Source organism: Brevibacillus centrosporus, from assembly GCF_003710815.1.
In the GTDB taxonomy this organism is placed as follows: domain Bacteria; phylum Bacillota; class Bacilli; order Brevibacillales; family Brevibacillaceae; genus Brevibacillus; species Brevibacillus centrosporus.
The window spans coordinates 1-55,746 of sequence record NZ_RHHP01000035.1 but is presented as its reverse complement, the minus strand read 5'-3'; the positions used below and the strand labels follow the sequence as shown (position 1 = coordinate 55,746).

Annotated in this window: 70 protein-coding genes and 1 other annotated feature (1 of these 71 only partly in view); of the genes, 2 read left to right on the top strand and 68 right to left on the bottom strand. The window is 48.8% G+C overall.

Annotated features, from left to right (window positions below):
- From EDM55_RS23845 to rpsJ, 33 genes are all read right to left on the bottom strand, one after another.
- Positions 1-391: the beginning of an energy-coupling factor transporter transmembrane component T family protein gene (locus EDM55_RS23845; RefSeq protein ID WP_092277047.1), read on the bottom strand. Its footprint begins 407 nt before the window's first position; the window shows 391 of its 798 coding nt (coding positions 1-391); its start codon is at positions 389-391; the stop codon falls past the left edge of the window.
- A 2-nt stretch (positions 392-393) separates the two neighbouring features.
- Positions 394-1,266, bottom strand: coding sequence for an energy-coupling factor transporter ATPase (locus tag EDM55_RS23840; RefSeq protein ID WP_122961537.1), 873 nt, complete (start codon positions 1,264-1,266; stop codon positions 394-396).
- Positions 1,242-2,093 carry an energy-coupling factor transporter ATPase gene (locus EDM55_RS23835; protein ID WP_092277044.1) on the bottom strand — a complete coding sequence of 284 codons (852 nt, stop codon included), beginning with the start codon at positions 2,091-2,093 and terminating at the stop codon, positions 1,242-1,244. The genes EDM55_RS23840 and EDM55_RS23835 overlap by 25 nt, the downstream gene beginning before the upstream one ends.
- A gap of 180 nt (positions 2,094-2,273) precedes the next feature.
- A complete protein-coding gene (gene rplQ, locus EDM55_RS23830; RefSeq protein ID WP_092277041.1) occupies positions 2,274-2,633 on the bottom strand; it encodes a 50S ribosomal protein L17 in 360 nt (119 codons plus the stop codon).
- A gap of 58 nt (positions 2,634-2,691) precedes the next feature.
- Positions 2,692-3,636 carry a DNA-directed RNA polymerase subunit alpha gene (locus EDM55_RS23825; RefSeq protein ID WP_049742248.1) on the bottom strand — a complete coding sequence of 315 codons (945 nt, stop codon included), beginning with the start codon at positions 3,634-3,636 and terminating at the stop codon, positions 2,692-2,694.
- Between the two features lie 156 nt (positions 3,637-3,792).
- Positions 3,793-4,194 carry a 30S ribosomal protein S11 gene (rpsK, locus tag EDM55_RS23820; RefSeq protein WP_092277038.1) on the bottom strand — a complete coding sequence of 134 codons (402 nt, stop codon included), beginning with the start codon at positions 4,192-4,194 and terminating at the stop codon, positions 3,793-3,795.
- A 16-nt stretch (positions 4,195-4,210) separates the two neighbouring features.
- A complete protein-coding gene (gene rpsM / locus EDM55_RS23815; protein WP_092277034.1) occupies positions 4,211-4,579 on the bottom strand; it encodes a 30S ribosomal protein S13 in 369 nt (122 codons plus the stop codon).
- A gap of 21 nt (positions 4,580-4,600) precedes the next feature.
- Positions 4,601-4,714: a 50S ribosomal protein L36 gene (gene rpmJ, locus EDM55_RS23810; RefSeq protein WP_003333770.1), complete on the bottom strand. Its 114-nt coding sequence runs from the start codon at positions 4,712-4,714 to the stop codon at positions 4,601-4,603.
- Positions 4,715-4,748: 34 nt separating this feature from the next.
- Positions 4,749-4,967 (bottom strand): translation initiation factor IF-1, encoded by a 219-nt coding sequence (infA, locus tag EDM55_RS23805; protein WP_023558720.1) that lies wholly within the window; start codon positions 4,965-4,967, stop codon positions 4,749-4,751.
- A 116-nt stretch (positions 4,968-5,083) separates the two neighbouring features.
- On the bottom strand, positions 5,084-5,830 hold the full coding sequence (map, locus tag EDM55_RS23800) for a type I methionyl aminopeptidase (RefSeq protein WP_092277030.1): 747 nt from the start codon (positions 5,828-5,830) through the stop codon (positions 5,084-5,086).
- Positions 5,831-5,836: 6 nt separating this feature from the next.
- Positions 5,837-6,481 (bottom strand): adenylate kinase, encoded by a 645-nt coding sequence (locus tag EDM55_RS23795; RefSeq protein ID WP_092277027.1) that lies wholly within the window; start codon positions 6,479-6,481, stop codon positions 5,837-5,839.
- Positions 6,482-6,542: 61 nt separating this feature from the next.
- Positions 6,543-7,838, bottom strand: a complete 1,296-nt coding sequence (gene secY / locus EDM55_RS23790; RefSeq protein ID WP_092277024.1) for a preprotein translocase subunit SecY — start codon at positions 7,836-7,838, stop codon at positions 6,543-6,545.
- Complete coding sequence (rplO, locus tag EDM55_RS23785) at positions 7,838-8,278, bottom strand: 50S ribosomal protein L15 (protein ID WP_007716272.1); 441 nt, start codon at positions 8,276-8,278, stop codon at positions 7,838-7,840. The genes secY and rplO overlap by 1 nt, the downstream gene beginning before the upstream one ends.
- Positions 8,279-8,310: 32 nt before the next feature.
- Positions 8,311-8,490, bottom strand: coding sequence for a 50S ribosomal protein L30 (rpmD, locus tag EDM55_RS23780; RefSeq protein WP_092277020.1), 180 nt, complete (start codon positions 8,488-8,490; stop codon positions 8,311-8,313).
- Between the two features lie 17 nt (positions 8,491-8,507).
- On the bottom strand, positions 8,508-9,005 hold the full coding sequence (rpsE, locus tag EDM55_RS23775) for a 30S ribosomal protein S5 (RefSeq protein ID WP_055746222.1): 498 nt from the start codon (positions 9,003-9,005) through the stop codon (positions 8,508-8,510).
- Positions 9,006-9,023: 18 nt separating this feature from the next.
- Positions 9,024-9,386, bottom strand: coding sequence for a 50S ribosomal protein L18 (gene rplR / locus EDM55_RS23770; protein WP_047074697.1), 363 nt, complete (start codon positions 9,384-9,386; stop codon positions 9,024-9,026).
- 32 nt (positions 9,387-9,418) lie between these two features.
- A complete protein-coding gene (gene rplF, locus EDM55_RS23765; RefSeq protein WP_092277017.1) occupies positions 9,419-9,955 on the bottom strand; it encodes a 50S ribosomal protein L6 in 537 nt (178 codons plus the stop codon).
- A gap of 38 nt (positions 9,956-9,993) precedes the next feature.
- Complete coding sequence (rpsH, locus tag EDM55_RS23760; protein ID WP_092277014.1) at positions 9,994-10,392, bottom strand: 30S ribosomal protein S8; 399 nt, start codon at positions 10,390-10,392, stop codon at positions 9,994-9,996.
- A 27-nt stretch (positions 10,393-10,419) separates the two neighbouring features.
- Positions 10,420-10,605 (bottom strand): type Z 30S ribosomal protein S14, encoded by a 186-nt coding sequence (locus tag EDM55_RS23755; RefSeq protein ID WP_007716256.1) that lies wholly within the window; start codon positions 10,603-10,605, stop codon positions 10,420-10,422.
- 24 nt (positions 10,606-10,629) lie between these two features.
- The gene (rplE, locus tag EDM55_RS23750; RefSeq protein ID WP_092277011.1) at positions 10,630-11,172 is read right to left on the bottom strand and encodes a 50S ribosomal protein L5; all 543 of its coding nucleotides are present in this window, start codon (positions 11,170-11,172) and stop codon (positions 10,630-10,632) included.
- Positions 11,173-11,199: 27 nt separating this feature from the next.
- Positions 11,200-11,514 carry a 50S ribosomal protein L24 gene (rplX, locus tag EDM55_RS23745; protein ID WP_092277008.1) on the bottom strand — a complete coding sequence of 105 codons (315 nt, stop codon included), beginning with the start codon at positions 11,512-11,514 and terminating at the stop codon, positions 11,200-11,202.
- Between the two features lie 49 nt (positions 11,515-11,563).
- A complete protein-coding gene (gene rplN, locus EDM55_RS23740; RefSeq protein ID WP_092277005.1) occupies positions 11,564-11,932 on the bottom strand; it encodes a 50S ribosomal protein L14 in 369 nt (122 codons plus the stop codon).
- 41 nt (positions 11,933-11,973) lie between these two features.
- Entirely contained in the window at positions 11,974-12,240 is a 267-nt protein-coding gene (rpsQ, locus tag EDM55_RS23735) for a 30S ribosomal protein S17 (protein WP_092277002.1), read from the bottom strand.
- A 22-nt stretch (positions 12,241-12,262) separates the two neighbouring features.
- Entirely contained in the window at positions 12,263-12,460 is a 198-nt protein-coding gene (gene rpmC / locus EDM55_RS23730) for a 50S ribosomal protein L29 (protein ID WP_092276999.1), read from the bottom strand.
- Positions 12,450-12,884: a 50S ribosomal protein L16 gene (rplP, locus tag EDM55_RS23725; RefSeq protein ID WP_007787078.1), complete on the bottom strand. Its 435-nt coding sequence runs from the start codon at positions 12,882-12,884 to the stop codon at positions 12,450-12,452. Before rplP ends, rpmC begins: the two co-directional genes overlap by 11 nt.
- A 2-nt stretch (positions 12,885-12,886) precedes the next feature.
- A complete protein-coding gene (rpsC, locus tag EDM55_RS23720) occupies positions 12,887-13,549 on the bottom strand; it encodes a 30S ribosomal protein S3 (protein WP_005828842.1) in 663 nt (220 codons plus the stop codon).
- A gap of 13 nt (positions 13,550-13,562) precedes the next feature.
- A complete protein-coding gene (gene rplV, locus EDM55_RS23715) occupies positions 13,563-13,895 on the bottom strand; it encodes a 50S ribosomal protein L22 (protein WP_092276996.1) in 333 nt (110 codons plus the stop codon).
- A 29-nt stretch (positions 13,896-13,924) separates the two neighbouring features.
- Complete coding sequence (gene rpsS / locus EDM55_RS23710) at positions 13,925-14,206, bottom strand: 30S ribosomal protein S19 (RefSeq protein ID WP_092276993.1); 282 nt, start codon at positions 14,204-14,206, stop codon at positions 13,925-13,927.
- Positions 14,207-14,255: 49 nt separating this feature from the next.
- Positions 14,256-15,086, bottom strand: a complete 831-nt coding sequence (gene rplB / locus EDM55_RS23705; protein ID WP_092276990.1) for a 50S ribosomal protein L2 — start codon at positions 15,084-15,086, stop codon at positions 14,256-14,258.
- Positions 15,087-15,118: 32 nt separating this feature from the next.
- Entirely contained in the window at positions 15,119-15,409 is a 291-nt protein-coding gene (gene rplW / locus EDM55_RS23700) for a 50S ribosomal protein L23 (protein ID WP_007716243.1), read from the bottom strand.
- Positions 15,409-16,032 carry a 50S ribosomal protein L4 gene (gene rplD, locus EDM55_RS23695; protein WP_092276987.1) on the bottom strand — a complete coding sequence of 208 codons (624 nt, stop codon included), beginning with the start codon at positions 16,030-16,032 and terminating at the stop codon, positions 15,409-15,411. The genes rplW and rplD overlap by 1 nt, the downstream gene beginning before the upstream one ends.
- Positions 16,033-16,052: 20 nt before the next feature.
- Positions 16,053-16,682, bottom strand: a complete 630-nt coding sequence (gene rplC / locus EDM55_RS23690) for a 50S ribosomal protein L3 (RefSeq protein ID WP_092276984.1) — start codon at positions 16,680-16,682, stop codon at positions 16,053-16,055.
- A 149-nt stretch (positions 16,683-16,831) separates the two neighbouring features.
- Complete coding sequence (gene rpsJ, locus EDM55_RS23685; protein WP_005828858.1) at positions 16,832-17,140, bottom strand: 30S ribosomal protein S10; 309 nt, start codon at positions 17,138-17,140, stop codon at positions 16,832-16,834.
- Positions 17,141-17,498: 358 nt separating this feature from the next.
- Between rpsJ and EDM55_RS23675 the strand changes: the two genes are divergently transcribed.
- Positions 17,499-17,897, top strand: coding sequence for a globin domain-containing protein (locus tag EDM55_RS23675; RefSeq protein ID WP_122961535.1), 399 nt, complete (start codon positions 17,499-17,501; stop codon positions 17,895-17,897).
- Positions 17,898-17,906: 9 nt separating this feature from the next.
- Here the strand turns inward: EDM55_RS23675 and EDM55_RS23670 are convergent, their stop codons facing one another.
- The 26 genes from EDM55_RS23670 to EDM55_RS23545 form a co-directional block, all read right to left on the bottom strand.
- Complete coding sequence (locus tag EDM55_RS23670; protein WP_122961534.1) at positions 17,907-18,842, bottom strand: DMT family transporter; 936 nt, start codon at positions 18,840-18,842, stop codon at positions 17,907-17,909.
- A gap of 160 nt (positions 18,843-19,002) precedes the next feature.
- The gene (gene tuf, locus EDM55_RS23665; protein WP_092276973.1) at positions 19,003-20,193 is read right to left on the bottom strand and encodes an elongation factor Tu; all 1,191 of its coding nucleotides are present in this window, start codon (positions 20,191-20,193) and stop codon (positions 19,003-19,005) included.
- A 118-nt stretch (positions 20,194-20,311) separates the two neighbouring features.
- Complete coding sequence (fusA, locus tag EDM55_RS23660) at positions 20,312-22,390, bottom strand: elongation factor G (protein WP_092276970.1); 2,079 nt, start codon at positions 22,388-22,390, stop codon at positions 20,312-20,314.
- Positions 22,391-22,461: 71 nt separating this feature from the next.
- Positions 22,462-22,932, bottom strand: a complete 471-nt coding sequence (gene rpsG / locus EDM55_RS23655; RefSeq protein ID WP_007716226.1) for a 30S ribosomal protein S7 — start codon at positions 22,930-22,932, stop codon at positions 22,462-22,464.
- Between the two features lie 53 nt (positions 22,933-22,985).
- On the bottom strand, positions 22,986-23,429 hold the full coding sequence (gene rpsL / locus EDM55_RS23650) for a 30S ribosomal protein S12 (protein WP_005828873.1): 444 nt from the start codon (positions 23,427-23,429) through the stop codon (positions 22,986-22,988).
- A gap of 120 nt (positions 23,430-23,549) precedes the next feature.
- Positions 23,550-23,804 (bottom strand): 50S ribosomal protein L7ae-like protein, encoded by a 255-nt coding sequence (locus EDM55_RS23645; RefSeq protein ID WP_092276967.1) that lies wholly within the window; start codon positions 23,802-23,804, stop codon positions 23,550-23,552.
- A gap of 147 nt (positions 23,805-23,951) precedes the next feature.
- Complete coding sequence (gene rpoC, locus EDM55_RS23640) at positions 23,952-27,578, bottom strand: DNA-directed RNA polymerase subunit beta' (RefSeq protein ID WP_122961533.1); 3,627 nt, start codon at positions 27,576-27,578, stop codon at positions 23,952-23,954.
- Between the two features lie 29 nt (positions 27,579-27,607).
- The gene (gene rpoB / locus EDM55_RS23635; protein ID WP_122961532.1) at positions 27,608-31,147 is read right to left on the bottom strand and encodes a DNA-directed RNA polymerase subunit beta; all 3,540 of its coding nucleotides are present in this window, start codon (positions 31,145-31,147) and stop codon (positions 27,608-27,610) included.
- A 307-nt stretch (positions 31,148-31,454) separates the two neighbouring features.
- On the bottom strand, positions 31,455-32,051 hold the full coding sequence (locus EDM55_RS23630) for a class I SAM-dependent methyltransferase (protein ID WP_092276958.1): 597 nt from the start codon (positions 32,049-32,051) through the stop codon (positions 31,455-31,457).
- A 122-nt stretch (positions 32,052-32,173) separates the two neighbouring features.
- A complete protein-coding gene (gene rplL, locus EDM55_RS23625) occupies positions 32,174-32,536 on the bottom strand; it encodes a 50S ribosomal protein L7/L12 (protein WP_092276955.1) in 363 nt (120 codons plus the stop codon).
- 56 nt (positions 32,537-32,592) lie between these two features.
- On the bottom strand, positions 32,593-33,108 hold the full coding sequence (gene rplJ / locus EDM55_RS23620; RefSeq protein ID WP_092276952.1) for a 50S ribosomal protein L10: 516 nt from the start codon (positions 33,106-33,108) through the stop codon (positions 32,593-32,595).
- 24 nt (positions 33,109-33,132) lie between these two features.
- Positions 33,133-33,297, bottom strand: a sequence feature (ribosomal protein L10 leader region).
- A 42-nt stretch (positions 33,298-33,339) separates the two neighbouring features.
- Complete coding sequence (rplA, locus tag EDM55_RS23615) at positions 33,340-34,023, bottom strand: 50S ribosomal protein L1 (RefSeq protein WP_092276949.1); 684 nt, start codon at positions 34,021-34,023, stop codon at positions 33,340-33,342.
- Positions 34,024-34,112: 89 nt separating this feature from the next.
- Positions 34,113-34,538 carry a 50S ribosomal protein L11 gene (rplK, locus tag EDM55_RS23610; protein WP_023558754.1) on the bottom strand — a complete coding sequence of 142 codons (426 nt, stop codon included), beginning with the start codon at positions 34,536-34,538 and terminating at the stop codon, positions 34,113-34,115.
- 181 nt (positions 34,539-34,719) lie between these two features.
- Entirely contained in the window at positions 34,720-35,256 is a 537-nt protein-coding gene (gene nusG / locus EDM55_RS23605) for a transcription termination/antitermination protein NusG (RefSeq protein WP_092276946.1), read from the bottom strand.
- Between the two features lie 45 nt (positions 35,257-35,301).
- Positions 35,302-35,550, bottom strand: a complete 249-nt coding sequence (secE, locus tag EDM55_RS23600) for a preprotein translocase subunit SecE (protein ID WP_092276943.1) — start codon at positions 35,548-35,550, stop codon at positions 35,302-35,304.
- The gene (gene rpmG, locus EDM55_RS23595) at positions 35,550-35,699 is read right to left on the bottom strand and encodes a 50S ribosomal protein L33 (protein WP_003392018.1); all 150 of its coding nucleotides are present in this window, start codon (positions 35,697-35,699) and stop codon (positions 35,550-35,552) included. The genes secE and rpmG overlap by 1 nt, the downstream gene beginning before the upstream one ends.
- Positions 35,700-35,997: 298 nt before the next feature.
- Positions 35,998-36,648: an RNA polymerase sporulation sigma factor SigH gene (gene sigH, locus EDM55_RS23590; protein ID WP_092276940.1), complete on the bottom strand. Its 651-nt coding sequence runs from the start codon at positions 36,646-36,648 to the stop codon at positions 35,998-36,000.
- Between the two features lie 81 nt (positions 36,649-36,729).
- A complete protein-coding gene (locus EDM55_RS23585; protein ID WP_092276937.1) occupies positions 36,730-37,254 on the bottom strand; it encodes an NYN domain-containing protein in 525 nt (174 codons plus the stop codon).
- A 1-nt stretch (position 37,255) separates the two neighbouring features.
- Positions 37,256-38,011 (bottom strand): 23S rRNA (guanosine(2251)-2'-O)-methyltransferase RlmB, encoded by a 756-nt coding sequence (rlmB, locus tag EDM55_RS23580; protein WP_092276934.1) that lies wholly within the window; start codon positions 38,009-38,011, stop codon positions 37,256-37,258.
- A 2-nt stretch (positions 38,012-38,013) separates the two neighbouring features.
- Positions 38,014-38,415, bottom strand: coding sequence for a Mini-ribonuclease 3 (locus EDM55_RS23575; protein ID WP_055746192.1), 402 nt, complete (start codon positions 38,413-38,415; stop codon positions 38,014-38,016).
- A 17-nt stretch (positions 38,416-38,432) separates the two neighbouring features.
- A complete protein-coding gene (gene cysS, locus EDM55_RS23570; RefSeq protein WP_092276931.1) occupies positions 38,433-39,839 on the bottom strand; it encodes a cysteine--tRNA ligase in 1,407 nt (468 codons plus the stop codon).
- The gene (cysE, locus tag EDM55_RS23565; RefSeq protein WP_092276928.1) at positions 39,820-40,485 is read right to left on the bottom strand and encodes a serine O-acetyltransferase; all 666 of its coding nucleotides are present in this window, start codon (positions 40,483-40,485) and stop codon (positions 39,820-39,822) included. Before cysE ends, cysS begins: the two co-directional genes overlap by 20 nt.
- A 345-nt stretch (positions 40,486-40,830) precedes the next feature.
- The gene (gene gltX, locus EDM55_RS23560; protein WP_092276925.1) at positions 40,831-42,297 is read right to left on the bottom strand and encodes a glutamate--tRNA ligase; all 1,467 of its coding nucleotides are present in this window, start codon (positions 42,295-42,297) and stop codon (positions 40,831-40,833) included.
- A gap of 66 nt (positions 42,298-42,363) precedes the next feature.
- Positions 42,364-42,837, bottom strand: a complete 474-nt coding sequence (gene ispF / locus EDM55_RS23555) for a 2-C-methyl-D-erythritol 2,4-cyclodiphosphate synthase (RefSeq protein WP_092276922.1) — start codon at positions 42,835-42,837, stop codon at positions 42,364-42,366.
- 3 nt (positions 42,838-42,840) lie between these two features.
- Positions 42,841-43,527, bottom strand: coding sequence for a 2-C-methyl-D-erythritol 4-phosphate cytidylyltransferase (gene ispD, locus EDM55_RS23550; RefSeq protein WP_092276919.1), 687 nt, complete (start codon positions 43,525-43,527; stop codon positions 42,841-42,843).
- A gap of 21 nt (positions 43,528-43,548) precedes the next feature.
- The gene (locus EDM55_RS23545; RefSeq protein WP_092276916.1) at positions 43,549-44,637 is read right to left on the bottom strand and encodes a PIN/TRAM domain-containing protein; all 1,089 of its coding nucleotides are present in this window, start codon (positions 44,635-44,637) and stop codon (positions 43,549-43,551) included.
- A 288-nt stretch (positions 44,638-44,925) separates the two neighbouring features.
- On the opposite strand from EDM55_RS23545, the gene EDM55_RS23540 reads away from it, so the two are divergent.
- A complete protein-coding gene (locus tag EDM55_RS23540) occupies positions 44,926-45,321 on the top strand; it encodes a nucleoside triphosphate pyrophosphohydrolase family protein (protein WP_092276913.1) in 396 nt (131 codons plus the stop codon).
- Positions 45,322-45,414: 93 nt separating this feature from the next.
- Here the strand turns inward: EDM55_RS23540 and pssA are convergent, their stop codons facing one another.
- From pssA to EDM55_RS23495, 9 genes are all read right to left on the bottom strand, one after another.
- Positions 45,415-46,143, bottom strand: a complete 729-nt coding sequence (gene pssA, locus EDM55_RS23535; RefSeq protein WP_092276910.1) for a CDP-diacylglycerol--serine O-phosphatidyltransferase — start codon at positions 46,141-46,143, stop codon at positions 45,415-45,417.
- A 113-nt stretch (positions 46,144-46,256) separates the two neighbouring features.
- Positions 46,257-47,333: a DNA integrity scanning diadenylate cyclase DisA gene (gene disA / locus EDM55_RS23530; protein WP_122961531.1), complete on the bottom strand. Its 1,077-nt coding sequence runs from the start codon at positions 47,331-47,333 to the stop codon at positions 46,257-46,259.
- A gap of 6 nt (positions 47,334-47,339) precedes the next feature.
- Positions 47,340-48,707 (bottom strand): DNA repair protein RadA, encoded by a 1,368-nt coding sequence (gene radA, locus EDM55_RS23525; protein WP_092276905.1) that lies wholly within the window; start codon positions 48,705-48,707, stop codon positions 47,340-47,342.
- A 105-nt stretch (positions 48,708-48,812) separates the two neighbouring features.
- On the bottom strand, positions 48,813-51,263 hold the full coding sequence (locus tag EDM55_RS23520) for an ATP-dependent Clp protease ATP-binding subunit (RefSeq protein ID WP_092276903.1): 2,451 nt from the start codon (positions 51,261-51,263) through the stop codon (positions 48,813-48,815).
- A gap of 69 nt (positions 51,264-51,332) precedes the next feature.
- Entirely contained in the window at positions 51,333-52,409 is a 1,077-nt protein-coding gene (gene mcsB, locus EDM55_RS23515; protein WP_122961530.1) for a protein-arginine kinase McsB, read from the bottom strand.
- Positions 52,410-52,427: 18 nt separating this feature from the next.
- Complete coding sequence (gene mcsA / locus EDM55_RS23510) at positions 52,428-52,946, bottom strand: protein-arginine kinase activator protein McsA (RefSeq protein WP_092276897.1); 519 nt, start codon at positions 52,944-52,946, stop codon at positions 52,428-52,430.
- 29 nt (positions 52,947-52,975) lie between these two features.
- The gene (locus EDM55_RS23505; protein WP_092276894.1) at positions 52,976-53,440 is read right to left on the bottom strand and encodes a CtsR family transcriptional regulator; all 465 of its coding nucleotides are present in this window, start codon (positions 53,438-53,440) and stop codon (positions 52,976-52,978) included.
- Between the two features lie 167 nt (positions 53,441-53,607).
- The gene (locus tag EDM55_RS23500) at positions 53,608-54,294 is read right to left on the bottom strand and encodes an HAD family hydrolase (RefSeq protein WP_092276891.1); all 687 of its coding nucleotides are present in this window, start codon (positions 54,292-54,294) and stop codon (positions 53,608-53,610) included.
- Positions 54,295-54,338: 44 nt separating this feature from the next.
- Complete coding sequence (locus EDM55_RS23495) at positions 54,339-55,466, bottom strand: MGDG synthase family glycosyltransferase (protein WP_122961529.1); 1,128 nt, start codon at positions 55,464-55,466, stop codon at positions 54,339-54,341.
- Between the last annotated feature and the right edge of the window lie 280 nt (positions 55,467-55,746).

Genomic DNA, 55,746 nt, shown 5'->3' with positions numbered 1-55,746 from the left:
TCGTCAACGTCAAAAAGGAACTGATCAAAATGAGAAGTCCCAATCGCAAGGAAATAAAGATCGCTTGACGCACTCCCTCTTCCTCAATCGTGAAGCTTCCCCATTGATAATAAACGGTTCCACCTTTTGTTATGAAAATATGAAGAACAACGGTAAACAGAATCAAGATCCAGACCGGCTTCAAGCTTTTCAAAATATAAGAGAGCGAAAGTCTGGACAGCAAGGCCGTGATCAGGGTAAACGCGATAAGGACCGCGTAGGTTATCGCATTGTTTGCCAAAAATACCAACGTAGCAAAAAGGATAATAAAGAGCAGCTTGCTTCGCGGGTCCGCGCGGTGAAGAAAGGACTGTCCTGGTACGTACTGACCGATCGCAATGTTCTGTAGCATGCCTATCGCTCCTTTGGCACGGACAGCCGTTTCAGCAGATGGTCAATCAGCTCTTCTTCCCGATAAAGGGAGTGCGGCAAATGCTCGTTGTCCGGCAACGATTGATTCATCCGAGAAACCAATGTGACAGTTTCCGGTACATCAAGAGACAGCTGTTTCAACAAATCTACCTGCTCAAACACTTCGCGAGGCGGCCCCTGCAGAGCGACCTTTCCGTCTGCCATCACGAGCAAGTAATCCGCATAGCTTGCTGCCTCCTCCATGCTGTGTGTAACCAGCAAGGTCGTCAGCCCCTGTTCGCGATGAATGCGGTAGATCCCTTCCAGAATCGCTTTGCGACCGGCAGGATCAAGCCCAGCCGTCGGTTCATCCAAAACCAGCACCTTTGGCTGCATTGCCAGCACACCCGCAATCGCCACACGTCTCATTTGTCCGCCACTCAATTGAAAGGGCGAACGATCCTTGATCGCTTCGTAATCAAGCCCGACCACTTCAAGTGACTCCCGTGTCCGTGATTCAACCATTTCCACGGGTAAGTCAAAATTCAGTGGTCCAAACGAGACGTCTTTCGCTACCGTCTCTTCAAACAGTTGATGCTCAGGATACTGGAAAACCAAACCGATATCCCGACGTCTCACATGCGGCATACGCTTAGAAGAAGTAATTTCCACATCCCCCAGCTGTATACGGCCTGAAGACGGGGAAAGCAGCCCGTTCAAATGCTGGATTAAGGTGGATTTACCGGAGCCAGTTTGCCCAATAATGCCTACAAAGGAACCTGAAGGAATCGTCAAGGAAATCTCCTGCAAGGCAAGTCGTTCAAACGGCGTTCCTTTGCCGTAGATATGGCTTACTTTGTCAAAAGTAATCTGCATACGTGCTCCACCAGCTCCTCTTGGTGCAGTACAAACGGTAGTTCGATTCCTTTCGCGGCAAGCGCATGGCGTACCCGAACAGCAAACGGTACATCCAGCCCTACGGATTGGAGCCGTTCTACCTGGCTGAATACGTCATGTGGCGAACCTTCCAGCAGGACTTCTCCTGCATTCATGACCGTCACATGATCAGAAAAGACAGCTTCTTCCGGAAAATGCGTAATGTTGATGATCGTGATACCTTCTTCTCGGTTCAGTCGTCTGGCCAAGTCCATGACTTCCTGTCGCCCCTGTGGATCAAGCATCGCAGTCGCCTCATCCAAAATGATAAGAGATGGCCTCATCGCCATGATTCCTGCAATAGCCACGCGCTGCTTTTGTCCGCCTGATAAACGGTGCGGCTGCGCCATCAAGTACTTTTCCATCCCAACCGAGTGAAGTGCTTCATCAATCCGTTTACGCATCTCCCCGGGATCCACGCCCATGTTCTCCAGGCCAAATGCCACGTCATCCTCGACAGTAGCGCCGACAATTTGATTGTCCGGATTTTGAAAGACCATTCCTACATGCCTGCGGATCTCCCAGAGCATTTCTTCGTTCTTCGTATCGAAACCACTGACGATGATGGTGCCCTTCTCTGGCAAAAGCAACGCATTCATAAGCTTTGCCAGCGTAGATTTCCCAGACCCGTTGTGCCCCAGTACAGAGACAAACGAGCCTTTCTCGATCGTCAGGTCCACGCTTTTGAGTACAGGTATTCGTTGTCCTTCTTCACCATCATACGAAAAAGAAACATCTCGAAATGCCAGCAAGCTTTCCTCTTTCATGAGGCGTTCACATCCTCCCCAGCCTTCACAGGGAATCCGCTTTTCTCTCCATAAAGGAAAAAAGGGTTGAATCAGAGTCCAGCCTATGACCAGATCTGCCCCCACCCTTTTCGCGGTAGTCTCCAAGAAAGGGGAACGAGTCCCAAGTTCTTGGTATAACGACCAGATTGTATGGATCTATTAAACGAATTCGATGTAAGCCATCGGTGCAGCATCGCCACGACGAGGGCCGGCTTTCAGGATACGAGTGTATCCGCCGTTACGCTCTTTAAAGCGAGGAGCGATTTCATCGAACAGTTTTTGAACTGCATCGCGGCCTTCTTCGTTCGCAACTTCTTTACGAACGAAAGCAGCTACTTGACGACGAGCGTGCAGATCGCCACGTTTCGCGAGCGTGATCATTTTCTCAGCGATTGGGCGCAGTTCTTTCGCCTTCATCTCTGTAGTTTCGATGCGCTCGTTGATGATCAGGTCAGTTACCAAGTCGCGGAACAGCGCTTTACGTGCATCGCTACGACGACCCAATTTACGTTGTGCCATGTTCTTACCTCCCTCTTACTCGAGAGAACAGAGCGTGCTTACGGGTATTCTACTGTCTCTAGTCGTCGCTGCGGAGGGAAAGACCCAACTCAGCCAACTTTTCTTGAACTTCTTCCAGAGATTTGCGTCCCAGGTTGCGCACTTTCATCATGTCCTCTTCGGTCTTCTGCGTCAGCTCTTGCACGGTGTTGATACCGGCACGCTTCAAGCAGTTGTAGGAACGAACAGAAAGATCGAGCTCTTCAATAGTCATCTCGAGCACTTTCTCTTTCTTGTCTTCTTCCTTTTCTACCATGATTTCAGCATCTTTCGCCTCGTCGGTCAGACCGACAAACAGGTTCAGGTGTTCCGTCATGATTTTGGCGCCGAGGCTAACGGCCTCTTCCGGACTGATGCTGCCGTTTGCCCAAACCTCAAGGGTCAACTTGTCATAGTTGGTCATTTGCCCTACACGGGTATTTTCCACTTGATAGTTAACGCGCTTGATCGGCGTGTAGATCGAATCAATCGGAATCACACCAATTGGGAGATCCTCCGATTTATTTCCATCTGATTGAACATAACCACGACCACGTCCAGCTGTCATGCGGATATGCAGACGACCGCCATTCGCCAACGTTGCAATATGAAGATCAGGGTTTAAGACCTCCACATCACTGTCAGCACGGATATCTCCCGCTTTGACAACGCCTTCGCCTTCTGCATCGATCTCGATTACTTTTTCTTCATCGGAATGGATCTTCAGCGCCAAGCCTTTGATGTTCAGGATGATCTCGGTTACATCTTCAACGACGCCTTCCACCGTAGAGAACTCGTGAAGAACCCCATCGATTTGCACGGTACGAACTGCCGCGCCTGGCAAGGACGAAAGTAAAATTCGTCTCAGCGAGTTGCCAAGGGTAGTTCCATATCCACGCTCAAGAGGTTCTACAACAAACTTTCCATACGAGTTATCGTCGCTAACTTCCACAACCTCGATTTTTGGTTTTTCTATTTCTATCATTAAACAAACCCTCCTTCAAAACGTCGAAATCCTTGGGTGGGCCGCATACGTGCCCACTCAGGAATTTCCCCGGCGGTTTACCGTTTGCGTGCATGACAAGCTATAAATCAGAATTTACCATTCTAGTATGGACATGTTCTGAACGATATAAACCAGTTACACGCGGCGACGTTTTGGTGGACGGCAACCGTTGTGCGGAATTGGCGTCACGTCTTTAATCATGTTCACTTCAAGACCAGTAGCTTGCAGGGAACGGATCGCAGCTTCACGACCAGCACCTGGGCCTTTTACTGATACTTCAAGAGAACGCATGCCGTGTTCCATCGCAACACGAGCAGCCGCTTCAGCAGCCATTTGCGCAGCAAATGGAGTGCTTTTGCGGGAACCCTTGAAACCGAGGGAACCAGCACTGGACCAAGAGATCGCGTTTCCGTGTGGATCAGTGATCGTCACAATCGTGTTGTTGAATGTAGAACGGATGTGTGCTACACCGACTTCAACATTCTTACGGTCACGACGACGGGTACGAGCAGCTGTAGCCTGTTTTCTTTTCGCCATGTCAGATTACCCTCCTTTACTTCTTCTTGTTAGCTACTGTACGGCGTGGACCTTTGCGCGTACGAGCATTTGTTTTAGTACGTTGACCGCGAACTGGAAGTCCACGACGATGACGAATACCGCGGAAGCAGCCGATTTCCATCAGACGCTTGATGTTCAGGGAAATCTCACGACGGAGATCGCCTTCCACCTTGACGGTTTTGTCAATGTACTCACGAAGTTTAGCAACTTCGTCTTCTGTCAGATCACGAACGCGAGTGTTCACATCTACGCCAGTGGCAGACAGAATTTTTTGAGACGTGGGGCGGCCAATACCAAAGATGTAGGTAAGAGCGACTTCAACGCGTTTTTCGCGTGGCAAGTCAACGCCTGCAATACGTGCCATGTGTAAAAAGCACCTCCTTGTTTACCCTTGTTTTTGCTTATGCTTAGGATTTTCACAAATAACCATTACGTTACCTTTACGACGGATAACCTTGCATTTCTCGCAGATCGGTTTAACCGAAGGTCTCACTTTCATGGTTCTTGCCTCCCTTTTCTAGGGGTTTTACTAACTATTTATAGCGGTACGTAATACGTCCGCGGGTTAAGTCGTACGGCGACAGTTCAACAGTTACTTTATCCCCAGGCAGGATACGGATAAAGTGCATGCGGATTTTTCCGGAGACATGAGCAAGGATCTTGTGTCCATTCTCTAATTCTACCCGAAACATAGCATTCGGCAAAGGCTCGATTACCGTTCCTTCCACCTCAATTACATCATCTTTTGCCATGGTAAACTCTCCTTTCTTCTGCTCTTCAGTCAGACCATGAGTTTTGCGAAATGATCACACAACGAACTTATCGTCGACACGTTGGACGACAATCCCCATTTTGAGGATTCCATCGTTTACAGACGTGTAAAAATCTCATGACCATCTTCCGTTATCGCGATGGTGTGTTCAAAATGAGCACATGTTTTCCGATCCACTGTTACTACCGTCCAATTGTCCTCCAATGTGCGGACATAACGTTCGCCGGCATTTACCATTGGCTCAATCGCCAACACCATGCCTGGTTTCAAACGGGGACCTCGATCGGGAGGCCCGTAGTTAGGAACCTGCGGATCTTCGTGCAAGTTTTGCCCAATCCCATGCCCCACATACTCGCGAACGAGCGTGAAGCCGGCAGCTTCTGCATGAATCTGAATGGCATGAGAGATATCAGACAATCGCGCTCCTGGTACAGCTTTTTCAAGCCCCTTGAACAACGACTCTTCTGTCACTCGCAGCAGATTCTGATTTTCAACAGAAACTGTCCCAACCGGATACGTCCAAGCGGAGTCTCCATGGAACCCTTCAAACTGGGCACCAATGTCCAAACTAATGATGTCTCCCTCTTGCAGCATCCGCTTTCCTGGGATCCCGTGTACGAGTTCTTCATTGACTGAAGCACAGATACTTCCTGGAAAGCCACCGTAGCCTTTAAATGATGGAATTGCTCCCATGCTACGGATAAACGTCTCGGCAATTTCGTCAAGTTGCTTTGTCGTAACACCAGGCTTGATCGCCTTGGCCAGTTCTTGATGGGTGAGTGCGACAATGCGACCTGCTTCGCGCATAACCTCAAGTTCTGATTTCGACTTCAGGATAATCATTCGCAATTACCCTCTTAGCAGAGACTTAATTTCCGCAAACACTACCTGGATATCTTGCTCTCCATTAATATCTCGCAGGAGCTCCTGAGCGGAGTAATAATCGATCAGTGGTTGTGTTTGAGCAATGTTGACATCAAGTCGTTGTGCTACCACTTCCGGCTTGTCGTCTTCACGCTGATACAGTTTACCACCATCTTTATCACATACACCAGCCTCTTTTGGAGGGTTGAACATCGTATGATAGCTAGCTCCACATACTGGGCAGATCCAGCGACCGGTCAGACGTTCAATCAAGAGTTCCCGACGAACATTGATATTAATGACGTGATCAATTTCGCGTCCCAGTTCCTTAACAGTCGCTGTCAACGCTTCTGCCTGTGGAACGGTGCGAGGGAATCCATCCAAGAGAAACCCTTTTTCGCAGTCGTCCATCGACAGACGTTCCCGCACGATCCCGATAACCACTTCATCTGGAACGAGCAAGCCTTTATCCATGTAGGACTTCGCTTCAAGCCCAAGTGGTGTCTCATTCTTGACTGCTGCGCGGAACATATCACCAGTCGAAATGTGCGGGATGTTAAACTCTTCAACGATTCGTTCTGCCTGTGTACCTTTACCGGCTCCAGGCAGTCCCATCAGAATTATATTCACGTCCATTCCCTCCGTCCCATAAAGAAAAGCTTACAGAGGCTTTTCTGTAAAAACCCAGGTATTACTTGATGAACCCTTGGTAGTGACGCTTGATCATCTGGCTTTCGATCTGTTTCATCGTATCCAGGGCAACCCCGATTACGATCAAGAGCGAAGTACCACCGATATAAATCGACTGCGGCAGATTTGCCAGCTTGCTGAAGAAGAACGGCAAGATGGAAATCAGCATCAGGAAGAGAGCGCCCGCCAATGTTAAGCGGTTCAATGTACGAGTAATGTACACCTCAGTGTTTTTACCAGGTCGAATACCAGGAATGTAACCGCCATTTTTCCTCATGTTCTCTGCCATTTGCACAGGATTCATCTGTACAAAGGTATAGAAATAAGTAAACCCGATAATCAAGATGGCGTACAAAGCCATTCCAAGCGGTGCACTAACTTGGAAGTTTTGATAAATCCAGTTGGCAATACCTGTTCCGGATTGGTCAACCCAGAACTGAGCGATTGTCGAAGGGAAAATTACAAGCGAGATGGAGAAGATAACAGGAATAACACCAGCCGAGTTGACTTTCAGTGGAATGTGGGTAGATTGACCACCGTACATTTTCCGTCCAACCACGCGTTTGGCATATTGCACTGGAATCTTACGCACACCTTGCTGTATAAAGATAACCCCGACAATAATAGCGAGGATCACCAGCAAGATAATCACAACTTTGACGATGCTGAAGAAAATGTTCTGGGATGGATCAGCGAACTGAGTCGAGTAGATCGTTTCGATTCCATTAGGAATGTTCGCGATGATACCGGATACGATCAGGATCGAAATCCCGTTACCGATACCTTTCTCGGTAATCTGTTCACCCATCCACATCAAGAACGCGGTACCTGCTGTCAGTGTCAATGCAATGAGTGCATAGCTGCCAACGGATGTATCGCTGAGCAAGCCAGGCGCCATATTATTGAATCCAATTGTCATCCCGACGGATTGAATCGCACCGAGGACAATTGTGCTGTAGCGGGTAACCGTAGCGATCTTGCGTCGACCAACCTCACCTTCACGTGCCCATTGCGTAAGCTTTGGAACAACGTCCATCGATAACAGCTGCATGATAATCGACGCCGTAATATACGGCATGATACCCATAGCAAAAATCGAGAAGTTTTTCAGAGCTCCACCAGAAAAGGTGTTCAACAATCCAAGCAAGTGGTTTGTGTTCTGCTGAAACAACTCGACGTTTACGTTAGGAACTGGTACAAAGCTTCCGATCCGGAATACTACCAACATCATGAGCGTAAACAGGATTTTACGACGCAGGTCGCTAATCTTAAAAATGTTAGTTAAGGACGCTAACATTAGATCACCTCGGTTGTTCCACCGACTTGTGCGATCTTCTCAGCAGCAGCTCCGGAGAACTTGTGAGCTTTTACAGTCAGCTTCACTGTCAGTTCGCCGTTAGCAAGAACCTTAACACCGTCGCGCAGCGCACTGATAACACCGGTTTCTTTCAGAAGCTCAGGTGTTACTACAGTACCCTCTTCAAAACGGTTCAGCGCGTCCAGGCTAACAATCGCGAATTCTTTACGGCTGATGTTAGTGAAACCGCGCTTAGGCAGACGACGGTACAATGGGTTTTGACCACCCTCGAAACCTGGGCGTACGCCGCCACCGGAACGAGCGTTTTGACCTTTGTGACCTTTACCAGCAGTTTTGCCAGTACCGCTACCAATACCGCGACCGATGCGCTTACGAGTGTGACGGGATCCTTCTGCAGGTTGCAGTTCATGCAATTTCATACGTTGCACCTCCTAACTCTTGAGATGTTCAATTATACTTCTTTCACGTCAACCAAGTGCTTCACTTTGAAAACCATTCCACGGATAGCAGCGTTGTCTTCCTTCACTACAGTGGAGTTGATTTTACGAAGACCCAGTGCTTTTACAGTTTCCTGTTGTCCTACTGGACGTCCGATCAGGCTACGTGTGAGGGTGATTTGCAATTTTGCCATGTTCATTCCCTCCCTTATTAACCCAACAACTCGTCAACAGTCTTACCGCGCAATTTCGCGACATCTTCCGCTGTTTTCAGACGGCCCAGGCCCTCCAGCGTAGCGTTGACCATGTTGATAGGATTGTTGGAACCAAGAGACTTACTCAAAACGTCACCTACACCAGCCAGTTCAAGAACGGCACGGATAGGTCCACCTGCGATTACACCAGTACCGGCAGAAGCAGGTTTGATGAGAACTTTACCAGCACCAAATTGGCACAGTACTTCGTGCGGAACAGTCGTTCCTCTCATTGGTACACGGATCAGTTTTTTCTTAGCGTCGTCAATCGCTTTGCGAATAGCGTCTGGAACCTCTTGAGCTTTACCCATACCAGCACCTACATGGCCGTTACGGTCACCCACAACAACCAGGGCGCTAAAGCTCATACGACGTCCACCCTTAACCGTTTTAGCTACACGGTTAACAGCGACTACTTTTTCTTCGAGCTCTAATTTGCTAGGGTCGATACGCATTCCTTACCCTCCTTGTTGTTAGAATTGCAGACCAGCTTCGCGAGCTGCTTCTGCCAGTGCTTTAATACGTCCATGATAGATGTAACCGCCGCGGTCAAAAATCACTTCAGTTGCACCTTTTTCTTGTGCACGCTTAGCGATCAGTGTACCAACAGCTGTAGCAGCTTCCACGTTAGCGCCATTTTTCAGGCCCAGCTCTTTATCCAGAGAGGATGCAGATACCAGAGTTACTCCAGTTGCATCGTCGATCAGTTGAGCGTAGATGTGCTTAGAAGAACGGAACACGTTCAGACGCGGGCGAATGGTAGAACCAATCACGCGTTTGCGGATGCGCAGGTGACGTTTTTTCCGAGCTTTGTTTTTATCAGCTTTCGTAAACATTAAGCGGCCTCCTTTCTCATGAAGCTAGAAGCTTATTTACCTTTTTTACCTTCTTTACGACGAACCACTTCATCACTGTACTTGATACCTTTACCTTTGTATGGCTCAGGTTTGCGCAGTGCACGGATTTCAGCGGCAACTTGACCTACGCGCTCTTTGTTGATCCCTTTAACCACCAGAGTGGTTTGGTTTGGCACGTCGATTTCAATACCAGCTTCAGGAGTTACCTCAACTGGATGGGAGAAACCGAGAGACAGTGTTACACCGGATCCGGATTTAGCTGCACGGTAACCTACACCGACCAGTTCCAGAGTGCGAGTGAAGCCTTCCGATACGCCTTTTACCATGTTGGCAACAAGCGCACGAGTCGTACCGTGAAGGGAACGATGCAATTTGTTGTCGCTAGGACGCTCAACAACTACTTCGTTCTCAGCGATGTTGATTTTGATATCTTCATGAAAGTTACGAACGAGTTGACCCTTAGGGCCCTTTACCGTCAGCTCAGTTCCGTTCAGAGTGAGGGTAACGCCTGCAGGTACCACGATCGGTTTTCTACCGACACGAGACATGTGGTGCACCTCCTGTGCTATTTATCAATTCTGTTGGATTACCAAATGTATGCGAGTACTTCTCCACCAACTGCTGCTTGACGAGCTTGCTTGTCCGTCATCACACCAGCGGATGTGGAGATGATTGCGCAACCGAGGCCACCCAAAACCTTTGGTACTTCATTGTTCTTTGCATAAACACGAAGACCTGGTTTGGAGATACGTTTCAGACCTGTGATTACGCGCTCGTTTTCAGCACCGTACTTCAGGAAAACGCGGATGATTCCTTGTTTGTTGTCCTCAACAAACTCCGCATCGCGGATGAATCCTTCTTCTTTCAGAATGCGCGCGATTTCCTTCTTGATGGTGGACGCCGGGATTTCCACTTTCTCGTGGCGAACCATGTTGGCGTTACGAATGCGTGTCAACATATCTGCGATTGGATCAGTCATAACCATGAGAGAAAACCTCCTTCCCGTTTCAAATTACCAGCTTGCTTTTTTCACGCCTGGAATTTGACCTTTATAAGCAAGTTCACGGAAGCAAATACGGCAGAGTTTGAATTTGCGCAATACGGAGTGAGGACGTCCGCAACGCTCGCAACGAGTGTACGCGCGTACTGCAAACTTCGGCTCCCGCTGTTGCTTGATGATCATTGATTTCTTTGCCACATTCTTCCCTCCTTACGAGTGGGTTTATTTACGGAATGGCATACCCATTTGAGTCAGCAGTTCACGTGCTTCCTCATCCGTTTTCGCGGAAGTGACAATTACGATGTCCATACCGCGTACCTTGTCAATTTTATCGTACTCGATCTCAGGGAAGATCAGTTGTTCCTTCAGACCAAGTGTGTAGTTACCACGGCCGTCAAATGCCTTGGAAGAGATTCCACGGAAGTCACGTACACGTGGAAGAGATACGTTCATCAGCTTGTCGAGGAAGTGGTACATACGCTCGCCGCGCAGAGTAACCTTCGCACCGATCGGCATACCTTCACGCAGTTTGAAACCAGCGATGGATTTCTTAGCGCGTGTTACTACAGGTTTTTGACCAGCAATGATCTGCAGGTCTTCTACCGCAGTATCCAAGGATTTAGCGTTAGCAACCGCTTCGCCTACACCCATGTTGATGATGATCTTTTCAACTTTCGGCACTTGCATGATGGAAGTATAAGCAAACTTGCTCATCAAGCCAGGCACGATTTCATTGGTATACTTTTCTTTCAGTCTTGTTGCCATCTAAGGACATCCTCCTTTCCAACCTGACTACTTGTCGAGTACTTCGCCAGACTTTTTCGCGTACCGAACTTTCTTGCCGTTCTCCAATACTTTGTAACCGATGCGAGTAGCTTTTCCGGACTTCGGATCGATCAAAGATACATTGGAAACGTGAATCGCTGCTTCTTGAGTCACAATGCCACCTTGCGGGTTAGCTTGAGACGGACGGCTGTGTTTCTTAACGAGGTTGATACCTTCAACCAGAACGCGTTCTTTCTTCGGATAAGCAGCGAGAACGCGACCTTTTTTGCCTTTATCTTTACCCGCATTTACGATAACAGTGTCGCCTTTTTTAACGTGCATCGCTTGGTGCACCTCCTATCGAACAAACTGCCTGAGTTTTGCCGTTCAATTAGATAACCTCTGGAGCCAGAGAGATGATCTTCATGAAATCCTTGTCGCGGAGCTCACGAGCTACAGGTCCAAAGATACGAGTTCCACGTGGGGATCTGTCGTCTTTGATAACTACTGCTGCATTTTCATCGAAACGGATGTAAGAACCATCCTGACGACGAACGCCGCTTACTGTGCGTACTACAACCGCTTTAACTACTTGACCTTTCTTGACAACGCCGCCGGGTGTAGCGGATTTAACGGAGCACACGATAACATCGCCGATGTTCGCCGTTTTGCGACCGGAACCACCCAGAACCTTGATGCACATGAGTTCCTTTGCACCGGAGTTGTCAGCAACAGCCAATCTCGTCTGAGTTTGGATCATTTACTGTTCCTCCTTTCGGATTTGATATCCGAAAATCTGACTTATACGATTACTGCCTCTTCGACGATACGTACCAAACGGAAACGTTTGTCTTTGGACAATGGACGTGTTTCCATGATTTCTACGATGTCGCCCACTTTTGCCGTGTTGTTCTCGTCGTGAGCCTTGAACTTTTTGGAGTACTTCACGCGTTTGCCGTACAGCGGGTGAGTCTTGTAAGTTTCAACCAGAACAACGATGGTCTTATCCATCTTGTCGGAAACAACGCGACCAGTAACTGTTCGACGCATATTGCGTTCTGCGGTCATCGTTCAAACCTCCTTCCTTTAATTAGCCGATTCCCAATTCTCTCTGGCGCAGGATGGTTTTCGCACGTGCGATATCCTTACGCACTTGTTTAATGCGAGATGTGGTTTCGAGTTGACCCGTAGCCAGCTGGAAACGAAGGTTGAACAACTCTTCTTTCAAAGAAGCGACGTTTTGTTCGATCTCGGCAGTGGTCAAGTTACGGTACTCATTAGCCTTCATGTGCGTCACCACCCACTTCTTCACGCTTCACGAACTTGCACTTGATAGGCAGTTTGTGCATAGCCAGACGCATAGCTTCGCGAGCGACTTCTTCAGGAACGCCAGCAAGTTCAAACATGATCTTGCCTGGCTTCACTACCGCTACCCATTTCTCAGGAGAACCTTTACCGGAACCCATCCGTACTTCGAGCGGTTTTTGCGTAATTGGTTTATCAGGGAAGATTTTAATCCAAACCTTACCACCACGTTTGATGTAACGAGTCATCGCAATACGAGCTGCCTCGATTTGACGGTTTGTTACCCAAGATGGTTCCAATGCTTGCAATCCGTATTCACCGAACGCAACAGTAGTACCGCCTTTAGCGTTACCAGCCATTTTTCCGCGGTGTTGTTTACGGTGTTTCACGCGTTTTGGCGTCAACATGATTACTTGCCTCCTTCCTCAGTAGCGACGTTCTTTCTCGCCGGAAGGACTTCTCCACGATAGATCCACACTTTTACACCGATACGACCATAAGTGGTATGTGCTTCAGCAGTACCGTAGTCGATGTCAGCACGCAGAGTGTGAAGAGGAACTGTACCTTCGCTGTAACCTTCAGAACGTGCGATATCAGCACCGCCCAGGCGACCGCTAACCAAGGTTTTGATACCTTTTGCACCAGCGCGCAGCGTACGAGTGATCGATTGCTTTTGCGCACGGCGGAAGGAAATGCGGTTTTCCAGTTGGCGTGCAATGTTTTCAGCTACCAGAGTAGCATCCAGATCCGGACGTTTTACTTCGTTGATGTTGATGTGTACACGCTTGCCAGTCAGATCAGTCAAGGATTTACGCAGAATTTCTACCTCTGCTCCACCTTTACCAATTACCATACCAGGCTTAGCGGTGTGAATCGTAACGTTCACGCGATTAGCTGCGCGCTCGATTTCGATTGTGGATACTGCAGCATCTTTCAGACGCCCTTTTACAAACTTGCGGATTTTCAAGTCTTCATGCAACAGTGTCGCAAAGTCCTTGTCAGCGTACCACTTGGACTCCCAGTCACGGATGACACCGATACGAAGACCGACCGGGCTTACCTTTTGACCCACACGTAATCCCTCCTTATTTCTCGTTTAGTACCACGGTGATGTGGCTCGTGCGTTTATGGATGCGGCTAGCGCGGCCCATAGCGCGCGGACGGAAACGCTTCAACGTAGGACCTTGGTCTACGAAGATTTTGCCCACTACGAGGTTGTTTGGATCCAGCTCATAGTTGTGCTCAGCGTTTGCAATAGCCGACTTCAGGAGCTTTTCAACAACTGGAGATGCTGCTTTAGGCGTGTGTTTCAGGATCGCCAAAGCTTCACCTACTTGCTTGCCTCTGATCAAGTCAACCACCAGGCGGACTTTACGAGACGCGATGCGAATATTGCGAGCAACTGCTTTTGCTTCCATCTTTGTACCTCCTCTCTGTCAAGAGAAAATTAGCGCTTCTTGGATTTCTTGTCGTTGTCGACGTGACCCTTGAAGGTACGAGTTGGTGCGAATTCACCCAATTTATGACCAACCATGTCTTCCGAAACATACACTGGTACATGTTTACGACCATCGTACACAGCAAAAGTATGTCCTACGAACTGAGGGAAGATGGTGGAACGACGGGACCAAGTTTTGATCACGCGCTTCTCGTTCTTTTCATTTTGCTCGTCAACTTTTTTCATCAAGTGGTCATCCACGAAAGGACCCTTTTTTAAGCTACGTCCCATTAGTGAACCTCCCTTCGCCAAAGGCGTTCGGTTATAGTATCAGCCTAGCTTACTTCTTGCGACGGCGGATAATGTATTGATCGGATTTGTTCTTCTTCTTGCGAGTCTTGAGACCCAGAGTTGGTTTACCCCAAGGAGTAACAGGTGCTTTACGTCCGATTGGAGCGCGGCCTTCACCACCACCGTGTGGGTGATCGTTAGGGTTCATTACGCTACCACGTACAGTTGGACGAATACCCAACCAACGGGAACGACCTGCTTTACCGATGTTAACCAGTTCATGATCCAGGTTACCTACTTGACCGATGGTAGCGCGGCATACGTTATGAATGCGGCGAGTTTCACCGGAAGAAAGGCGTACGATTACGAACTCACCATCACGACCGAGCAATTGAGCGGATGTACCAGCTGCACGAACCAGTTGGCCACCTTTACCAGGTTTCAGCTCAATGTTGTGGATCGTAGTACCAACTGGAATTTTTTCCAGTGGCAATGCGTTACCGATTTTGATGTCGGCATCTGCACCAGATACGATCTCATCGCCCACTTTCAGGTTGTGAGGAGCGAGGATGTAACGTTTTTCACCGTCAGCATAGTTGATCAGTGCGATGTTAGCGGAACGGTTTGGATCGTACTCGATAGTAGCTACGCGACCTACGATGCCATCTTTGTTACGCTTGAAGTCGATAATACGGTATTTACGTTTGTGACCGCCACCTTGATGACGAACGGTAATTCTTCCTTGGTTATTACGGCCAGCTTTTTTGGAAAGAGGCGCGAGCAAGGATTTTTCGGGAGTTGAAGTAGTAATCTCCTCGAAAGTAGAAACCGTCATTTGGCGACGACCAGGAGAAGTCGGTTTAAACTTCTTGAGACCCATGTTAATACCCTCCTTTTCGGTAGTCGTCGAGGTTATACTCCCTCGTAGAAGGCCAATTCTTTGCTGTCATCAGTCAGCTTTACGATCGCTTTCTTCCACTCAGAGGTGTAACCGGAGTATTTTCCGTAGCGTTTTGGTTTCGCAGGAACACGAACGGTGTTAACTGCTTCTACTTTTACGCCAAATACTTTTTCAACAGCTTGCTTGATCTCTGTCTTGTTGGCTTTGAGTGGTACTTCGAAAACGTACTTTTTCTCAGCCATCATGTCAGTGGTGCGCTCGGTAATGACAGGGCGTTTAAGAACATCATGAAGGCTCTTCATTATGCGAGCACCTCCTCTACTTTCGCAACCGCTTCTTTCGTCACGATTACTTTGTCATGCGCTACCAGATCCAGAACGTTAATGCCTGCAGCATCTACGATTTTTGCACCTGGGATGTTGCGGGAAGAGAGAGCAACGTTTTGATCATACTCGGAGGTAACGATCAGAACTTTGCGATCTACTTTCAGGCTGCTGAGTACAGCAGTCATTTCTTTGGTCTTAGGAGCTGCGAAATTCAGAGCTTCCAATACCAACAGTTCATTGTTTTGAACTTTTGTGGACAGAGCGGATTTCAGAGCCAAACGACGAACTTTACGGTTCAGTTTGTAACCGTATTTGCGCGGAGTTGGACCGAATACAACACCGCCACCTTTCCATTGCGGAGAGCGAATGGAACCTTGGCGTGCGCGACCTGTACCTTTTTGGCGCCATGGCTTGCGGCCACCACCACGTACTTCAGAGCGGTTCTTTACATCATGAGTTCCTTGACGTTGGGATGCTTGCTGCATCACGATCGCATCGAACAGAACTGCGCTGTTAGGCTCGATACCAAACACGCTGTCTGCCAATTCGATTTCGCCAACTTGAGAACCGGATTGGTTATAAAGAGCTACTTTCGGCATGTCAGTTCCTCCTTTCCTAACTAGTTCTTCTTGACTGCCGTGGATACCAATACGCAGCTGTTTTTCGGACCAGGCACGGAGCCTTTAACGAGAATCAGGTTACGTTCAGCATCTACTTTTACTACTTCCAGGTTTTGAATGGTTACGTTGTCGCCACCCATTTGACCTGGCAGTGTTTGACCTTTAAACACGCGGTTTGGAGCTACAGCACCCATAGAACCTGGGCCGCGATGGTAGCGCGAACCGTGAGCCATAGGACCGCGGGATTGATTGTGACGTTTGATCGCACCTTGAAAACCTTTACCCTTGGATACGCCAGCTACGTCAACGATTTCTCCCTCAGCAAAAATGTCAGCTTTCAACTCTTGACCAACCTCAAAGTCTGCGAGGTTAACTCCGCGAATTTCGCGAACGAAGCGCTTAGGAGCAGTGTTAGCTTTCGCTGCATGTCCTTTTTCCGGCTTGTTAGCGCGCTGCTCTTTTTTGTCTTCAAAGCCGATTTGAATTGCTTCATAACCGTCATTCTCCAGGTCTTTCTTTTGGAGAACTACGTTAGAACCAGCCTCGATGACCGTTACAGCAATCGCTGTTCCGTTTGGACCAAAAACTTGAGTCATGCCAAGTTTTTTCCCTAAGATTCCTTTGGTCATTAGTGCCACCTCCTGTGCTTATTTCAACAAAACGTTTTAATGTTGTATCAAGTCCCCACCGATGCGCAGGGGTGCCATTTCAGGGGTTTGATGCTTGGTATAACACGCTTAGCAAGACAACGCCTGCGCGTGTATCGCGTTTTGGGACCTTACAGCTTGATCTCGATATCCACGCCAGATGGCAGATCCAGACGCATCAAAGCATCTACTGTTTGTGGTGTAGGATTCAGAATGTCGATCAAACGCTTGTGAGTACGCATCTCGAATTGCTCGCGAGAATCTTTGTACTTATGAACCGCACGCAGGATAGTGTAAACAGCTTTCTCCGTAGGGAGTGGAATTGGACCGGATACATTTGCACCGGAACGCTTCGCAGTGTCTACGATTTTCTCTGCAGACTGATCCAGGATTTTGTGATCATACGCCTTCAAACGAATACGAATCTTTTGCTTTGCCATTTTAGTCCCTCCTTTTTCGCCCATTTTCTAAACAGACATTTCTCCGTGGAAATATCCTGCACCCCGGTCATGGCAAAGGGGCCGGGTGTGTCAGCAACCTCCCACATCATCGCAAGTCCATGACCAACATTCACTATTGTACTAAAAAGCATTGGGCAACGCAAGTTTTTTCTTAGGCTTCCGTACTTTTTTTGTACAAGCGAGCTAACCGCAATTGGCTCACTTTGACCATATTACAGATCTCGTCCAAAAAACGCAAGCGGGATTGGTTGCCAACTTTGCCCCTCTGCTATCTATAATAGAAGAAACACGTTATACTAGGGGTGGATTTTTCAATGCAAAGGAGGTTACCTGCTCGATGTCTACGGACAACCTTACCCCATATGAGCGCATTGGCGGAGCTGAGACTTTGGCTCGTCTTGTCGATATTTTTTATAACCATGTGAAACGTCACCCGGATCTAGCTCCTCTTTTTCCTGAGGATCTGACTCCCGTCAAAGAACGGCAGTATCAGTTTCTCACGCAGTTCTTAGGCGGGCCTACCCTTTACTCTGACATCCACGGCCATCCCATGCTGCGCGCTCGGCATATGCGTTTTCCTATCGGTGCTGATCAAGCAGCAGCTTGGCTGCAATGCATGGAGAAGGCTATGGATCAGACAGGGATAGAAAGCGGCATTCGCCAACAGATTTTTGACAGACTTCGACTCACGGCCCACCATATGATTAACCAATGGGAGCAAAACGAAGAAGCGTAGGGGGTATCCCTACGCTTTTTTCGTTATATCGGATGGCACTACACTCGGGGCGGAATTCGGCTTTAGCTGACTCCGAGATCCTAGATAGACGCCACCTACAATCATTAGTAATGCAAGCAAATGGACCAGTAGCAGCCGCTCACCTAAAAACAAAGCGGCGAACAACAAGCTAGCCAACGGCATTCCGTTCAAAAATACTGCCGTTCTGCTTGCACCTAGTTGACGAATCCCATAGTTCCAACCCACCGAACCAACAGCGGTGGAAAGCACAGCAGATGTCAGAATCACGAGCCATTGGAATGGCGTTACATCCAAACCTATATAATAAGAAGCTGGTTGCACCATTAAAGCGGCTATCCATAAAAACAGAACCCCGAACCACTGTGACAGTACCGTAATTAATAAGACCGGTACTCCTCGTAAGGAGAGCTTTCGAATAAACAATCCACCTGCCACATACATCAGCATGGAGAAAAACATAATGGCGTCTCCCCATCCATTCACATGAATGCCGCCATGCTGAGAAATGACTACGATTAATACTCCCGCAAAACCAATCGCAATTCCCCATGCTTTACGCCAGGACATTCCTTCCCCCAACAACACCATCGCCAGTAAAGCCGTTGCCAGAGGATTCAGTCCTAAAATCAACGATGCATTCCCCGCAGATGTATATTGTACTCCAGTTGCCAATGTAATTTGATGAAGAGCAATCGAGGTTGCTCCTACCCCTGCAGCTAAGAGCCAATTGGTCCACCCAATTCTCAGGTTGTTTCGGTATCGAAGAAGAATCGGTGCTAAAAAGACCCCTGCAATGGTCATTCGGATTGCCGCTACATACATCGGCGGAAACATGGTCAGATACTTCACCATCACGACATTCAAGCCCCAGAGAGTCACTACCCCAGCCAGCATTACAAACAATAATCGCTCTTTGTTTTTCATCTCTCTTCCCCCATCCAAATCCTGATCGTATTGTAGCACATTCCCACAATCCCTCTGGCTGAATCATTTTGATGGGAGTCATGAAAAAATCCGATAAATGGAAGTAAACAAAAGTAAAAAACCCGACAACACGAGGTTGTCGGGTTCTTCTTTAGATCAATTAAGCTTCGATGGAAGCTACAACGCCAGCGCCTACTGTACGGCCACCTTCGCGGATAGCGAAGCGAGTACCTTGTTCCATCGCTACTGGAGCGATCAGTTCAACAGTGAACTCAGTGTTGTCGCCAGGCATGATCATTTCAACGCCTTCTGGCAGTTGGATGATACCTGTTACGTCAGTTGTACGGAAGTAGAATTGTGGACGGTAGTTAGCAAAGAAAGGAGTGTGACGTCCGCCTTCTTCTTTGGACAGAACGTAAACTTCTGCTTTGAACTTGGTGTAAGGCTTAACGGAACCTGGTTTCGCCAAGCATTGTCCACGCTCGATATCTTTACGGTCAACACCGCGCAGCAAAGCACCGATGTTGTCACCAGCTTGAGCGGAATCCAGCAATTTGCGGAACATCTCAACGCCAGTTACAGTTGTGTTTTTAGTTTCTTCAGCCAAGCCGATGATTTCAACTTGGTCACCAACTTTAACTACACCGCGCTCTACGCGACCAGTTGCAACTGTACCACGACCAGTGATCGTGAACACGTCCTCTACAGGCATCAAGAAAGGCTTGTCAGTTGCACGCTCAGGAGTTGGGATGTAGCTGTCAACAGCGTCCATCAACTCAGCGATTTTCTTAGCCCAGTCACCAGTTGGGTTATCCAAAGCTTCTTTAGCAGAACCTTTGATTACTGGAGTGTCGTCACCTGGGAAGTCGTATTGGGACAGCAGGTCACGGATTTCCATTTCAACCAGTTCCAACAACTCTTCATCGTCTACCATGTCGCATTTGTTCATGAATACTACGATGTATGGTACACCTACTTGTTTGGACAACAGGATGTGTTCGCGAGTTTGTGGCATTGGGCCATCAGCTGCGGATACAACCAGGATTGCGCCGTCCATTTGAGCAGCACCAGTAATCATGTTTTTCACATAGTCCGCGTGACCAGGGCAGTCAACGTGTGCATAGTGACGGTTGTCAGTTTCATACTCAACGTGTGCAGTGTTGATTGTGATACCGCGCTCTTTTTCTTCTGGAGCAGCGTCAATTGCAGCGTAGTTCATAGCTTGTGCTTTACCTTGTTGTGCCAATACAGTTGTAATAGCAGCAGTCAGGGTAGTTTTACCATGGTCAACGTGACCAATAGTACCAATGTTAACGTGTGGTTTATTCCGTTCAAATTTCGCTTTTGCCATGAGAGAAAAGCCTCCTTATATATAAGGGTATATGTGTTGAAGAAAGGTTTACCCTATCCGGGGTTGTCCCTTCAATATTGTAAACCTTTCCTGTTTCAAGATAAAGTCGAACCAGAAATTATTCGCCTTTGGATTTCTTAACGATTTCTTCAGCGATGAATTTCGGTACTTCTTCGTAGTGGTCGAGCACCATGGAGTAAACGCCACGGCCTTGGGTACGGGAACGAAGAATTGTGGAGTAACCAAACATCTCGGACAGTGGTACCATTGCACGGATAACTTGTGCATTTGCACGAGCTTCCATACCTTCGATACGACCGCGGCGGGAGTTCAGGTCGCCCATTACGTCGCCCATGTACTCTTCTGGCATTGTAACTTCTACTTTCATGATTGGCTCGAGCAATACTGCGCCACATTTTTTCGCAGCTTCTTTCAGAGCGAGAGAACCTGCTACTTTAAATGCCATCTCGGAGGAGTCGACATCATGGTAGCTACCGTCTACGATAGTTGCTTTGATATCAACCAGCGGGAAGCCGGCGATAACACCATTTTTCATCGATTCTTCGATACCTGCCTGAACAGCAGGGATGTATTCACGCGGTACTACACCACCGACGATTTTGTTTTCGAATTGGAAGCCTTGACCAGGTTCGAGAGGAGCGAACTCCACCCAAACGTGACCGTATTGACCACGACCACCGGACTGACGAACGAATTTACCTTCCACTTTTGCTTCTTTGCGGAATGTCTCGCGGTAAGCAACTTGTGGTGCACCTACGTTCGACTCGACTTTAAATTCGCGTTTCAGACGGTCAACGATGATCTCCAGGTGAAGCTCACCCATACCGGAGATGATTGTTTGACCAGTCTCTTCGTCTGTGCGCGTACGGAACGTTGGATCCTCTTCAGCCAGCTTGGACAGGCCGATACCCATCTTGTCTTGGTCTGCTTTGGATTTTGGTTCGATCGCAACAGAGATAACTGGCTCTGGGAATTCCATGGACTCCAGAATTACAGGAGACTTTTCATCGCACAGAGTGTCACCAGTTGTAGTATCTTTCAAACCTACAGCTGCAGCAATGTCACCGGAGTAAACCGTTTGGATCTCTTCGCGGTGGTTTGCGTGCATTTGCAGGATACGACCTACACGTTCACGTTTACCTTTAGTAGAGTTCAGAACGTAAGAACCGGAGTTCAGTACGCCAGAGTAAACGCGGAAGAAAGTCAGACGGCCTACGTACGGGTCAGTCATGATCTTGAAAGCAAGAGCAGAGAACGGACCGTTGTCGTCAGCAGGACGTTCAACTTCGTCTTCAGTGTCAGGCAGAGTACCTTTGATTGCTGGGATATCTACCGGAGATGGCAGATAAGCAACTACGTTGTCGAGCATAGGCTGAACACCTTTGTTACGATAAGAAGAACCGCACATTACAGGAGTCAGTTTGCACTCGATTGTACCTTTACGCAGAGCAGCACGAATTTCGTCGTTGGTCAGCTCTTCGCCTTCCAAGTACTTCATCATGAGCTCTTCGTCTTGTTCTGCTGCTGCTTCAACCAATGCGAGACGAAGCTCATCACATCTTTCTTTCAGATCAGCAGGGATTTCAGTGGAATCAGAAGTTTTACCCAGGTCATCCGTGTACACGATTGCCTTCATTTCGATCAGGTCAACCATGCCTTTGAAATGGTCTTCTGCACCGATTGGATATTGAATAGCTACTGGATTTGCACCCAGGCGAGTTTTGATCTGGCCCAGGGTCATTTCGAAGTTAGCACCCAGAATATCCATTTTGTTGATGTAGCACATACGCGGTACGCCATAGCGGTCAGCTTGGCGCCATACAGTTTCGGTTTGCGGCTCAACGCCACCTTTTGCGTCAAAAACGGTAACAGCGCCGTCAAGAACGCGCAGGGAGCGCTCAACTTCTACAGTGAAGTCTACGTGGCCTGGTGTGTCGATAATGTTGATTCGATGACCATTCCATTGAGCAGTAGTAGCAGCCGAAGTGATGGTGATACCGCGCTCTTGCTCTTGTTCCATCCAGTCCATGGTAGCTGCACCTTCGTGCACCTCACCAATCTTATGAACGCGACCAGTGTAGAACAGAATACGCTCAGTCGTTGTCGTCTTACCAGCATCGATGTGAGCCATGATACCGATATTACGCGTATTCGGCAAAGAGAACTCGCGAGCCATTCAGGTATGCTCCTTCCATACTCGTGTTTTTGAATAAACGGGCATCCAAGACGGACACCCGATTCAATTTCCTACCAGCGATAGTGAGCAAACGCTTTGTTCGCTTCAGCCATCTTGTGCGTGTCTTCACGCTTTTTCACTGCTGCACCGGTGTTGTTAGCAGCATCCATGATCTCGTTAGCCAGGCGTTGTTCCATGGTTTTCTCACCGCGGTTACGGGAGTAGTTAACCATCCAACGCAGACCAAGAGTGGTGCGGCGCTCCGGTTTTACTTCGATTGGTACTTGGTAGTTAGCACCACCTACACGGCGAGCTTTTACTTCCAGTACTGGCATTACGTTTTTCAGTGCTTCTTCGAAAACTTCCATCGGGTTGCGACCTGTGCGCTCCTGGATGATGTCAAATGCGTTGTAGAGAATGTTCTGAGCTACACCGCGCTTACCATCCAACATCAGACGGTTAATCAAACGAGTAACCAACTTGCTGTTGTGAATAGGGTCAGGCAGCACGTCACGACGGGTTACAGGACCTTTACGAGGCATCGTATTCCCTCCTTCTTTTCGTTATCAATTCACGCCAACTCACGGGCGTTTTCTTATTTCTTTTTCGCTGCTGCAGCTGCTTGACCTGGTTTCGGACGTTTAGTACCGTACTTGGAACGACCTTGTTTACGGTTGTTCACACCAGCAGTGTCAAGAGCACCACGAACGATATGGTAGCGTACCCCTGGCAAGTCTTTTACACGACCGCCGCGCACAAGCACGACGCTATGCTCTTGCAGGTTGTGGCCAATACCACCGATGTAAGCTGTTACCTCGATACCGTTAGTCAAACGCACACGAGCATATTTACGCAACGCGGAGTTTGGTTTTTTCGGAGTCATGGTACCTACACGGGTGCAAACACCACGTTTTTGAGGAGAGCTTTGGTTGGTTTGGGATTTCTTGAAGCTGTTGTACCCTTTTTGAAGAGCTGGGGACTTCGACTTCACAACCTTATCCTCGCGACCTTTACGTACCAATTGGTTAATTGTAGGCATGATGTTACCTCCCTTCTTAATACCCAATCTCAAGACCACAGATCCAGGTGAGTCATTTTGGGTCAAATAGAAAGTCCTTGTCCAAACCTACGCAACGTGTAAACACGGACAAAAACATCGTTAACCACTCTTTTTAATCGCAGCCGTAGCTGCTCCCACTTCGATTCCGCACGCTTTGCCTAATCGACGCATGGAATCTACATGAATGACTGGAACACCCTTCTCTTTGCAAAGGAGCTCGACTTTTTGGGTCAAACGCTTATCAGCATCAATTGCGATGTAAACCGCTTCTACCTGTTGGTGTTCTACAGCTTTAATCGTTTGCTTGATACCGATCGTTAACTCCTTGGCCCGCTCTACTTTTTCATAAGACATGATTTTCATATCCTCCAAAGTACAGATGTCAGGCACACTTGAATATAATATCAGGTGGGCTTTTGGATGTCAACTACCCGACTACTTTTATTTGCGAGAGCAAGATTTGGAAAGCGCCCACGTAGCAGCATGGGCGCTTTGCCATGATTACTCTACAGAAACTGCTTCTTGCTGCGCGTTCAACGCCTCAAGCTCTGCTTCGTAATCTACTTGACTTGCTACTTTGATATTGCGATAGCGAGACATACCTGTACCAGCTGGTACCAGTTTCCCAATAATTACGTTCTCTTTCAGACCTAGCAAGCGGTCGACTTTTCCTTTGATCGCTGCATCGGTAAGAACACGAGTCGTTTCTTGGAAAGAAGCTGCCGACAGGAAGGAGTCGGTTTCGAGAGACGCTTTGGTAATCCCCAACAGAACCGGACGACCTACTGCTGGATTTCTTCCTTCGATCAATACTTTTGCGTTCGCTTGCTCGAACTCTGGTACTTCTACGTAAGAGCCTGGCAAGAGATCCGTATCGCCGCTGTCGATGACACGCAGTTTGCGGAGCATCTGACGAATCATAACCTCAACGTGCTTGTCGTTAATTTCTACCCCCTGCATACGGTATACCTTTTGTACCTCTTGCAGGATGTAGTTGGAGACGCCGCGCATGCCGCGAACTTTCAGCATTTCTTTCGGGTCAACAGAACCCTCGGTGAGCTCATCCCCTGCGTTCATTTTCGCACCAACACTTACCTTGATACGGGAACCATACGGAGCAGCGTACACTTTGTTTTCAGCTTCACCACGAACCTCGATTTCGCGACGATCCTTGCCTTCTCGAATATCAACTACTTCCCCGTCGATCTCGGAGATGACAGCCTGACCTTTTGGATTGCGCGCTTCGAAAAGCTCTTGAATACGCGGCAAACCTTGGGTGATGTCGTCTCCCGCAACCCCACCGGTATGGAAGGTACGCATGGTCAGCTGGGTACCCGGCTCACCAATGGACTGAGCCGCGATAATACCAACCGCTTCCCCAACTTCCACTTCGGCTCCTGTTGCCAGGTTGCGTCCGTAGCAAAGTTTGCAGACACCATGGCTGGTGCGGCAAGCCAGTACGTTACGGATGTAGACTTCGGTAATACCGACTTTCTCGATATACTCAGCCACTTCTTCGGAAATTTCCTCGTTGCGGCCCACGATAACTTCTTTCGTCTCAGGGTGGCGCAGAGTCTCGAAGCAAGTACGTCCAACCAGTCGGTCAGACAGCTTCTCGATTTCTTCTTTACCATCCTTGATCGCTGTAACGCGAATCCCTTTATCCGTTCCGCAATCTTTTTCGCGGACGATCACGTCTTGGGCAACGTCTACGAGACGGCGAGTCAGATAACCCGAGTCCGCAGTACGCAGTGCCGTATCGGCGAGACCTTTCCGCGCACCGTGCGTGGAGATAAAGTACTCCAATACGGTCAGACCTTCACGGAAGTTCGATTTAATCGGCAACTCGATGATTCGACCGGATGGGTTTGCCATCAGACCGCGCATACCAGCCAGCTGAGTGATCTGGGATACGTTACCACGGGCACCGGAGTTCGCCATCATGAAGATCGCGTTGAACTTATCCATCGATTTCATCAACACTTCAGTTACCTCGTCCTTGGCTTTGGACCAGATGGAGATAACGCGGTCATAGCGCTCGTCTTCGGTGATCAAACCGCGACGGAACTGCGTCATGACAGTTGCAACCTTTGCATCGGCTTCATCGAGGATGTCTTTCTTCTTACCTGGTACGGCAATGTCCGCGACCGCAATCGTGATACCGGCTTTCGTGGAGTACGTAAAGCCCAGCTCTTTGATTTTGTCGAGGATCATCGAGGATTTCATCGTACCGAAGCGACGGAAGCACTCGGAAATGATGGTACCCAAGAATCCTTTTTTCACAGCACCCGGATCTGGAAGAGCTTTAATAAACTCTTTCACATTCGTACCTTTTTCGAAAATAAAGTACTCGTCCGGTACCATGTTTTGCAGGTTGGACTTCGTAGGTGAATTAATGAACGGCAGCTCTGGAGGGAAGATTTCGTTGAAGATCACTTTCCCTACAGTTGTAACAAGAAGCGCGTTCTGCTGACGCTCAGTAAAGCTCGTTTTCTTCAGGCTTTTCGCAGGGATTGCAATACGTGTCTGCAGGCTTACGAAGCCTTGTTGATACGCAGCAATTGCATCATGTGGGTCACGATAGATCGTACCTTCACCGCGATCTCCTTCCCTCTCCAACGTCAAGTAGTAAGAACCAAGCACCATGTCCTGGGATGGCGTTACTACTGGTTTGCCGTCTTTCGGGTTCAAGATATTTTGCGCTGCCAGCATGAGGATGCGCGCTTCTGCTTGCGCCTCTGCGGACAACGGAACGTGAACAGCCATTTGGTCACCGTCGAAGTCCGCGTTGTATGCCGTACATACGAGTGGATGCAGACGAATCGCGCGACCTTCAACCAATACTGGTTCGAACGCCTGGATACCCAGACGGTGCAAGGTGGGGGCGCGGTTCAACAGAACAGGATGCTCGCGAATGACATCTTCGAGAACGTCCCATACTTCTGGCTGAACGCGTTCTACCTTGCGCTTGGCGCTCTTGATGTTGTGAGCGAGGCCTTTTGCCACCAGCTCTTTCATCACGAACGGTTTGAAGAGCTCGAGTGCCATTTCTTTTGGCAAACCGCACTGATACATCTTCAGGTTTGGTCCTACTACGATAACGGAACGACCAGAGTAGTCAACACGTTTACCGAGCAGGTTTTGACGGAAACGTCCTTGCTTCCCTTTCAGCATGTGGCTGAGGGATTTCAATGGACGGTTACCCGGTCCTGTTACTGGACGACCGCGACGGCCGTTATCGATAAGCGCGTCTACTGCTTCTTGCAGCATCCGTTTTTCGTTTTGAACGATGATGTCAGGAGCACCCAGCTCAAGCAGGCGCTTCAGACGGTTGTTCCGGTTGATCACACGACGGTACAGATCGTTCAGGTCGGAGGTAGCAAAACGGCCACCATCCAATTGAACCATCGGACGAAGCTCTGGCGGGATCACTGGGAGTACATCCAACACCATCCAGTCCGGGTGGTTACCGGAGTTGCGGAAAGCCTCGAGTACTTCCAGACGTTTGATCGCACGGTTGCGGCGTTGTCCTTGTGCCGTTTTCAGATCTTCTTTCAACGTTTCCACATCTTTATCCAAATCGATTTCTGCAAGCAGACGCTTGATCGCTTCTGCACCCATCATCGCTTGGAAGGAGTGGCCGTATTTCTCACGATAGTTGCGGTACTCTTTTTCGGAGAGCAGCTGCTTTTTATCGAGAGGGGTGTCACCTGGATCCGTTACTACATAAGAAGCAAAGTAGATGACTTCTTCCAGGGAACGAGGAGACATGTCGAGAACCAGACCCATACGGCTTGGAATCCCTTTGAAATACCAGATGTGAGAAACTGGGGCAGCCAGTTCGATGTGCCCCATGCGCTCACGACGTACTTTGGCGCGAGTCACTTCCACGCCGCAACGATCGCACACGACCCCTTTATATCGAACGCGCTTGTACTTACCGCAATGACACTCCCAGTCTTTGGTTGGTCCAAAGATGCGTTCGCAGAACAAGCCGTCTTTTTCCGGTTTCAGCGTACGGTAGTTGATCGTCTCCGGCTTTTTGACTTCCCCGAAAGACCACGAACGGATCTTATCGGGGGAAGCCAAGCCGATCTTCATATATTCGAAGTTGTTCACGTCTATCACAGGGCGTTACCTCCCTTTGTACCGGAATCTTACTCGTCGTTCAAGCTTCCGCCTTCGAGTACGAGGTTCAGTTTTTCACCGCTGCCCTCATCCTCGTCTTCCATTTCACGCATTTCGATCTCTTGCTCGTCACCGGACAGGATCTTCACGTCCATACCCAAGCTTTGCAGTTCCTTGATCAATACTTTGAAGGACTCAGGAACGCCTGGCTCTGGAACGTTTTCCCCTTTCACGATCGCTTCGTACGTTTTCACGCGGCCCACGACGTCATCGGACTTGACAGTAAGGATCTCTTGCAAGGTGTAGGCAGCACCGTATGCTTCCAGTGCCCAAACCTCCATCTCCCCGAAACGCTGTCCACCAAATTGAGCTTTACCACCCAATGGCTGCTGCGTAACGAGCGAGTATGGTCCCGTAGAACGGGCGTGGATTTTGTCATCCACCAAGTGAGCCAGTTTCAGCATGTATACGCAACCGACTGTTACACGACGATCGAACGGTTCACCTGTACGACCATCGTACAAAATGGTTTTACCGTCGCGGTCCAAACCGGCTTCTTCCAATGTCTCGAACACTTCCGCCTGACGTGCACCGTCAAATACCGGAGTCGCCACGTGGATGCCAAGAAGCTTGGCTGCCATACCGAGGTGAGTCTCGAGTACCTGACCGATGTTCATCCGAGAAGGTACGCCCAATGGGTTGAGTACGATCTCTACTGGAGAACCGTCTGGCAAGAATGGCATGTCTTCTTCAGGCATGATACGAGCGATAACCCCTTTGTTACCATGGCGTCCGGCCATTTTGTCACCCACGGAAATCTTCCGTTTTTGGGCGATGTAGACACGTACCAGTTGGTTTACGCCAGGAGGCAGCTCGTCGCCGTTCTCGCGGGTAAATACTTTTACGTCTACGATGATACCGGAACCACCATGCGGCACGCGCAGGGAAGTATCGCGGACTTCACGTGCTTTTTCACCAAAGATCGCGTGCAGGAGTCGCTCTTCTGCTGTCAGCTCAGTAACCCCTTTAGGAGTAACCTTACCTACCAGAATGTCGCCGTCCTGAATTTCCGCACCCACGCGGATAATACCGCGTTCGTCCAGGTTTTTCAGTGCGTCTTCCCCTACGTTCGGGATGTCGCGAGTGATTTCTTCCGGACCGAGCTTGGTGTCGCGAGCTTCGGATTCGTATTCTTCGATATGGATAGACGTATAAACGTCGTCTTTTACCAGTTTCTCAGAAAGAAGAATCGCATCTTCGTAGTTGTACCCTTCCCATGTCATAAACGCGACAATCACGTTACGACCGAGAGCCAATTCACCTTTTTCGGTGGATGGACCGTCACCAATGATATCGCCTTTTTCAATCCAGTCGCCGCGACTTACGATCGGGCGTTGGTTGATGCACGTACCTTGGTTGGAACGGATAAATTTATGCATTTTATATTTGTCGACATCGCCAGCAACCTTCTTGCCGTCGATTTCCTTGTAACGACGAACCCAGATCTCACGGGCAGTTACGCGTTCAACTTGACCCGGATGCTTGGCTACGATCGCTACCCCGGAATCCTGTGCTGCTTTATGCTCCATACCCGTACCGACAAACGGTGCTTGTGGAATCAAAAGCGGAACGGCCTGCCGCTGCATGTTGGAACCCATCAGTGCGCGGTTGGCGTCATCGTTTTCCAGGAACGGAATCAAAGCAGTCGCTACAGATACAACCTGCTTCGGCGAAACGTCCATGAAGTCAACCTTGTCGCGTGGAACACTCAGGATCTCACCTTTACGTCGGCAAATAACCATGTCGTTAACGAAGCGTCCATCTTCGTCAAGCGGTTGGTTCGCCTGTGCCACGTTGAACACATCTTCTTCATCGGCAGTCAGGTAGCTGATCTCGGTCAATACAAAGCCAGTCTCAGGGTCTACCTTGCGACGAGGTGTCTCGATAAAGCCGTAGTCGTTAATGCGTGCAAAGGACGACAGGGAGTTGATCAAACCAATGTTTGGACCCTCCGGCGTTTCAATTGGACACATACGGCCGTAGTGGGAATGGTGAACGTCGCGCACTTCAAAGCCAGCGCGCTCACGAGTCAAACCACCAGGTCCGAGTGCAGAGAGACGGCGTTTGTGCGTCAGCTCAGCAAGCGGGTTGGTTTGGTCCATGAACTGAGACAGCTGCGAACTACCGAAGAACTCCTTCAGCGATGCGATCACTGGACGGATGTTGATCAGAGCTTGCGGCGTGATCTGGTTCTGGTCCTGGATGGACATGCGCTCACGTACTACGCGCTCCATACGGGACAGCCCAATACGGAACTGGTTCTGCAAGAGCTCACCCACGGAACGCAGACGACGGTTACCCAAGTGGTCAATATCGTCTGTCGAACCTACGCCGTGCAGCAGGTTCATGAAGTAGTTGATCGCTGCTACGATATCAGAAGGCGTAATGTGTTTGAACGATTTATCTACATTTCCGTTTCCGATTACCTTGATGATCTTGCCATCTTCAATCGGAGAGAAAATATTAATGGATTGCAGATGAATCGCTTCATCTTCCAGAACACCACCATGCGTACGAACATCAATGAAGTTGATGCTCTCTTCCAGACCTGGCAGGATACGATCCAGGATACGACGGTCGATCATTTGGCCTGCTTCGGCAAAAATCTCACCCGTGCTGGTATCTACCAATGTTTCCGCCAGACGCTGATTGTACAGACGGTTTTTCAGATGAAGCTTTTTGTTCATTTTGTAACGACCAACAGAAGCAAGGTCATAACGCTTTGGATCGAAGAAGCGAGAGATCAACAGGCTCTTCGCGTTCTCGACTGTTGGCGGCTCACCTGGACGAAGGCGCTCATAGATTTCGATCAGCGCTTTCTCGGTAGAGTCTGTATTGTCTTTTTCCAGCGTGTTCTTGATGTACTCGTCTTCACCCAGCAAGTTGAGGATCTCGATGTCAGAACCAAAGCCCAGCGCACGCAAAAGGACCGTTACCGGGATTTTTCGCGTACGGTCGATGCGGACATAAATGACGTCTTTCGCATCGGTCTCCAACTCCAGCCATGCACCCCGGTTCGGGATTACAGTTGCTGTAAACGTCTGCTTGCCGTTTTTGTCCACTTTGGTGTTGTAATATACACTGGGGGAACGAACAAGCTGGCTGACAATGACACGCTCAGCCCCGTTAATAATGAAGGTTCCCGTTTCGGTCATGAGCGGGAAATCCCCCATGAAGACTTCTTGCTCCTTCACTTCTCCCGTCTCTTTGTTCAACAAACGTACCTTCACACGCAGAGGCGCCGCATAGGTGACGTCACGTTCTTTCGACTCGTCAACATCGTACTTCGGCTCTCCCAAGCTGTAGTCGATAAACTCCAGCACGAGATTGCCAGTGAAGTCCTGGATTGGCGAAATGTCTTGGAACATCTCACGCAGACCCTCATCAAGGAACCATTGGTAGGACTTTTGCTGAATCTCGATGAGATTTGGAAGGCCCAGCACTTCGTTAATACGTGAATACGTACGACGCTGGCGGTGTCGGCCACTTTGAATCACTTTACCTGCCAACTTATTCACCCCTCAGGTTGTGTTTTCACACATAGAAACTTGGCATTCAATCAGCTTAAATCGCAGACGAATGCCTCAAATAGAAAAATGGGTTAAACCAGAAAGACCATTTTTAACCCAGAGAAACTCTATTTTAAAAGAATTCCCATGTTTTTACTCGAACATTCCTCCCAAAGGAAAAAAGAAGAAAATGCTTGACAGACAGGGAATTACTGAAAAATAGACATTTATCCCATATTGACATTTTATAATGCTACCACAACGAAATATACGCGTCAAGAAAACTTTTCTAAGAACTGAATCTTGACTATTTCACTGCCCGAAAGATGGAGTAGCCTTTTGAACGGTCTACTTCTTCTACTTCCCGATACGTTTCTTGCAGTTTCTTTAATGCTGACGGGGCACCCTGCTTTTTCTGGATGACCACCCACATCTCTCCACCTTCAGCAAGCAGCTCGTATCCTTCGGTAAAGATCCGATGCACAATCTCCTTACCTGCGCGAATCGGGGGATTGGTCAAGATGACATCAAACGTTTCGCCTTGTACCTCGCTGTAAACATCACTTACGCGGATATCGACATTTTTGATGCCGTTGCCTTCTGCATTTCGCCGAGCCAAATGAACAGCACGCTCATTTACATCAATCATGGTCACTTTGCCTTGCGCAGCGAGTTTTGCAGCAGTCAAGCCGATGGGCCCATAACCACACCCCACATCGAGCACGCGCGCATGGGGAGCCACTTTCATATTTTCAATGAGCAGGACACTCCCGAAGTCAATCCGATCTCGGGAAAAAACACCCGCATCCGTATAAAAGCGAAGCTCATACCCTCGTAGTAGAAAAGAAAATTGCTGTTCGTCATGCGCAGCACCTGGTCGACTGGTGTAGTAGTGATCTGACACTTGTGTGATCCACCTTTCTTCATCCATACAAAAGCAAATGGTGCCGGACAGGAATGCAGGATTCCTATCTGTACAGAAAATCCCCCTGCCGCAGGCAAGGGGATTTCCATTGGGAAGCTAACTTACTTTACTTCTACTTGTGCGCCAGCTTCTTCGAGTTTCGCTTTGAGAGCTTCTGCTTCGTCTTTGGAAACGCCCTCTTTGAGTGTTTTTGGAGCGTTGTCTACCAGGTCTTTTGCTTCTTTCAGACCCAGACCAGTCAGTTCGCGAACAACTTTGATTACGTTGATTTTGGAAGCGCCGCCGCTTACCAGGTTTACAGTGAATTCAGTTTGCTCAGCAGCAGCTTCAGCAGCGCCACCAGCAACTACAGCTACAGGAGCTGCAGCAGTAACACCGAATTCGTCTTCAATTGCTTTTACCAGATCGTTCAGTTCGAGAACGGACATGCCTTTGATGGCTTCCAAGATTTGCTCTTTAGACATTTTGAAATCCTCCCATTCAAGGAAAAGTTTTTAGTTGTTACTAGCCGATCAGACGATTATGCGCCTTGACCTTCTTTTTGTTCTGCCACTGCTTTGACTGCCAGTGCAACGTTGCGCATTGGAGCTTGCAGGACGGAGAGAAGCATGGAAAGGAGACCTTCGCGGGATGGTAGGGAAGCCAGTGCTTTGATTTGTTCAGCACCAACAACTTTACCTTCGATTACGCCACCTTTGATTTCCAGCTTGTCGTTTTTCTTCGCGAAGTCAGCAATGATCTTCGCTGGAGCGATGATATCGTCTTTGGAGAACGCCAAAGCGTTCGGGCCAGTCAGATATTGATCCAGTTCAGTCAGGCTTTCCTTCTCAGTAGCCAAGCGAGTCAGGGAGTTTTTCAACACCTGGAACTCAACACCTGCTTCACGCAATTGTTTGCGGAGCTCAGTAACTTGGGCTACAGTCAGACCGCGGTAGTCAGCCACTACTGTGGTTTGGCTATCACGCAATTTGCCAGCGATTTCGTTGATCGCTTGTACTTTCTCTTCACGAATAACGGTTGGACGAATTTCTGCCATTGTTTACACCTCCCGTGCTCTATCCTAGAAAATGAAGAATGCCCTCGCAGACATTCACGAGGGCATAATGCTATATCGTCAAAGGAAAGCGTCGTTTCCTCTTTCGTACATTACACGCCTCGGAGGGATATTAAGCTCAGCTCTCGCGAACCTCGCACCTTCTGTCTACGGCATATTCTTTTCATCAACAGGCACTATCGTATCAACTTCCCAAAAGGAAGTCAAGTGTCATTATTTTACAGCAACGCGTACACCAGGACCCATAGTGGAGCTCAGTGTTACATTTTTCATGTAAATGCCTTTTGCTGCAGCTGGTTTTGCACGGTTCAGTGCTTCAGTCAACGCAGCGAGGTTTTCAACCAATTTCTCACCATCGAAGGATGCTTTACCGATCGGAGCGTGGATGTTACCTGCTTTGTCAACGCGGTACTCAATTTTACCAGCTTTGATTTCGTTAACCGCTTTTGTTACGTCGAAAGTAACAGTACCGGTTTTAGGGTTTGGCATCAGGCCTTTTGGACCGAGTACACGACCCAATTTACCTACTTCACCCATCATATCTGGAGTAGCTACTACGACGTCAAAGTCGAACCAGCCACCTTGAATTTTTGCGATCATGTCAGCATCGCCTACGAAGTCTGCGCCAGCTGCTTCTGCATCTTTCGCTTTTTCGCCTTTAGCGAATACCAGAACACGTTGAACTTTACCAGTACCGTGTGGCAGTACAACTGCACCACGGATTTGTTGGTCAGCACGCTTAGGGTCTACACCCAGACGGAATGCTGCTTCAACAGTCTCATCGAATTTAGCAGTAGCTGCTTTTTTAACCAGCTCAATACCTTCTGCTACTTCGTAAACTTTGTTTTTATCAACGAGCTTTACAGCCTCTTGATATTTCTTACCTTTTTTGGCCATTTTTTTAAATCTCCCTTCAATGTGGTCGTAGCGGTTAATCCTCCCACAGACAGGGGGCACAACGTCTGTGCCCCCTTGCACCAAGACAATTAGTCTTCGATAACGATGCCCATAGAACGAGCTGTACCTTCCACCATGCGCATAGCCGCTTCCACGGATGCAGCATTCAGGTCAGGACGCTTCAGTTCAGCGATTTCACGAACTTTGTCGCGTTTCAGCGTAGCAACTTTTGTTTTGTTTGGTACGCCGGAACCGGACTCGATGCCAGCAGCTTTTTTCAACAGAACAGCAGCTGGTGGAGTCTTCGTGATGAAAGTGAAAGAACGATCTTCAAATACGGTGATTTCCACCGGAATGATCATGCCTGCTTCGCTTTCAGTGCGAGCGTTGAATTCTTTACAGAATCCCATGATGTTTACACCAGCTTGACCGAGAGCCGGACCTACTGGAGGTGCAGGATTCGCTTTACCTGCTGGGATTTGCAATTTGATTACGCGGATAACCTTCTTAGCCACGTAAGACACCTCCTTACTTCACATGTGGTTATTACGGGGGAATGCCCCCTCCCACTGTTTGGTGAAAGCCATAAAGACTTTCGATCTATAGTGAGAGTGCAAGAAACCCCAAAATATTGTGGTGGGATTGTAAAAACAAAATGAAATGTACCACATAGTGCGATACTTTTCAAGTTGAATCCTAATCCAATTTCTGAACTTGTGTAAAGTCTAGCTCTACCGGTGTTTCGCGACCGAAGATGTCCACCAATACGCGGACCTTCTGCCTGTCCGGGTGAATCTCGATAATCTCCCCGGTGCGATTGGAAAACGGACCATCTGTGACGCGCACCATATCGCGGAGAGCAAAATCGACTCTGATCTTGGGAATTTCGATTCCCATTTGTTTGAGAATCGTATCGGCCTCTTCAGGACGCAGCGCTGTCGGCTTGGAACCGGCGCCCGTGGATCCGACAAAGCCGGTAACCCCAGGAGTGTTACGCACGACATACCAAGAATCGTCCGTCATCACCATTTCAACAAGGACGTATCCAGGAAACACTTTTTTCGTGACGACACGCTTTTTACCATCCTTGGTCTCCACCTCTTCTTCAGTGGGGACAAGAACGCGAAAGATCTTGTCTTCCATGCCCATCGACTCGAGTCGCTTCTCTAGATTGGTTTTAACCTTGTTTTCGTAACCTGAGTACGTATGAAGTACATACCATGCTTTTTCCATATCCAACAGGACGATTACCGTCCGTCCCTCCTAAGACTAGCAAAATTACTTTCCTAGAATCAAATCGATCAAGCGCGAGATACCCAAATCAACGACGAAGAAGAATATCGCCAGCAGCACAACAGTAACCATAACTACCAGTGTGTAGGTCGTTAACTCTTTACGGTTGGGCCAACGAACTTTCTTCAGTTCGGACATTACGTCGCCAAAAAATCCACCGGTTCGGCGAAAACTGGCTCCGATTCGTGCTAAAAAACCCACTTTGCCACCCCCAGACTTCGTCGCGTCAACCATTACTTCGTCTCGCGATGAAGGGTTTGCTTCTTGTCACGGGAGCAATACTTTTTCAGTTCAACACGCTCAGTTGTGGTGCGTTTGTTCTTTGTGGAGATATAGTTACGCTCGCCACACTCAGTGCACGCCAACGTGATGTTTACTCGCATTTATTGCCACCTCCATCTCATTTCAAACCTGCTATTAGTTAAAAGTAAACCCGATGATTAATAGTACGGGAAAACCGCTACTTTTTCCTGACCATTTCACCAAAGCAACCATAGTACAAGAGAGACAAGAGTCTATGGCTACCTAAACAAATTTATCACACCCAAAAACTCATGTCAACAAAACGGCTTGACAAAGCGAAAACATTTTGTTCCATCAAAAGACCAGATTTTCCCTTGACTGTCAAGCGATGCGCCCAATGATATTTCATGAAATGAAATAAAAGAGAGATTCTCTGATTTACAGATGAATCTCTCTTCCTTCCAAATATCGCTCCAGTTTGCGCTTAACACGCTGCAGGGCGTTATCGATCGATTTTACGTGACGCTTCAGCTCGACTGCGATCTGCTGGTACGATCTTCCATCCAGATAAAGCATCAATACCTGCCGTTCCAGATCGCTTAAAATCTCGCTCATTTTCCCTTCGATATCATCAAACTCTTCGCGATTGATAAACAATTCCTCAGGATCAGTCACCTTGGTTCCTGAAATGACATCCAGCAACGTACGGTCAGAATCCTCATCGTAGATAGGTTTATCCAGCGATACGTAGGAGTTGAGCGGAATATGCTTTTGTCTGGTAGCCGTTTTTATCGCTGTAATAATCTGTCTAGTGATGCATAGCTCGGCAAATGCCTTGAAAGAAGTGAGCTTGTCCCCTCGGAAGTCGCGAATAGACTTGTACAGGCCAATCATGCCTTCCTGTACGATATCCTCGCGGTCAGCCCCAATAAGAAAATAGGATCTCGCTTTGGCGCGCACGAAGTTTTTGTACTTGTTGATCAAGTACTCCAAGGCTTCGGCGTGATTATCGCGAACCAGGTCGACAACTTCTTCGTCGGTCATTAGTTCATATTGGGCATGCATTAGCTCCTTGAGGTCAACACTCACAAATGATCCCTCCGCCAACCGGTTTCTCCATAGATAGCGTTATTATACATGTGCCGTAAAAAAGCGTCAACCGAATCCAAGTTATTCCCTTCTCCATTTTTCGAATATTTTCGCTATTTCATCATTCAGTGGAATGCGTTTGGAGAAGCGCTCTTCCTTGGTTTGATCGACCTGCTGCTTGATCTCTTTGCCTGCTACTTCCATGTCCAGCAATAACTCCCGTGCCGATTTGCGCAATGCCCCCTGACCAAATATGACACGCTGCGAGGTATAGTCAGAGGTCGCTACATAAATTTGCCGATTTTTTTGCTGAAATTCGGAGACGAGCTGCTCGATTTTTTCGTCAGCTGTCTCCTTTTTCTTGGTGAAGTAGATTTCCACTTTGTAGTCTTCGATTTGACGTCCGATTCCCGGCACATTGTACGCGTCAAACACTATGATGACTTTCATGCCGGTAAAGCTCTGGTATTCCGCCATTTTGGAAACCAGCAGATCGCGAGCCTCGTCCATTCGATCCTGATCTTTCAAGGCTCGCAGGTCCGGCCAGGCACCGATGATATTATAACCATCCACGATCAACAGTTGCTTGGCTTTCTTTTTGGCCATATTATTTCACCCGCGTCGGTAATGGACTCCGGGAGCGATAGACTTCGTACATCAAGAGAGCGGCTGCCACAGAGGCATTGAGCGAGGTCACATTGCCCGCCATAGGAAGGCTGTACAGAAAGTCACAGTTTTCCCGTACCAAACGGCTGATGCCTTTTCCTTCACTGCCGATCACGATCGCGAGTGGCATCGTGTAATCGCCTTGACGGAAATCCTGTTTGGCACTCGCATCTGTGCCTGCAATCCAGACACCGCGTTCTTTCAGCTCTTCCATCGTACGAACCAGATTCGTTACCCTCGCAACCGGAACGTAGTTGATCGCGCCCGCTGACGCTTTCGCTACGGTTGCTGTCAGGCTTACCGAGCGTCTTTTCGGAATGATGACACCATGCGCACCTACTGCATCTGCCGTACGCATGATGGAGCCGAGATTGTGCGGATCCTCCAGCTCGTCCAGCAGCAGAATAAATGGCGGCTGGTTCTTCTCTTCCGCCCGTTTCAAAATGTCGTCTACTTCCACGTAATCATACGCAGCAACAGATGCCACTACACCCTGGTGGTTATCTGTAGAAACAAGCTGATCCAGCTTTTTGCGATTTGCCGTCGTCACGATAACACCCTGCTCCTTTGCCAGCGCAAAGACAGGTGCCATCAGGTTCTTGTTAGTACCCTCCGCAATCCAAATCTTATTGATCGTGCGTCCTGAACGGAGCGCTTCGATCACCGGGTTTTTCCCGAGAATCCACTCTTCACTCATCGTTATTCTCCTTCCACAATCGCAAAAGCCTGTTGCATGATTTCAGCGATCCGCTCTTCTTTTCCGTTCAGATATAAATACCCGATGAGCGCTTCAAATGCTGTCGCATGTCGATAATCAATAATATCCGCATTTTTCGCGGTAGACCCGGACTTGGCATTTCGTCCCCGCTTCACGACGTTTACCTCGTCTTCCGGCAAAGTAGGCAGCAGGGTCAACAAAATGTTCGCCTGCGCCTTTGCCGAAACGTAACGGTTTGCCGTTTTGTGGAGCTGATTTGGTTTCACCAGCCCCTTGGCAATCAAATGATACCTCACACAGTGGGCATACGTAGCATCTCCGAGGAAAGCCAGCACGAGCGGATTCGTCTGATTCGGGTCTCGGGTCAATTCTTCTTTTTGCATTTTGTCTCTTCGGCCCCTTATTTTCGGCGCCAGCGAACACCCTGTGGAGTGTCTTCCAGCACGATTCCTTTTGCAGCCAGCAGATCGCGAATTTCGTCGGAACGCGCAAAATTACGGGCCCTGCGAGCTTCTGTCCGCTCCTCGATCAAAGCGTCGATCTCACTGTCCAGCAGGTCTTCTTCCTGCTCCAGGATCAATCCAAGCACCCCTGTCAGCTCCACGAGCAGATCCTTGTACGCCTGAATTTCCGTCTTCCCAACATTCTCCTGGCGCATGTACAGGTTTGCTTCTTTGACCACATCAAACAGTACCGTGATGGCGTTGGCTGTATTCAGATCGTCGTCCATTTCTGTAATGAACCGCTCTCGCAGCTCGCCGATGATCCGTGCTTGCTCTTCTGCCTGACCGTTCGGCTCCTCATCTCGCGCCAAGTCCAGGCGGTAGCTTAAGTTGTTGTAGGCTGTCTTGATTCGTTCCAGTCCATTGGAGGCTTGCTCCAGCAGGTCATCGCTGAAATTGATCGGGTTGCGGTAATGGCCCAGCAGCATGAAAAAGCGAATCAGCTGACCGCCAAACTTTTGCACCAAATCTCTCGCCAGCAGGAAGTTCCCCAGTGATTTGGACATTTTTTCATTGTTGATATTCAGCATGCCGTTGTGCAGCCAGTAGCGAGCAAATACCTTGCCAGTAAAGCATTCAGACTGCGCAATTTCGTTCTCATGGTGCGGGAACACCAGATCCGTACCACCAGCATGAATATCGATTTCTTCCCCAAGAAACTTCAGTGCCATCGCCGAGCATTCGATATGCCAGCCTGGGCGGCCTTCTCCCCAAGGGCTGCTCCAAGCCACTTCTCCTGGCTTCGCTGCTTTCCACAGGGCGAAATCGAGAGGATGCTCTTTCTTCTCGTTGATTTCCACACGGGCACCTGCCTGCAAGTCATCCAGCGGCTGATGCGACAGCTTGCCGTATTCACTAAAACGGCCGGTGCGGAAATAGACGTCCCCTTCACTTTCGTAGGCAAACCCTTTTTCAATCAGACCTTCGACAAATGTAATGATTTCCGGGATCGTCTGCATGACGCGCGGTTGAATATCCGGCGGCAATACGTTCAAGGAACGCAGGTCTTCGTTAAAGGCATCTGTAAAACGGTCCGCCACTTCCTTGACCGTCGTCCCTTCCTCGTTTGCCACGCGAATCAGTTTGTCGTCCACATCCGTGATGTTTTGCACGAAAGTCACTTCGTAGCCGCGGTACTTCAAATAACGGCGAAGCGTATCAAACACGATCGCTGGGCGGGAGTTTCCGATGTGAATGTAGTTGTACACGGTAGGACCGCACACATACATCTTTACCTTTCCCGGCTCGATAGTGACGAACGGTTCTTTTCGCCTGGTCAATGTATTAGTCAACTGAATGCTCATGATTCTTTTTATCCTCCCTCAAATGATCCAATTCCTTGCGCAAGTGATCAATTTCCCGTTGCATTTGACGGATCGTATCTGCCACTGGGTCAGGCAGATTCACGTGGTCCAAATCGCATTTTACGCGTTTGCCATCCTGGATGACAATGCGCGCCTTGATCCCTACTACCGTCGAGTTAGGCGGCACTTCCTGCAAGACGACAGCGCCTGCCCCTATCTTTGAATTATCGCCAATCTTGAAGGAACCCAACACCTTTGCTCCTGTCGCGATGATGACATCATTGCCAATAGTCGGATGCCGCTTTCCTTTTTCTTTTCCCGTCCCTCCCAAGGTCACACCCTGGTAGATCGTAACGTTATCGCCAATCTCACACGTTTCCCCAATCACTACACCCATTCCGTGGTCGATAAACAACCCTCTGCCGATTCTTGCACCTGGATGAATCTCAATCCCCGTAAAAAACCGGAATAACTGAGAAACAGCACGAGCCAATGTACACCACTCTGCCTTCCACAGCTTGTGGGCAATCCGGTGCCCCCATATCGCGTGCAAACCGGAATAGGTCATGACAACCTCCAGAGTACTGCGCGCTGCCGGGTCTCGTTCAAATACAACTTGAATGTCGTCTTTTAATTGTGCAAACACTGGGTGGCACCTCCCGCCTCATTTTCTTTCTGTAAAATAAAAAACGTCCCTGTCCCTCAATCAAAAGGGACAGAGACGGCTTCTTACCGTGGTTCCACTCTGCTTACGATCGTTCACACCCCCATCGGTGCACAGCGATCGCGCTCATAAGCCCGATAACGGCGGGCAGCCGAATCACCTACTTATGCCCATCATGAAGCAGGCACGTTCAGCTCATTGCTCCCAGGTGCATTTCCAGACGGGACACATCGGGCGGCTCTCACCTTTCCACCCTCTCTGTAGATGTGTCTGACGCCGTACTTCTCCTGGTCGTCGCATCCTTTTATCAATCAGGCAATCGTAATTTTATTGCCCGTTTGCAATTACTTGATTGGTGCGGGCCAGCACTTTGTCACGGCCCAACAGATAGAGCGTCTCCGCGAGATCACGTCCGTGCGCCTGACCTGTAGCCGCTACACGAACCGGCATGAACAACGCCTTGCCTTTGTGTCCCGTTTCCTTTTGAACATCTTTCAGCGCCGCTTTGATAACATCCACATTATATGCCTCTTGTGCCGATAGGTGTTTGACGAAAGAAGTCAGGACCTCTGGCAGCTGCGCTTCCTTCAAAACCAACATTGCCTCCTCATCGTACACCACTTCGTCGAGGAAGAAAAGAGCTGCGAGCGGAACGATTTGCGCACAGTACGACATTTGCTCCTGATACAGCCCCACGATGCTTCGAACCCAATCTCTTTTGGCATCGGACAGGTTTTCTTCGATAAACCCTGCTTTTTGCAGATGCGGCACACACATATCTGTGATCAGATCCAATGGCTGACGCTTCAGATAGAAGTTGTTCATCCAGTTCATTTTGGTCGCATCGAATACAGCCGGAGACTTGTTCACGCGATCCATCGAGAACAGCTTGATGAGCTCATCGATGAGGAAGATCTCTTCTTCGCCGCCCGGAGACCAGCCCAAGAGCACGAGGAAGTTCACAATCGCTTCTGGCAAGAAGCCAAGATCACGGTATTGCTCGATGAACTGGAGAATGCTCTCATCGCGCTTGGACATCTTTTTGCCTTCTTGGTTCAGAATCAAAGCCAAGTGAGCAAATTGTGGTGGCTCCCAACCAAAAGCCTCATAAATCATCAGCTGACGTGGAGTGTTGGAAAGATGCTCTTCCCCACGAATGACATGGCTGATCTTCATGAGGTAGTCATCGATGACCACCGCAAAGTTATAGGTAGGGATTCCGTCGGGACGGCAAATGACGAAATCGCCCATTTCGTTCGAGTTAAAAGTCACTTGTCCACGAATCATATCATCAACCACGTACTCGCGGTCGTCCTGAACGAGGAAGTGAATGGATGGTACGCGTCCTTCTGCTTCAAACTGAGCGCGCTGCTCATCTGTCACATGACGATGCTTTTCCAGAATGCGAGGTGTTTCTCCGCGAGCGATCTGCTCTTCGCGTTCTGCATCCAGCTCTTCTTTCGTCGCGTAGCAATAGTACGCCTTGCCTTCTGCGAGCAATTGCTCGATATAGGTACGGTAGATGTCCAGACGCTCCATTTGGCGATAAGGCCCATAAGGACCGCCAACGTCTGTACCCTCTTCCCATTTCACGCCGAGCCATTTCAGGTTTTTCATTTGCTCTTCGTCAGCATTTTCCTTGTTGCGCGTTTGGTCGGTATCTTCAATCCGAACGATGAAGGAACCGCCGTGATGTTTCGCAAACAGGTAGTTGAAAAGCGCTGTACGAGCACCGCCGATATGTAAATGCCCCGTAGGACTAGGAGCATATCGCGTACGGATTTCTTTCGCCATGGGTAGCACCATCCTTATGAATATAAACGAAAATGTTTCTAATGCCTTATGTTACACCTTGCCCCTCTACTTGACAAGCAAGCAAGCAGCCTGAGCAGCGATTCCCTCTCCACGTCCTGGAAAGCCCAATTTTTCAGTCGTTGTCGCCTTCACGTTGACTTGCGAAGGATCTTCCGCTTCCAGCACGCGTGCAATGACTTCACGCATTTGCTGAATGTACGGAGCCATTTTGGGAGCTTGCGCAATGATCGTCGCATCGACATTCCCCAAACGGTAGCCTCGCTCTTTGACCAATCCCCACACATGCTCCAGCAGCTTTACGCTATCCGCGTCCTTGAATTCGGGATCCGTATCGGGAAAGTGTCTGCCGATATCCCCTTCTCCGATCGCTCCCAGAATCGCGTCACTGATCGCATGCAGCAGAACATCTGCATCGGAATGCCCGAGCAAACCCTTTTCATAAGGGATCGCGATTCCTCCAATGATACATGGACGTCCCTCTACCAACTGATGCACATCAAAGCCTTGTCCAATCCGCATGGTTTACTCTCCCTTTCTTTTCCGTAAGATCTCTTCACCCAGCCACAGATCGTCAGGCGTGGTGATTTTTATATTCTCATAGCTTCCTTGCATGATTGTCACCGGGTGACCTAGCCATTCCACGAGCATGGCGTCATCCGTTCCCATTCTGCCTGTCTCCACAGCCGCCTGATGCGCCTCTCTTAGCAAAGACATACGAAAAGCTTGTGGGGTTTGCACAGCCCACAAGCTTTCACGTGCTGGGGTCGACTCTACAATCCCAGTCGCCCCCACCACTTTTATCGTATCCTTGACTGGTACAGCCACAATCGTTGCCTGATCCTGTTGAACCTTTTTGATCAGAGCGCTGATCTGTTGGCGAGTAATGAAAGGACGGGCAGCATCGTGAACAAGCACAAAAGAGCAGTTATCAGAAAGAGCGGTCAGTCCGTTTCTCACGCTGTCCTGCCGTTCGGCACCACCTAAGGTCACCTTTACACGGATTCGCTCCCGATCAAGCCATTTCAGTACATTACTATGGTCCTCTGCACTCACAACCAGTACGATTTCATCAATCTCCCGGTGTGTAGCAAACAGGCGAACCGTATGAGCCAAAATCGGCTCCCCACCCAGAGGCAACCACAGTTTGTTTCGTTCACCGCCCATTCTTTTCCCAGAACCTGCGGCCACGATCACGACTCCTGTCCCCACTTGTTTTCCCTCTCAATCTCTCTACAATGCTTTTTCCAACAGTTTAGGCTTAGCGAAAATCATACGTCCAGCAGAAGTTTGCAGCACGCTGGTCACGAGGACATCAACCTCATTGCCGATATACTCACGTCCGCCCTCCACGACGATCATGGTACCATCATCGAGATAAGCAACCCCTTGGCCGTGCTCCTTGCCGTCCTTGATGACTTGAACGTTCATTTCTTCACCTGGCAGGACGACCGGCTTCACCGCGTTTGCCAAGTCATTGATGTTCAAGACAGAGACACCTTGCAGCTCGCATACTTTGTTCAGGTTGAAGTCATTCGTCACGACTTTCCCGTTCATGACTTTCGCCAGCTTGATCAGCTTGCTGTCTACCTCAGAGACTTCTTCAAAGTCACCTTCCCAAATCTGCACTTTCACTTTCATTTCCTTTTGAATCTTGTTCAAAATATCAAGTCCACGACGTCCTCTGTTTCGTTTCAGCACGTCGGAAGAATCAGCAATATGTTGGAGTTCCTCCAGTACGAATCCCGGAATGACCAGCACGCCTTCCAAGAAGCCCGTGCGGCAGATGTCCGCAATGCGCCCATCGATGATCACACTCGTATCGAGAATCTTGTTCTCGACGTTCGTAGTGGTGCTGCTATTGTCTTTTTTCCTATCCTTCCGACCGATAGAAAATACAGCCATAATTTCGTCCCGTTTGCGGAATCCCACTTGGAAACCCAAATAACCAAGCAAACCAGACACGACCAGTGGCAACAAATCTCCTATCACGGGAATCGGAATTTTACTGATGGGCAGGAATAATAAAAAGGCAACAATAAGACCACTAATCAACCCCATCGCTCCGAACATGACATCCACAATTGGCATCTTAACGAGCGTCTCTTCTCCCCAACGAATCACTCTCAAGATGTAGTCCAAAAGCCAGTTGGCTAAAAAGAAGAACAAGATGGCACCAAGAACCGCACCAATGTATTGCGTACCTGCGATCTCTCCAAAATTCAACAGCTGGTTTAACAATGAGAACAAGTCAGCCCCATACTGGTAGCCCAAGCCCCCACCAACCAAAACAAAAAAGATTTTTCCTATGCGGCGTACCATGCCTTCACCTCCTTTTATTAATATAGACAGAAGCCTATAAGTAAAACCCTATTTCTTTCCAAATGGTGAAAACCAATCATCACCACTTTCCCCCCAACTATAGCAAAATTTAATTTGCCATGTCAAATAGCTAAAAATTTTAACATAATTAACATTTTGCCGTCAACCTCGAACGTCCGTTTCCTTTTGATACAAATTGACAGACGCCTGGCTCCCTTCTTATAATGGCTGTAGCGTAATGTTCGAAAATTTTGACGATATTTACAGCCTAAAGCAGAGGTGAACCACATGGACAGAAGCAACTTAGATGACTTTCAAACGCAAGTCTCAGAGCTCTTGATCAGGCATCGAAGCGTACTGGACGTCATGTCCAAAGTTCAGGAAACTGCATCCCGCATCAATCGATCGCTGACAAAAGCGGTCACGGAGTGCGGCTGTGTCGAAGTAGCTGCGAAGAAACAAACGTACGACTCCAGTAAAAATCTGGAGGAAAACAAATCGTATTTGGACACCCATTTCTCAGGTCCCTTGTGCGAGCATTGCCGCGATGTCGTAACCGCCGAGCTGGGCAAAAACCTTTTTTACCTGGCAGCTCTCTGCAACATCACGGACATCAAGCTAGAAGACGTCCTGCAAAAGGAATCCACACGCTTGAACACGCTCGGTGTATTCAATCTTTCCTAGGCCTCACACTCGTATTACGAACGAACGCTCAAAAGGTTGCATGTAAAAATGCAAAACCCGCTAATGGATTAGCGGGTTTTTTCATGTCCTTACCTATTCGAAAGGAACAGATTCCTCTTCTTTGTTTTTTCGCTTGCGAAACTTTTTGACAAGAAAGTCAACGTTTTTTTTTATTCCGTATAAAGCGTAAAAGGCAAGCGGCAAGAACACGATTTTCGGAAACTGCTGCGGATATTTAATCGCTACAACGACGACGATCGCAATAATCACAGGGGTAATCCAGTACGCAGATTTCGGAATTCCTACTTTTTTGAAGTTCGGGTATTTGACCTTCGATACCATCAAAAAGGCGAGCAGCAGCATGCTGATGGCGAGCAGCGCTGTATTAAATACTTGGTGATACAGGGCAAGTGTCGCAAGCACGCCGCCTGCCGCCGTAATCGGCAGTCCAATGAAATAGCCAGGAACACCAGCCTGTACGTTAAAACGAGCCAACCGCAGCGCTCCACAGATCGGGAAGATCGCTGTGATCAAGATGCCAATCCAGTTAAAATCATTCAACACGACAACATACATGATAAAGGCAGGTGCTACGCCAAAGGTGATGACGTCTGACAAGGAATCCAGTTCCTTCCCAAACTCACTTTGTGCATTCAGCATTCGGGCTACACGCCCGTCCAAGCCATCAGCCAGCATCCCAATAATTACGGTAATGGCCGCATAATCGACGAATTCATCGCCTCGAAACGCCAAAATGATTGCGAGTACACCTAAAAACAAATTGCTTACGGTTAGTATGTTCGGTAACGATTTCACGAACATAGACTACCTCCTGATTTCTTTTGCGAAGGAGACGAGTATCCTGTTGACCCTTTAAGCTATCGGGTCCCCTAGGCAAATGTTGAATACAAATAATGCCTTAATCCTATTCTACTTTAAATGTGCCTGTCAATGAACACTTGCTCCTGAATCCTTTTTAGTCCATCCTTGATCGCTCTGGCACGCACCTCTCCGATCCCTTCCACTTCATCCAATTCTTCAATCGTTGCCATCATAATTCGAGGGAGATTGTGGAAGTATCCGACAAGATTTGCAATAATCGACATCGGCAGCCGCGGGATCTTATACAGGATCCGAAATCCGCGTGGTGACACGGATTCTTCCAGCATGCTGACATTAGAAGAATACCCCAGGACTCGCAAAAATGAGCTTAGTTCCAGCATTTCGTCGGAGCTCAATTTCTTCATGTCCCGCAAAACGACATCGGGAGAGTGCGCAGGATCTCGACAATAATCTCGAATAAGCATATGTGCCTCTTCTTCAATATTGGATACAAGCTCCTCCAGCTGCATGCTTACCAATCTTCCTTCGACTCCAAGCTCGCATATGTACTTGGAAACCTCCGATTTGATTCGCAGCACCATTTCAACCCGCTGCAGTACAGACGTCACCTCGTGGAGCGTGACCAGCTCTTCAAATTCCAGAGCCCCCAGATTCGTGAGTGTCTGATCCAGCACTGCCTTGTACTTTTCTAAAGTAGATACCGCCTGATTCGCTTTTGCCAAAATGACACTGATCTCGTTTAGCACATAGCGAAAATTCCCTTGGTACAGAGTGATGACATTTCGGCGCTGGGAAATAGCGATCACCAGATAGTTCGTCTGAATGGCTGTCCGCTGTGCCGTGCGATGACGAGTCCCTGTTTCACTTGTGGCTATCGAGGCAGGAGGAAAGAGCTGGGTATTGGCATACAGGATGCGTTTGGCGTCCTCACTTACTATAATCGCCCCATCCATCTTCGCTAATTCATACAAATGTGCTGGGGAGAAGTCACAATTGATCGAAAAACCCCCATCGACAATATGCTTCATCTCAGGCCCATAGCCGACGACAATGAGACCGCCAGTTTTGGCTCTCAGCACATTTTCCAGACCTTCCCGCAGCTGTGTTCCCGGAGCGACTAAGCGAAGGACATCACTGAATAGCGGATTTTTCTTTTGGCTGTCTTGCATCCGCCCTTACCCCCTTATGACCTCGTTCAAAGCCTCCCCAATGTTCGATACGCCAATCACCTGAATATCGTCAGGAGCATCCAAGCCACGGATATTCTTTTCAGGAATAATGACTCGCTTGAAGCCTAACTTGTGAGCTTCTCGCACCCGCTGTTCAATGCGAGACACACCTCGCACCTCACCAGTCAGGCCGATCTCCCCAATCACAACGTCATGAGGGTTCGTTGCATGGTCACGGAAGCTGCTTGCGATACTTACGGCAATCGCCAAGTCCACGGCAGGCTCATCCAGACGTACACCACCCGCCACGTTTACATACGCGTCCTGATTTTGCAGCATCATGCCCATACGCTTTTCCAAAACTGCCATAATCATCGCTACACGCTGATGATCGACGCCTGTAGCCATTCTTCGTGGGGTCACAAAGCTCGTAGGGGCAACGAGAGCTTGCAGCTCAACTAAGACCGGGCGCGTTCCCTCCATGCTGGCCACAACAGTAGAACCAGCTACACCAAACGGACGCTCCGCCAAGAAGATTTCCGATGGATTTGCCACTTCTTCCAGTCCGCGGTCCTTCATCTCAAAAATCCCGATCTCATTTGTCGAACCAAAGCGATTTTTGACCGCTCTGAGGATACGAAACGTGTTGTGGCGCTCTCCTTCAAAATAGAGCACGGCATCCACCATATGCTCAAGCATACGCGGACCTGCAATCGATCCTTCCTTGGTGACGTGACCGACGATAAACGTGCCGATCCCTTTTCCTTTGGCAATCCGCATCAGCTGTGCGGTAGCTTCACGCACTTGGGCGACGCTTCCTGCTGCTGATTGGACAGCCGGGTGGAAAACGGTCTGAATCGAGTCAATGATCAAGACATGGGGGTCTACCTGATTAATATGCTGTTCGATCAAATCCAAATCATTTTCTGCTAAAACAAACATGGGCGGAGTATTTGTCCCGAGTCGATCGGCGCGCAGCTTGATCTGTTTTGCCGACTCCTCCCCGGATACGTACAACACTTTTGCACCTTGATGCGCCAAAGCAAATGAGGTCTGCAGCAGCAGTGTTGATTTTCCAATCCCCGGATCCCCGCCGACCAAAATAAGAGAGCCAGGCACAAGACCGCCACCCAAAACCCGGTTCAACTCCCCAATTGTCGTGTCCATGCGCGGATCTTCTTCACTGGCTACTTCCGTGAGTGGCATCGCCGCCTGTTTCTGCCCACCGCTCAAGCCTTCGTGGCGATGCGCGGTTTTGACTGTCATTTCCTCTACCATTGTATTCCAGCTATTACAGCCTGGACATTTCCCCATCCATTTCGGCGATTCATAGCCACATTCTTGACACGCGTATTTCGTTTTATACTTTGACATATTCGCACCCTCGTTTGGATTCTATCCTCTATTTTTATCATACTTAGAGATACAAAAAAAGAATACCTCCTGTTTCGGGAGGCATCCTTCTATTGCTATAGCTGCTTACAGCTTTGTTTTTTCCAATCGTTTGACGACCAGCTGACCTTCCACGGAATCGATGTTGACGGTATCGCCTTTGCTGATATTGCCTTTCAGCAGCTCCTCAGACAATCTGTCCTCGATATGACGCTGAATGGCTCTACGCAGCGGACGTGCACCATAGGCTGGATCGAAGCCCTCTTTTGCCAATACTTTTTTGGCATCTTCGGTCAATTGGAAATCAATGCTTTGTTCTTTCAAGCGTTTGCGGAGCTCATCCGTCATCAGGGATACGATTTGCTCGATGTGCTCTTGCTCCAAGGAATGGAACACGATGACTTCATCGATGCGGTTCAGGAATTCAGGACGGAAGCTCTTTTTCAGCTCATCCATCACTTTATCCTTCATATCCTGATACTTTCTTTCCGTATCGCCTGTGGTAAAGCCGAGCGTGGTGTTTTTCTTGATCATGCTGGCTCCCACGTTGGAGGTCATGATGACGACCGTATTGCGGAAATCAACCGTGCGTCCTTTGGAATCCGTCAAACGCCCATCATCCAGTACCTGCAGCAAGATATTGAATACGTCCGGATGCGCTTTTTCGATCTCATCCAGCAGGATTACGGAGTACGGTTTGCGGCGTACTTTTTCCGTCAGCTGACCACCCTCATCGTAACCGACGTACCCTGGAGGGGCACCGACCAGACGAGCTGTAGAATGCTTCTCCATGTACTCGGACATGTCAACGCGGATCATGGCGTCTTCATCGCCAAACAGCGTTTCGGCTACCGCACGGGCCAGTTCCGTTTTCCCTACACCGGTAGGACCGAGGAAAATAAACGAGCCTACAGGGCGCTTCGGATCCTTGAGACCTGCACGCGCACGGCGTACCGCACGGGAGATGGATTTGACTGCTTCGTCTTGCCCAATGACACGACTGTGCAGAATTTCCTCCATTTTCAGCAGGCGCTCTGCTTCCTCTTCCTTCAGCTTGAGAACAGGGATACCCGTCCAGCTGGCTACGACCTGAGCGATATCTTCAGGCGTTACTTCCATGTTCAACTGGCCTTGGCGTTCTTTCCAGTCTTTTTTCGTTTTATCCAGCTCTTCGCGCAGCTTTTGTTCCTGATCACGCAAAGCTGCTGCCTCTTCAAACTCCTGAGACTGCACTGCGGCATCCTTTTCCTTGCGCACTTCTTCCAGACGGCCTTCCAGTTCCTTGAGATTCGGTGGAACGGTAAAGGACTGCAAGCGTACTTTGGATGCTGCCTCATCGACCAGGTCGATCGCTTTGTCTGGCAGGAAACGATCTGTGATGTATCGGTCAGACAGCTTCACTGCCTGTTCAATGGCTTCATCTGTGATTTTTACGCGGTGATGGGCTTCGTAGCGATCGCGCAGACCGTGCAGAATCTTAACCGCATCCTCGGCTGTAGGTTCATCAACCTGAATGGGTTGGAAACGGCGCTCCAGAGCAGCATCCTTTTCGATGTATTTGCGGTATTCGTCCAGCGTAGTTGCCCCTACGCACTGCAATTCTCCGCGAGCGAGAGCCGGCTTGAGAATATTGGAAGCGTCGATGGCACCTTCTGCTCCACCTGCACCGATCAGAGTATGCAATTCGTCAATGAACAGAATGATGTTTCCTGCCTGGCGAATTTCATCCATGATCTTTTTCAGGCGGTCCTCAAATTCACCGCGATACTTCGTTCCCGCAACGACGGTACCCATATCGAGTGTCATGACGCGCTTGTCACGCAGCGTCTCCGGAATCTCGTTGTTCACGATCTTTTGTGCCAAGCCTTCCGCGATTGCCGTTTTCCCTACACCTGGTTCCCCGATGAGAACTGGGTTGTTCTTGGTACGTCTGCTCAGTACCTGAATCACGCGCTCAATTTCCTTTTGACGACCAATCACAGGATCCAGTCCGCCATCGCGTGCGATAGCTGTCAGATCGCGTGCCAAGCCGTCCAGCGTAGGCGTATTCGCTGCCGGATTGCCACCGGAGGGCTGATGAGATGCCATCATCTCCGAGCTGCCCAGAAGCTGCAGTACTTGCTGACGCGCTTTGTTCAGGCTGACGCCCAAATTATTCATGATTCTAGCCGCAATGCCTTCCCCTTCACGGATCAGACCAAGCAGGATATGCTCGGTGCCCACGTACGTATGGCCCAGCTTGCGAGCTTCATCCATGGACAACTCAATGACCTTTTTGGCGCGAGGTGTATAGTTTGGCGTGTAATTACTGCCGGACTGCTCCGTACCGCGTCCGATCAACGATTCCACTTCACTTTGGATTTTATCGAGACCAAGTCCCAGCGATTGAAGAGCTTTCGCTGCAATCCCTTCACCTTCCCGAATCAAACCCAGCAGTACGTGCTCTGTCCCAATATCTTTGTGGCCGAGACGCACTGCTTCTTCTAGGGCAAGCGCCAATACTTTTTGTGCTCGTTCCGTAAAACGTCCAAACATCATATCGTACACCTCCAAGGTAACCGTGTTTATTCTCTATGGGTTAACTGTTGCGTGTTGCTGTTGTTTTGATCAGCCGCTGTGCTCCTGTCTGTCCGTGATGCGCTCCCGTATTAATCGGGCTCTTCGTTCGTCACGCTGATCAGGGGTTAGCTTTTGACCGGCGTGCTGCTGCAGGAATCCCGGCTGGGTCGTGACAAGCAGTTCATTTAGCACTAATGGCGATACGTCTGGAATCACTCCCAGGTCAATACCTAAACGAACATCGGATAGGCGCTGTGCTGCTTCCTTGGATTCCACCGTGCGTGCGTACATCAGGATGCCGTACGAACGGAAAATGCGATCCTCCAGGGATACACGGGTATGCTCAAGTAAGTATGTTCGTGCCACGCGCTCTTGTTCGATAATTTGTCTCGCTACTCCGTACAGGTTGGAGAGGATGTCAGACTCCGACATTCCCAGCGTCACCTGATTGGATAATTGAAACAGGTTTCCTAAAGCTTCGCTGCCTTCCCCATAAATTCCTCGTACAACCAGACCAACTTGATTAATTGCTTGTAAAATTCGGCTGATCTGCTGGGTCATCACCAAGGCGGGGAGGTGGAGCATGACGGAGGCGCGAATCCCCGTACCTACGTTTGTCGGGCAGCTCGTTAAGTATCCTCTGGTCTCATCAAAAGCGTAGTTCAAATTCTTCTCGAAAATATCATCTATTTTGGTCCCGATTTCCCAGGCTTCGTTTAAACGAAATCCCGGCAACAGAACTTGAATCCGAATATGATCCTCTTCATTTACCATGATGCTGACGGACTCATCTGAGCTAAGCAGCACAGCACCCTTCCGAGACTCCTCGGCCAGATGCGGACTGATCAGATGCTTCTCCACCAGTACTCGTTTCTCCAGCGGGTTAACCTGATCCATTTGAAGCACTTGCAGATGGTGTCGTTTGCGCATGGCATCCGACTCGGCTACTTCCGTTACCTTTCTTACTACTTCCTCCCCTTGGGAATCAGTTGCAAGCAACGGAAAAGGGTGCTGGCGCAGGTTACGGGCGATGCGTAACCGTGTGCTGATGACGATATCGGGATCAGGTCCTTCCCCTTTCATCCAATTGCTCCACGGGTTCTGCATAAACTGCTGTTGCGACATCCAGCTAACCTCCCCTTGTTACGATTGGGCCATCTTTTGTTCCAAAGCACGAATTCGGTCCCGCATCTCTGCAGCTTTTTCAAATTCCTCACTCGCCACATGCGTCTGCAAGGCTTGCTTTAACTGCTCCAGCTCTTTACGGATTTTCAGCTTGCCACCTGTTCTCTCCGGCACTTTTCCGATGTGCTGCGTATTGCCATGAATCCGTCTGAACAGGGGATCCAGTCGATCTCCTAGGAAGGTGTAGCAATCGCTGCAGCCAAAGCGCCCACTCTTGCTGAATTGGGCATAGGTGAGTCCGCAGGTTTCACACCGGAGCGGTTTGTTTGTAGTCGCATCCTTCATGCCTTTTTGCATCGGGTCGAATTTTAGAAGTCCGGAAAGGAGATTGTTGATGCTGAAATTGTGAAAGCCGGTAAAGACGTCCCCTTTTTCCTGAGCACAGTGCTCACAAATATGGTATTCGGTTTTTTCGCCATTGACGATTTTCGTCAGATGAAGTGTCGCCGGTCGTTTTCCACATTCCTCACAGTTCATCACATCATCCCTCCTAGCACGTGTTTCGTTTACTTCAGCAAAATAGCTGCGATCATTTGCTTTAAAATATTTGCCCGCAAACGATCTCGCAATTCCGTATCCACGGTTAAGACAGATCGGGAAGTGGCAATTTTCATCAGGGTAGCTTCCCTTAGATTGACCAAGCCTTCCTCTAACAAGCGCTCTACGATAGCATTGCCCACACTTTGTGTGATAGCCTCGCCAATCAGCTCCTCGGTCAAAAGTTCCTGCAAGCGCGCTTTGCTGACGATCTGCACTTTGCGAATACGGATGTATCCACCGCCGCCACGCTTGCTTTCCACAATATACCCTTTTTGAACGGTAAATCGGGTATTGATGACGTAGTTGATCTGAGACGGAACACATTGAAAAAGGTCGGCTAGCTCACTACGCTGAATCTCGATCAAACCATTGGGACTCTCCGTTATAATGCTTTTCAAGTGATGTTCAATGATGTCAGAGATGTTACGCAAGTCATCGCCTCCTCTTCTCGTTGTGTTTCACTATTGACTTTGACTATCTTTGACTTTAATTATAATGGGTTTACTTGACGCTTGCAAGTGGTGAATACACTTTCTATTGTGGGCAAAATGGGGACGCTTGAAACCATACAAAAAAAACCACTCCACATCGGAATGGTTTATGTTTGACTTTGCCTGACGGTGTCGAGTTCTGGCAAATGATCAAGGATTTGGGGGAATTTTGTGATGATCACATCGGCTCCATCCAGTTCACCTGGATTGGCAAAGCCAAAGTCGCAGCCGATAGTAAAAAGTCCATTTGACGTACCTGCTTCTACATCAGAGTGACGATCTCCAACCATAGCCGCTTTTTGCACCTGATAATCCGCGATCAATTTCGCCACCAGATCGTTTTTGGTACGTGTGCGGAAACGGCCTGCTGAATACAGATCTGTGAAAAAGGGCTTTAATCCGTACTCTTCACAAAGAGCATCAATGTACTCCTCCTGCCCATTGCTTGCAATAAACAGCGCTACGCCTTTCGCATGCAGATCACGAAGGGTTTCAAACACACCCGGGTACAGATCCGTTACTCTCTCGTGAATGAGCTGAATTTCATTTTTTATCAAAAACGTATCTGCTGCTTGAATCGCCTCTTCACTCGCATCTGGCAGCAGTTTTTTCCATACTTGATCAATCGTCATGCCTAAAATATTGATGAGCTCAGTTTTGTCTGGCGTAGGTCCGTCCCACAAACCGTTTTGACGTAGCTGCTCGAACGTTCGCTGAAAAGCAGGTGTCGAGAGCCTTTCGGTTTGCAGCAAGGTTCCATCCATATCAAACAGGACCGCATAGGGGATGCTCATGTTTTCCTCCTCATCCTTCTGATCATGTGCACGAGTTCATCGATTCATGGGATCTGCTCGTCTTGCTCCAGCATTTTCATATCGTCGCGAATGAATTCAGCTATTCGCTGAGCAGCATCCGGCTTCGATATCTTATGTGCCATTCTTTTCATGTAATCAACTTTGGAAGGACTATGCAATAGCTCTTCAATAAAGTAAATGAGCTGCTCGGACAGGTTGGCGTGGACTGCACAACCGTTATTTAACAAGAAGTGGCTGTTGCGCTCTTCCTGACCTGGCAGCGGGTTGTAGATGATCATCGGAACCCGTTTGCTCATTACTTCCGCCGAAGTCAGTCCACCTGATTTTGTTACGATCAGGTCTGCCGTCTCCAGGTATTCGTGAAAGTTGTTTACAAACTTTAGTGGGACTACCTCATGACGATAAGTTCGATTTGTGACCTTTCGATACAGCTTATCATTGGTACCAGTCAAAATAAAGGCTTTAATAGGAAGATCGATTTCTTCCAAGCCATCGAGGACTTTTTCCATGGAGCCTAGCCCCAAGCCACCGCCTGAGAGGATAATGCTCTTTTGCTCTGGTCTCAGCTTCAGCTTATTTCGGATCTGTTCCGTGTCCAAGGGTAATCGGAACTTGCGCATGATCGGGATACCCATGGGGATGAATTTTTGATGATCCTGTCGATAGAGGTCCACAAGATAGTACAACTGTTCATGGCCAATAAAATAGTAGTTAATGTGATGATTAATCCAGGACGGGTGAATTGTGTAGTCTGTAATAATCGTGTATATCGGTTCTCTCCAGTCATTCCTTCCCTTTAACACCGACAGCATACAACTGGCAAACGGATGCGTAGCAATAAATGCGTCAGGCTGAACGCTGTTTATCAACTTCTTCAGCTTGTTTGCCAATAGTTTATTCATGAGTACGTTCATATCAAAAAATCTACTTTTTTCTGTATTATGATAGATTCTCCCCCACATTTTTGGGGACAACCGCAATAAATTCATGTAGCTTTCCAGCAAGATTTTGTGAAACGTGGGGCTGATGTACTCCAACGTATCAATGATCATCGACGTGTAGCCAGCCTCCGCCAGACTTTCTTGCATCGCTCTGGCAGCCTGATTGTGACCATTACCGATGGAAGCTGAAAAGATCAGGATTTTCTTCATTAATTATTCTCCTTCATAAACCATGCCATGCCAACTATACCCTCTGATTAGTACCCTCTCATGTTAGTCTACCGCCTCTGCGCTCTGCAAGGGGTAACTTGTCGGTCAATCGACCTAACTTGTCGACATAAACAGCGTAAAAGGGCAATTAGAAACCTGGGTTGCACCAAACGATTCGTGCGGCTTTATGTAAAACAGAAAAGCCCCTTTACCCATTTTGGGGTAAAGAGGCACGTTTCATTCCTTCAAAACTGAATACGCATGTTTGCTAAGTATGTGT

Excerpts from the sequence above, each read along its gene's own strand:
- EDM55_RS23840 (WP_122961537.1), bottom strand. The coding sequence starts at position 1,266 with ATGCAGATTACTTTTGACAAAGTAAGCCATATCTACGGCAAAGGAACG.
- EDM55_RS23835 (WP_092277044.1), bottom strand. The coding sequence starts at position 2,093 with ATGAAAGAGGAAAGCTTGCTGGCATTTCGAGATGTTTCTTTTTCGTAT.
- rplQ (WP_092277041.1), bottom strand. The coding sequence starts at position 2,633 with ATGGCACAACGTAAATTGGGTCGTCGTAGCGATGCACGTAAAGCGCTG.
- EDM55_RS23825 (WP_049742248.1), bottom strand. The coding sequence starts at position 3,636 with ATGATAGAAATAGAAAAACCAAAAATCGAGGTTGTGGAAGTTAGCGAC.
- rpsK (WP_092277038.1), bottom strand. The coding sequence starts at position 4,194 with ATGGCGAAAAGAAAACAGGCTACAGCTGCTCGTACCCGTCGTCGTGAC.
- rpsM (WP_092277034.1), bottom strand. The coding sequence starts at position 4,579 with ATGGCACGTATTGCAGGCGTTGACTTGCCACGCGAAAAACGCGTTGAA.
- rpmJ (WP_003333770.1), bottom strand. The coding sequence starts at position 4,714 with ATGAAAGTGAGACCTTCGGTTAAACCGATCTGCGAGAAATGCAAGGTT.
- infA (WP_023558720.1), bottom strand. The coding sequence starts at position 4,967 with ATGGCAAAAGATGATGTAATTGAGGTGGAAGGAACGGTAATCGAGCCT.
- map (WP_092277030.1), bottom strand. The coding sequence starts at position 5,830 with ATGATTATCCTGAAGTCGAAATCAGAACTTGAGGTTATGCGCGAAGCA.
- secY (WP_092277024.1), bottom strand. The coding sequence starts at position 7,838 with ATGTTAGCGTCCTTAACTAACATTTTTAAGATTAGCGACCTGCGTCGT.
- rplO (WP_007716272.1), bottom strand. The coding sequence starts at position 8,278 with ATGAAATTGCATGAACTGCAACCTGCAGAAGGATCCCGTCACACTCGT.
- rpmD (WP_092277020.1), bottom strand. The coding sequence starts at position 8,490 with ATGGCAAAATTGCAAATCACCCTCACACGTAGCCTGATCGGACGTCCA.
- rpsE (WP_055746222.1), bottom strand. The coding sequence starts at position 9,005 with ATGCGTATCGACCCTAGCAAATTAGAGCTCGAAGAAAAAGTAGTCGCT.
- rplR (WP_047074697.1), bottom strand. The coding sequence starts at position 9,386 with ATGTTTACGAAAGCTGATAAAAACAAAGCTCGGAAAAAACGTCACCTG.
- rplF (WP_092277017.1), bottom strand. The coding sequence starts at position 9,955 with ATGTCTCGTGTCGGTAGAAAACCGATCGTGGTACCTGCAGGCGTTACC.
- rpsH (WP_092277014.1), bottom strand. The coding sequence starts at position 10,392 with ATGGTTATGACTGATCCAATCGCAGATATGTTGACACGCATTCGTAAC.
- rplE (WP_092277011.1), bottom strand. The coding sequence starts at position 11,172 with ATGGCAACAAGACTGAAAGAAAAGTATACCAATGAAATCGTGCCTGGC.
- rplX (WP_092277008.1), bottom strand. The coding sequence starts at position 11,514 with ATGCACGTTAAAAAAGGCGACACTGTTATCGTAAATGCGGGTAAAGAT.
- rplN (WP_092277005.1), bottom strand. The coding sequence starts at position 11,932 with ATGATCCAAACTCAGACGAGATTGGCTGTTGCTGACAACTCCGGTGCA.
- rpsQ (WP_092277002.1), bottom strand. The coding sequence starts at position 12,240 with ATGACCGCAGAACGCAATATGCGTCGAACAGTTACTGGTCGCGTTGTT.
- rpmC (WP_092276999.1), bottom strand. The coding sequence starts at position 12,460 with ATGAAGGCTAATGAGTACCGTAACTTGACCACTGCCGAGATCGAACAA.
- rplP (WP_007787078.1), bottom strand. The coding sequence starts at position 12,884 with ATGTTGACGCCAAAACGCGTGAAACACCGTAAACAACACCGCGGAAAA.
- rplV (WP_092276996.1), bottom strand. The coding sequence starts at position 13,895 with ATGGAAGCAAAAGCAGTTGCTCGCAATATTCGCATCGCGTCTCGTAAA.
- rpsS (WP_092276993.1), bottom strand. The coding sequence starts at position 14,206 with ATGGGACGTAGCTTAAAAAAGGGTCCTTTCGTGGATGACCACTTGATG.
- rplB (WP_092276990.1), bottom strand. The coding sequence starts at position 15,086 with ATGGGTCTCAAGAAGTTTAAACCGACTTCTCCTGGTCGTCGCCAAATG.
- rplW (WP_007716243.1), bottom strand. The coding sequence starts at position 15,409 with ATGAAGAGCCTTCATGATGTTCTTAAACGCCCTGTCATTACCGAGCGC.
- rplD (WP_092276987.1), bottom strand. The coding sequence starts at position 16,032 with ATGCCGAAAGTAGCTCTTTATAACCAATCCGGTTCTCAAGTTGGCGAA.
- rplC (WP_092276984.1), bottom strand. The coding sequence starts at position 16,682 with ATGACCAAAGGAATCTTAGGGAAAAAACTTGGCATGACTCAAGTTTTT.
- rpsJ (WP_005828858.1), bottom strand. The coding sequence starts at position 17,140 with ATGGCAAAGCAAAAGATTCGTATTCGTTTGAAGGCGTATGATCACAAA.
- EDM55_RS23675 (WP_122961535.1), top strand. The coding sequence starts at position 17,499 with ATGTCTACGGACAACCTTACCCCATATGAGCGCATTGGCGGAGCTGAG.
- EDM55_RS23670 (WP_122961534.1), bottom strand. The coding sequence starts at position 18,842 with ATGAAAAACAAAGAGCGATTATTGTTTGTAATGCTGGCTGGGGTAGTG.
- tuf (WP_092276973.1), bottom strand. The coding sequence starts at position 20,193 with ATGGCAAAAGCGAAATTTGAACGGAATAAACCACACGTTAACATTGGT.
- fusA (WP_092276970.1), bottom strand. The coding sequence starts at position 22,390 with ATGGCTCGCGAGTTCTCTTTGCCGAATACGCGTAATATCGGTATCATG.
- rpsG (WP_007716226.1), bottom strand. The coding sequence starts at position 22,932 with ATGCCTCGTAAAGGTCCTGTAACCCGTCGTGACGTGCTGCCTGACCCT.
- rpsL (WP_005828873.1), bottom strand. The coding sequence starts at position 23,429 with ATGCCTACAATTAACCAATTGGTACGTAAAGGTCGCGAGGATAAGGTT.
- EDM55_RS23645 (WP_092276967.1), bottom strand. The coding sequence starts at position 23,804 with ATGTCTTATGAAAAAGTAGAGCGGGCCAAGGAGTTAACGATCGGTATC.
- rplL (WP_092276955.1), bottom strand. The coding sequence starts at position 32,536 with ATGTCTAAAGAGCAAATCTTGGAAGCCATCAAAGGCATGTCCGTTCTC.
- rplJ (WP_092276952.1), bottom strand. The coding sequence starts at position 33,108 with ATGGCAGAAATTCGTCCAACCGTTATTCGTGAAGAGAAAGTACAAGCG.
- rplA (WP_092276949.1), bottom strand. The coding sequence starts at position 34,023 with ATGGCCAAAAAAGGTAAGAAATATCAAGAGGCTGTAAAGCTCGTTGAT.
- nusG (WP_092276946.1), bottom strand. The coding sequence starts at position 35,256 with ATGGAAAAAGCATGGTATGTACTTCATACGTACTCAGGTTACGAAAAC.
- secE (WP_092276943.1), bottom strand. The coding sequence starts at position 35,550 with ATGGTTGACGCGACGAAGTCTGGGGGTGGCAAAGTGGGTTTTTTAGCA.
- rpmG (WP_003392018.1), bottom strand. The coding sequence starts at position 35,699 with ATGCGAGTAAACATCACGTTGGCGTGCACTGAGTGTGGCGAGCGTAAC.
- EDM55_RS23585 (WP_092276937.1), bottom strand. The coding sequence starts at position 37,254 with ATGGCCAAAAAGAAAGCCAAGCAACTGTTGATCGTGGATGGTTATAAT.
- rlmB (WP_092276934.1), bottom strand. The coding sequence starts at position 38,011 with ATGAGTGAAGAGTGGATTCTCGGGAAAAACCCGGTGATCGAAGCGCTC.
- EDM55_RS23575 (WP_055746192.1), bottom strand. The coding sequence starts at position 38,415 with ATGCAAAAAGAAGAATTGACCCGAGACCCGAATCAGACGAATCCGCTC.
- cysS (WP_092276931.1), bottom strand. The coding sequence starts at position 39,839 with ATGAGCATTCAGTTGACTAATACATTGACCAGGCGAAAAGAACCGTTC.
- gltX (WP_092276925.1), bottom strand. The coding sequence starts at position 42,297 with ATGGCGAAAGAAATCCGTACGCGATATGCTCCTAGTCCTACGGGGCAT.
- ispF (WP_092276922.1), bottom strand. The coding sequence starts at position 42,837 with ATGCGGATTGGACAAGGCTTTGATGTGCATCAGTTGGTAGAGGGACGT.
- EDM55_RS23545 (WP_092276916.1), bottom strand. The coding sequence starts at position 44,637 with ATGGTACGCCGCATAGGAAAAATCTTTTTTGTTTTGGTTGGTGGGGGC.
- EDM55_RS23540 (WP_092276913.1), top strand. The coding sequence starts at position 44,926 with ATGGACAGAAGCAACTTAGATGACTTTCAAACGCAAGTCTCAGAGCTC.
- pssA (WP_092276910.1), bottom strand. The coding sequence starts at position 46,143 with ATGTTCGTGAAATCGTTACCGAACATACTAACCGTAAGCAATTTGTTT.
- disA (WP_122961531.1), bottom strand. The coding sequence starts at position 47,333 with ATGCAAGACAGCCAAAAGAAAAATCCGCTATTCAGTGATGTCCTTCGC.
- radA (WP_092276905.1), bottom strand. The coding sequence starts at position 48,707 with ATGTCAAAGTATAAAACGAAATACGCGTGTCAAGAATGTGGCTATGAA.
- EDM55_RS23520 (WP_092276903.1), bottom strand. The coding sequence starts at position 51,263 with ATGATGTTTGGACGTTTTACGGAACGAGCACAAAAAGTATTGGCGCTT.
- mcsB (WP_122961530.1), bottom strand. The coding sequence starts at position 52,409 with ATGTCGCAACAGCAGTTTATGCAGAACCCGTGGAGCAATTGGATGAAA.
- mcsA (WP_092276897.1), bottom strand. The coding sequence starts at position 52,946 with ATGAACTGTGAGGAATGTGGAAAACGACCGGCGACACTTCATCTGACG.
- EDM55_RS23500 (WP_092276891.1), bottom strand. The coding sequence starts at position 54,294 with ATGAGCATCCCCTATGCGGTCCTGTTTGATATGGATGGAACCTTGCTG.
- EDM55_RS23495 (WP_122961529.1), bottom strand. The coding sequence starts at position 55,466 with ATGAAGAAAATCCTGATCTTTTCAGCTTCCATCGGTAATGGTCACAAT.